The sequence below is a fragment of the Mycoplasma sp. 4013 genome, from assembly GCF_054353875.1.
Window position 1 is genome coordinate 1 of the sequence record NZ_JBTHHK010000006.1, and the last position, 51,960, is coordinate 51,960.

39 protein-coding genes are annotated in these 51,960 nt (G+C 26.9%); 14 read left to right on the plus strand and 25 right to left on the minus strand.

Annotated elements, in window-relative coordinates:
* Nucleotides 1–266: 266 nt before the first annotated feature.
* The 8 genes from ACXYRO_RS02520 to ACXYRO_RS02555 all read right to left on the minus strand — a co-directional run bounded on the left by ACXYRO_RS02520 (nucleotide 267) and on the right by ACXYRO_RS02555 (nucleotide 14,657).
* Nucleotides 267–350 (minus strand): NINE protein, encoded by an 84-nt coding sequence (locus ACXYRO_RS02520; RefSeq protein WP_458614233.1) that lies wholly within the window; start codon nucleotides 348–350, stop codon nucleotides 267–269.
* A gap of 148 nt (nucleotides 351–498) precedes the next feature.
* Entirely contained in the window at nucleotides 499–2,097 is a 1,599-nt protein-coding gene (locus ACXYRO_RS02525; RefSeq protein WP_458614215.1) for an ATP-binding cassette domain-containing protein, read from the minus strand.
* Nucleotides 2,097–3,659 (minus strand): ATP-binding cassette domain-containing protein, encoded by a 1,563-nt coding sequence (locus tag ACXYRO_RS02530; protein ID WP_458614216.1) that lies wholly within the window; start codon nucleotides 3,657–3,659, stop codon nucleotides 2,097–2,099. Before ACXYRO_RS02530 ends, ACXYRO_RS02525 begins: the two co-directional genes overlap by 1 nt.
* On the minus strand, nucleotides 3,643–5,514 hold the full coding sequence (locus ACXYRO_RS02535; RefSeq protein ID WP_458614217.1) for a class III lanthionine synthetase LanKC N-terminal domain-containing protein: 1,872 nt from the start codon (nucleotides 5,512–5,514) through the stop codon (nucleotides 3,643–3,645). The genes ACXYRO_RS02530 and ACXYRO_RS02535 overlap by 17 nt, the downstream gene beginning before the upstream one ends.
* Before the next feature lie 44 nt (nucleotides 5,515–5,558).
* Nucleotides 5,559–5,696 carry a hypothetical protein gene (locus tag ACXYRO_RS02540; RefSeq protein WP_435129896.1) on the minus strand — a complete coding sequence of 46 codons (138 nt, stop codon included), beginning with the start codon at nucleotides 5,694–5,696 and terminating at the stop codon, nucleotides 5,559–5,561.
* A gap of 179 nt (nucleotides 5,697–5,875) precedes the next feature.
* A complete protein-coding gene (locus tag ACXYRO_RS02545; protein WP_435129899.1) occupies nucleotides 5,876–6,100 on the minus strand; it encodes a hypothetical protein in 225 nt (74 codons plus the stop codon).
* 574 nt (nucleotides 6,101–6,674) lie between these two features.
* Nucleotides 6,675–10,562, minus strand: coding sequence for an Ig-like domain-containing protein (locus ACXYRO_RS02550; RefSeq protein WP_458614218.1), 3,888 nt, complete (start codon nucleotides 10,560–10,562; stop codon nucleotides 6,675–6,677).
* A gap of 282 nt (nucleotides 10,563–10,844) precedes the next feature.
* Nucleotides 10,845–14,657 (minus strand): Ig-like domain-containing protein, encoded by a 3,813-nt coding sequence (locus ACXYRO_RS02555; protein WP_458614219.1) that lies wholly within the window; start codon nucleotides 14,655–14,657, stop codon nucleotides 10,845–10,847.
* Between the two features lie 613 nt (nucleotides 14,658–15,270).
* On the opposite strand from ACXYRO_RS02555, the gene ACXYRO_RS02560 reads away from it, so the two are divergent.
* Nucleotides 15,271–17,967: an HsdM family class I SAM-dependent methyltransferase gene (locus ACXYRO_RS02560; RefSeq protein WP_458614220.1), complete on the plus strand. Its 2,697-nt coding sequence runs from the start codon at nucleotides 15,271–15,273 to the stop codon at nucleotides 17,965–17,967.
* A 63-nt stretch (nucleotides 17,968–18,030) separates the two neighbouring features.
* Here ACXYRO_RS02560 and ACXYRO_RS02565 read toward each other — a convergent pair whose 3' ends face one another.
* Nucleotides 18,031–21,906, minus strand: a complete 3,876-nt coding sequence (locus ACXYRO_RS02565; protein ID WP_458614221.1) for a hypothetical protein — start codon at nucleotides 21,904–21,906, stop codon at nucleotides 18,031–18,033.
* Nucleotides 21,907–22,579: 673 nt separating this feature from the next.
* Here ACXYRO_RS02565 and ACXYRO_RS02570 point away from each other — a divergent pair.
* The 4 genes from ACXYRO_RS02570 (at nucleotide 22,580) to rpmA (ending at nucleotide 24,873) form a co-directional block, all read left to right on the plus strand.
* Nucleotides 22,580–23,887 carry a YitT family protein gene (locus ACXYRO_RS02570; protein WP_458607390.1) on the plus strand — a complete coding sequence of 436 codons (1,308 nt, stop codon included), beginning with the start codon at nucleotides 22,580–22,582 and terminating at the stop codon, nucleotides 23,885–23,887.
* 58 nt (nucleotides 23,888–23,945) lie between these two features.
* Nucleotides 23,946–24,191 (plus strand): hypothetical protein, encoded by a 246-nt coding sequence (locus tag ACXYRO_RS02575; RefSeq protein WP_435129919.1) that lies wholly within the window; start codon nucleotides 23,946–23,948, stop codon nucleotides 24,189–24,191.
* Nucleotides 24,192–24,303: 112 nt separating this feature from the next.
* Nucleotides 24,304–24,603 (plus strand): 50S ribosomal protein L21, encoded by a 300-nt coding sequence (rplU, locus tag ACXYRO_RS02580; RefSeq protein ID WP_435129922.1) that lies wholly within the window; start codon nucleotides 24,304–24,306, stop codon nucleotides 24,601–24,603.
* Nucleotides 24,604–24,609: 6 nt separating this feature from the next.
* Entirely contained in the window at nucleotides 24,610–24,873 is a 264-nt protein-coding gene (rpmA, locus tag ACXYRO_RS02585; protein WP_458607391.1) for a 50S ribosomal protein L27, read from the plus strand.
* Nucleotides 24,874–24,898: 25 nt separating this feature from the next.
* Here the strand turns inward: rpmA and ACXYRO_RS02590 are convergent, their stop codons facing one another.
* On the minus strand, nucleotides 24,899–25,636 hold the full coding sequence (locus tag ACXYRO_RS02590; protein WP_458598066.1) for a DNA-processing protein DprA: 738 nt from the start codon (nucleotides 25,634–25,636) through the stop codon (nucleotides 24,899–24,901).
* Nucleotides 25,637–25,878: 242 nt separating this feature from the next.
* On the opposite strand from ACXYRO_RS02590, the gene ACXYRO_RS02595 reads away from it, so the two are divergent.
* The 6 genes from ACXYRO_RS02595 to ACXYRO_RS02620 are packed head-to-tail and all read left to right on the plus strand — an operon-like array spanning nucleotide 25,879 to nucleotide 31,906.
* Nucleotides 25,879–26,955, plus strand: coding sequence for an aquaporin (locus tag ACXYRO_RS02595; RefSeq protein ID WP_458614222.1), 1,077 nt, complete (start codon nucleotides 25,879–25,881; stop codon nucleotides 26,953–26,955).
* 23 nt (nucleotides 26,956–26,978) lie between these two features.
* On the plus strand, nucleotides 26,979–27,677 hold the full coding sequence (locus ACXYRO_RS02600) for an NERD domain-containing protein (protein ID WP_458607393.1): 699 nt from the start codon (nucleotides 26,979–26,981) through the stop codon (nucleotides 27,675–27,677).
* Complete coding sequence (locus ACXYRO_RS02605; RefSeq protein WP_458607394.1) at nucleotides 27,658–29,805, plus strand: helix-hairpin-helix domain-containing protein; 2,148 nt, start codon at nucleotides 27,658–27,660, stop codon at nucleotides 29,803–29,805. The genes ACXYRO_RS02600 and ACXYRO_RS02605 overlap by 20 nt, the downstream gene beginning before the upstream one ends.
* 16 nt (nucleotides 29,806–29,821) lie before the next feature.
* The gene (dcm, locus tag ACXYRO_RS02610; protein WP_458598058.1) at nucleotides 29,822–30,910 is read left to right on the plus strand and encodes a DNA (cytosine-5-)-methyltransferase; all 1,089 of its coding nucleotides are present in this window, start codon (nucleotides 29,822–29,824) and stop codon (nucleotides 30,908–30,910) included.
* Nucleotides 30,911–30,914: 4 nt separating this feature from the next.
* Nucleotides 30,915–31,508 (plus strand): DNA cytosine methyltransferase, encoded by a 594-nt coding sequence (locus ACXYRO_RS02615; protein WP_458607396.1) that lies wholly within the window; start codon nucleotides 30,915–30,917, stop codon nucleotides 31,506–31,508.
* Between the two features lie 32 nt (nucleotides 31,509–31,540).
* Nucleotides 31,541–31,906, plus strand: a complete 366-nt coding sequence (locus ACXYRO_RS02620; protein WP_458607411.1) for a DNA cytosine methyltransferase — start codon at nucleotides 31,541–31,543, stop codon at nucleotides 31,904–31,906.
* A gap of 1 nt (nucleotide 31,907) precedes the next feature.
* Here the strand turns inward: ACXYRO_RS02620 and ACXYRO_RS02625 are convergent, their stop codons facing one another.
* The 11 genes from ACXYRO_RS02625 to ACXYRO_RS02675 are packed head-to-tail and all read right to left on the minus strand — an operon-like array spanning nucleotide 31,908 to nucleotide 41,046.
* Nucleotides 31,908–33,209: a hypothetical protein gene (locus ACXYRO_RS02625; RefSeq protein WP_458614223.1), complete on the minus strand. Its 1,302-nt coding sequence runs from the start codon at nucleotides 33,207–33,209 to the stop codon at nucleotides 31,908–31,910.
* Nucleotides 33,182–33,517: a hypothetical protein gene (locus tag ACXYRO_RS02630; protein ID WP_458598052.1), complete on the minus strand. Its 336-nt coding sequence runs from the start codon at nucleotides 33,515–33,517 to the stop codon at nucleotides 33,182–33,184. The genes ACXYRO_RS02625 and ACXYRO_RS02630 overlap by 28 nt, the downstream gene beginning before the upstream one ends.
* 6 nt (nucleotides 33,518–33,523) lie before the next feature.
* On the minus strand, nucleotides 33,524–34,888 hold the full coding sequence (locus ACXYRO_RS02635) for a M17 family metallopeptidase (protein ID WP_458614224.1): 1,365 nt from the start codon (nucleotides 34,886–34,888) through the stop codon (nucleotides 33,524–33,526).
* Entirely contained in the window at nucleotides 34,876–35,262 is a 387-nt protein-coding gene (locus ACXYRO_RS02640; RefSeq protein ID WP_458614225.1) for a YigZ family protein, read from the minus strand. The genes ACXYRO_RS02635 and ACXYRO_RS02640 overlap by 13 nt, the downstream gene beginning before the upstream one ends.
* Entirely contained in the window at nucleotides 35,255–36,106 is an 852-nt protein-coding gene (gene ylqF, locus ACXYRO_RS02645; RefSeq protein ID WP_435128780.1) for a ribosome biogenesis GTPase YlqF, read from the minus strand. The genes ACXYRO_RS02640 and ylqF overlap by 8 nt, the downstream gene beginning before the upstream one ends.
* The gene (locus tag ACXYRO_RS02650) at nucleotides 36,093–36,380 is read right to left on the minus strand and encodes a hypothetical protein (RefSeq protein WP_435128783.1); all 288 of its coding nucleotides are present in this window, start codon (nucleotides 36,378–36,380) and stop codon (nucleotides 36,093–36,095) included. The genes ylqF and ACXYRO_RS02650 overlap by 14 nt, the downstream gene beginning before the upstream one ends.
* Nucleotides 36,380–37,096 carry a TrmH family RNA methyltransferase gene (locus tag ACXYRO_RS02655; protein WP_458598043.1) on the minus strand — a complete coding sequence of 239 codons (717 nt, stop codon included), beginning with the start codon at nucleotides 37,094–37,096 and terminating at the stop codon, nucleotides 36,380–36,382. Before ACXYRO_RS02655 ends, ACXYRO_RS02650 begins: the two co-directional genes overlap by 1 nt.
* A complete protein-coding gene (locus ACXYRO_RS02660) occupies nucleotides 37,083–37,622 on the minus strand; it encodes a tRNA (cytidine(34)-2'-O)-methyltransferase (protein ID WP_435128789.1) in 540 nt (179 codons plus the stop codon). The genes ACXYRO_RS02655 and ACXYRO_RS02660 overlap by 14 nt, the downstream gene beginning before the upstream one ends.
* A gap of 8 nt (nucleotides 37,623–37,630) precedes the next feature.
* Nucleotides 37,631–39,487 carry a hypothetical protein gene (locus tag ACXYRO_RS02665; protein ID WP_458614226.1) on the minus strand — a complete coding sequence of 619 codons (1,857 nt, stop codon included), beginning with the start codon at nucleotides 39,485–39,487 and terminating at the stop codon, nucleotides 37,631–37,633.
* The gene (locus tag ACXYRO_RS02670; protein WP_458614227.1) at nucleotides 39,477–40,352 is read right to left on the minus strand and encodes a DNA adenine methylase; all 876 of its coding nucleotides are present in this window, start codon (nucleotides 40,350–40,352) and stop codon (nucleotides 39,477–39,479) included. The genes ACXYRO_RS02665 and ACXYRO_RS02670 overlap by 11 nt, the downstream gene beginning before the upstream one ends.
* Nucleotides 40,342–41,046: a DNA-methyltransferase gene (locus ACXYRO_RS02675; protein WP_458607402.1), complete on the minus strand. Its 705-nt coding sequence runs from the start codon at nucleotides 41,044–41,046 to the stop codon at nucleotides 40,342–40,344. Before ACXYRO_RS02675 ends, ACXYRO_RS02670 begins: the two co-directional genes overlap by 11 nt.
* 173 nt (nucleotides 41,047–41,219) lie before the next feature.
* On the opposite strand from ACXYRO_RS02675, the gene ACXYRO_RS02680 reads away from it, so the two are divergent.
* The 3 genes from ACXYRO_RS02680 to ACXYRO_RS02690 are packed head-to-tail and all read left to right on the plus strand — an operon-like array spanning nucleotide 41,220 to nucleotide 43,136.
* Entirely contained in the window at nucleotides 41,220–41,372 is a 153-nt protein-coding gene (locus ACXYRO_RS02680; RefSeq protein WP_458614228.1) for a hypothetical protein, read from the plus strand.
* A gap of 11 nt (nucleotides 41,373–41,383) precedes the next feature.
* Nucleotides 41,384–41,905: a hypothetical protein gene (locus ACXYRO_RS02685; RefSeq protein ID WP_458614229.1), complete on the plus strand. Its 522-nt coding sequence runs from the start codon at nucleotides 41,384–41,386 to the stop codon at nucleotides 41,903–41,905.
* A gap of 1 nt (nucleotide 41,906) precedes the next feature.
* Complete coding sequence (locus tag ACXYRO_RS02690) at nucleotides 41,907–43,136, plus strand: Eco57I restriction-modification methylase domain-containing protein (protein ID WP_458614230.1); 1,230 nt, start codon at nucleotides 41,907–41,909, stop codon at nucleotides 43,134–43,136.
* A gap of 36 nt (nucleotides 43,137–43,172) precedes the next feature.
* On the opposite strand, the gene ACXYRO_RS02695 is transcribed toward ACXYRO_RS02690, so the two are convergent.
* Genes ACXYRO_RS02695 through ACXYRO_RS02710 form a run of 4 tightly spaced genes read right to left on the minus strand, consistent with a single transcriptional unit; the run spans nucleotide 43,173 to nucleotide 51,583 of the window.
* Nucleotides 43,173–44,990, minus strand: coding sequence for an AAA family ATPase (locus tag ACXYRO_RS02695; protein ID WP_458598178.1), 1,818 nt, complete (start codon nucleotides 44,988–44,990; stop codon nucleotides 43,173–43,175).
* Entirely contained in the window at nucleotides 44,990–45,994 is a 1,005-nt protein-coding gene (locus ACXYRO_RS02700) for a hypothetical protein (protein WP_458607405.1), read from the minus strand. The genes ACXYRO_RS02695 and ACXYRO_RS02700 overlap by 1 nt, the downstream gene beginning before the upstream one ends.
* Complete coding sequence (locus tag ACXYRO_RS02705) at nucleotides 45,994–47,916, minus strand: hypothetical protein (RefSeq protein WP_458614231.1); 1,923 nt, start codon at nucleotides 47,914–47,916, stop codon at nucleotides 45,994–45,996. The genes ACXYRO_RS02700 and ACXYRO_RS02705 overlap by 1 nt, the downstream gene beginning before the upstream one ends.
* A complete protein-coding gene (locus tag ACXYRO_RS02710) occupies nucleotides 47,888–51,583 on the minus strand; it encodes an AAA domain-containing protein (protein WP_458614232.1) in 3,696 nt (1,231 codons plus the stop codon). Before ACXYRO_RS02710 ends, ACXYRO_RS02705 begins: the two co-directional genes overlap by 29 nt.
* Between the last annotated feature and the right edge of the window lie 377 nt (nucleotides 51,584–51,960).

The following is a 51,960-nucleotide window of genomic DNA, read 5'->3' on the forward strand; positions in this document are numbered from 1 at the left end:
CAATTTTTTTCAATCTATTTCTTAAACTTGTTGATTTAATAAAGATTAATTTTGGATCGATTTCTTTCATAAAATATAAAGCTTTTTCGGTTCCTTCACTTGAATAAATTTCAAAAATTTTATCAAATTCTTCCTTCTTAAAATGCCTTGACATTGCTTTCCTTTCTTTAATATTTTTGGGCGCGGACACCCCTAGGGGTGTTGGTTAATCCTATTAATAAAACAAAAAGATTAACAGAATTAATTGTTAATCTTTTTGTCCTACTTTAGAAACGATGTACTCCTATGACACCAAGAAAAATGCATAGGATTAATGCAACTAAATTGCTTTTTGGAGACTGTATTGTCATTTTTCCTTTCTTTTTTGTGTTTTTTTTAATTTTAAACAAAAAAAAAAAAAAAACAGATTGGTCAAAATCTGCTATATTTAAGAAGCTAAATATGGAAAATATATGAAAAGTAAATAAAATTCGGTTCACATGAACCGAAATTAATTTATTAACCTAACTTTATAACTTCATCAAATTTTTCCAATTGCTCTGTATTTAAATGATGTGAAACTAGCAAAATTGTTTTTGATGATTCTAATAAAGTATTTAAAATCTTATCTGATAAATCTTTATTTAAATTAGATAATGTTTCATCTAATAGCATCACATCCTTTTCTTGATAAAAACTTCTTGCAAGAGTTAATCTTTGTTTTTGTCCTAATGATAAATTATTATATGAATCAAAATCTTTATCCTTAAACTTCTGTATTACTTCTTCATCCATATATGCTTGTTTAAGTGCTTTTAGAACCTCTTCTTCGTTATTTTCAAGTAACGAAACATTATTAAATGGATTAACATCAAAAACAAAGTTTTCTGCATTCAAATAACTTAAATTATCTTTAATCGATGCATCAGTATAGGTTTTTACATCAGTGTTATTAACTAATATTTGTCCTTGATAATCATTGATATTATTAATAAGTAAATTTAATAAAGTAGATTTTCCACAACCAGATGGCCCAATAATAGCATATTTTTTGCCTTTTTTAAAGGTATAATTGAAATTATTAAATAAAAGCTTATTTTCATATCCAAAAGTTAAATTCTTAACTTGTATGCTTTCAACAGGTTGCATTTTTACATTCCCTCGATCTTTATCAAAGTTAAGGTCTAGCATTTTATATAAAACCTTTGAAGCCAATACATATTTTATTCCATCAACCATTTTTGAAAAGTTGTCTTTACTATCATCCATTCCTTTTTTAAAGGTATATATTAAACCAATCGAAATTGATAATGGATTTTTTATATATAAAAATCCTAACACAATTAAACCTACAATCACACCTATTTCAGTAATAGCATTTGATAAATTGTTATTTCAAACATTAATATTATCAAAATGATAAACTTTTTGATAATATTCTTTTACTTCATTTTCAATAAACTTATATAAGAGTTCTTGATTGTTTGAAAAATATAATAATGAATATCTTTCTAAGTAGTAAGTTAATTTTGATGTTAATTCATTTAATACAAGTTGATTTTGCTCAACATATCAACTAATTTTTTTATAAAAGATAAAGTTAGGTAATGCTGATAAAAGTAAAATTCCTATTACAAAAGCAAATGCGATGATGTTGGATAATCCAAAGAAAATCAATATTACAGCTAAATTTATCGTAGTAGATAAAAAGTTTACAAGTGGAAGCAGTGAATTATATGCGATTGCATTTGCATTATTAAAAACTTGTTCAAAGGCTTGTTGCGATGAATAATTTAATTTTGTTTTTGAGTCTGCTTGAAATAATTGGTTGTAAAAGATTCTAGAAACTGATTTTGCTGTATATATACCAAATTTATTTGAAAGCATATAATAAAAATAAGTGCTTATCGATGACATAATATATGCAGCCACAATTACAATTAATAAAATACCAAAACTTAAAAATGCATCATTTTTAACAAATGCGTATTGCCCGATAACAGCATTAACTGCATAACCTTCTAAGATAGATAAAACAAATTGAAAACTATTAACTATGATAGCAACCAAAACAAAAAACAAAAATGGTGTTTTTATTTTTGATATAACATTTTTCATTATGCTACCTCTAAATTAATTACTGCATCATATAAACTAGCATCATCAAGATGATGTGTACAGTTAATTAATAATAAATCTGGATTTTGCATTAATTTATGAAATAAATCCTCTGTATTTTCTTTATCAAGATTCGATGCTGCTTCATCTAAAATTAAAAGATTTTTGTTTCGGTAAAAATGACGAGCAAAATTTAATCTTTGTTTTTGTCCTGTAGATAAGGCTGTGTCACTTTCTATAACATAATCCAGGTTAAATTCGGTTAAATTAGCTTGTTTTAGAGCTAATTTAACTTGATCTTGCATATTTTCTTTTCATAAAGTGACATTATTATATATGCTATCATAAAATACATTCTCGTTGCTATTTAAATATGTAAATGAATTATTTCATACACTTACATCTATATCTTTGATTTCTTGATCGTTTACTTTAATGCTTCCATTGTATCCATGAAGTTGCTTTAAAATTAAATTCAATAATGTAGACTTACCAGATCCAGATTTACCTACTATTGCATACTTTTTACCTTTATAAAAGGTAAAATTAAAGTCTTTAAAAATTACATTTTCTTCATATGCAAAATTCAAATTAGTTATTCGAATTTTTTCTACATTTATTTCTGCATTATCTTTGTTTGAAGCAACAAATTCACTACTAAAATCCTTTAAATAACTTTTATAAGCAATGTAATTTTGATTTACATAAATTGTATAACGCAGTTGAATTGAAAGGGTGTAAAAGTAGCCAGGAACAGCAAATATTGCACCAAGTGGTTCATGTTGATAGAAAATGAAGTAACCGATAATAAACATCATCAATATATATGAGATATATTGAAAACCACTGTTGATTACTTCTAATTTGATAACGGTACTTTGTGTTTTATCCAAATCTTTTAATCATTTTTTTAATGCCACATCGATAAAATCAAATAATTTTTCAGGTTTATTTAAATATCATAAGAACTTAAATCCATTAAAGATGTTTTGTAATGTTGCAACATGAGATTCCATTGAAAACATAAATTTCTTATGCATTCTCCCAGCAATTGTTGATAAAAAGAAGGGAAAAATAAATGAAATTAACAATATTGCAAGTCCGATTAATGCAAATTTTCAACTTATCACAAACATAACAATTAAGGTTGCAACTTGCACAAAGACACCTATGACTGTATCAAAAAGGCTTGTAAATAAAAATTCTTGTAGCTCGGGCACACGTTTGTTAATTCAAACTAGGTATCTACCTTCTTTGTTTTCAGTGACTTCATGCGATGACAAAGTAGAAATTTTCGATACTGCTCCTTTAGTTAACAATGTGCTAACATATTGTTTTAATTTATTCTTCAGAAGTAGTTGCATCAATGTGGCAACTAAGAATATAACAGTTAAAGATATAACAACTATTAAATTTGTTTGAAATAATGCTTTATCACCACTTTTGATGCTATCAATCAATGAAGCAACAAAATAAACAACTATCGATGATGCAGCAACTGAGATAATACTAAAAATAAATATATAAAGCAACAATGGTTTATTATTAAATAGTTTTTTCAACTTTCTCCTTTCTATATTTAAAGACTTTATAAAGCAGATGTAATCCTTGATACCCATTTCAAAAACTTGCATCTATTTCTCTTTTGTCATAATCAATAATCTTTTGATCCCTTAAACAAATGTTTATAAATGCTATATGCTTATTGATTTTATCATTATTAATGTTATATAATTCAACATAAAGATAATGCACTAATAAAATACCTGCATAACCGTTTGCTAAACTTATTTTTCTTGTAAATGATTTGAATAACTTATTAGAAATTAACATAATTTCTTCATCAAAGTCATGGATATTAAACTTATATTTAGCAAAAAGCAAAATATATAAAATACCTGCACTTCCGTTTATTAAATATGGTGAATGATAATTTCCTGTATCATAAAACAGATTATAATCTAACTTTTCTTTTATAGATTTATATCATTTTTCAAGGACTAATTTTGCTTCATAACTTGTTTTTATATCAATAAGAACTTGTAAAATACTTTGGAAAGCAAAATTGCTATAAATTAATCTTAAATTTAGGTAATTAAATATATCAGTTATACTTGAAATCGCTGGTAATAAATCATTTTTATTGCCAAAGATTTCATTTATTATTTCAAGGTTATACAACGAATCAAAATGTTTAATAGTTAGTTTTCTATTAAATACTTTAAATAAAAAAATTGCAATGTTTAAGAGTTCATACGAGTTGTTCAAATAAAAAATGAGTGATAAATAATCTGATGGATCTAAGGAAGAATCTTTTTTATAATCAAATAGAAAATCTAATAACATATAGAAAATCTTCATTTTATCTGTAGAGTGTGTTAAATTATTAGTATTACAATAAGGATTTTTAACATTCATTGGTGATGAACTTTTATGATATTGTGAGTGTTCTAAATCAACAAAATAGAGCATCTTTTTATCTTCATTATAAAGAAAATTATCCATTTTCACATCGTTTAAAACAACTGGACTGTTTTTTAATGTATTAAAGAAATATCTAAATGAATCAATTAAATCAATAACTTTATTTTGTTTTGCTTCACTAACATCATAAAGTAAATTATAATCATATTTATATAGATCTAGTTGTTTTCCTTCGCAATATTTATATACATAAAAAATACTTTGCGAATTTCAGAATTTCTCAATATATACTGGAAAATTTGGTATTTCAGATATAGATGCAATTATTGACTCATGCTCTCTCGCTTTCAGATTTTCACCGTTTAAAAAGTATTTTTTACTTTCTTTTATCACATATTTTTGGTTATCCTTTGTTGCTAATCATATATTAGAAAAGGAATCAAATGTTATTAAACCCATTAAGTTATAACCATTAATTATTTTAGAAATTGGTTTACTGTAAAATAAATCTTTGATATCAGCAGGTTTATACATTTTTACAATTTTTTTATATTCATTTTCATCTTTTTTACTAATACTGCCATATCGATAATGAATAATACTCTTTTTATATTGCTTATCTGAATATGTTAAAGGTGCTTTAAATTCCTTTAAAATTGGATATAAATTAATAATTATTTCTTTTGCTTCTTTTGCACTTGTAGGATAAATAGTAATAAATTTACCAGTCAAATTGTTTAATTGTTTTTCAAATAAACTCTGATATAAAACCTTGTAATTTTGGATATATTTAAAACTTATGTTATGAATCTTACAAAATGTAACTACTCGTTGCAGAATATCATTATAAGATTTTATATCAGTTGAAATATGTATTTTTCAACCTTTATCAGGCAGTTTTGCTTTACGATATTTATAATATGCAAAAGTTTCATCATTACAAATATCACATCTGTTATCAAATTTATCATAAAATCTTTTTATTTTAATCAAAGTACTAATTTTGACCCCTTATTTTATAAATCAATATGATAAATTTATCATCTAGGAAATATTGGACAGATGATTGTAATAATTCTTTTTGATTCTAATGTAGCAACTTCAGATGAAGATTCAGCAAGTAAAATCTTTTCCATAGTATGTGGCTGTACTAAATCAAAGTTAAAGAGTTCCATTTTTTTAATCCCCTTTCATTTTATAAGTTATATAAAATTACAATATTAAGGTTTTAAATATTGTAATGAAATTTAATACAAAAGTATTACAATAAAACTTATAGTTTTAATTCAAATTTTCATATAACTCAGATGTATTATATCACATACTATCTTTATAGTTAAATACATTTTGAAATTTATTTAGCAATGTTTGCTAGTAGTTTTAAACCTCAGTATAATAATGTAAAAAATAAAATGATTGAAAGCACAATAAGCACAACAAGCAAAATAAATGAAACAATTGCTATTATCGGAATAATCATTATAGAAAACATTGATAAACTTTGTATCGGTTTTCAAGGTCCATAGAACTTATGATTTTCAAACATTGATGCAGCCATTAAAATATGAGATGCAAACATAAAAAAATGCTGATGCAATCATTAATGTATATAATAATCCGATTAAAAATTGGACAAAGCCTGTAATAAACGGAAATCATACAGAAAAGTTTTTTATTACATCAATTACAAACCAATAAAAATCATATAACGATCAAATACTGACAATTAAGAAAAATACCATCAGTATACAGGAAAATAAAATTCATATCCAACCATTTTCTTTGATATTATTTCCTAAATATATAATATAAATAACTATAAATGCCGTTTCAGCTGCAATATAGATAGCAATTAAAGTCAGTAAACTTACCTTATATGAAAATAACCATATTGTAGGATTCGGGATGATTCTTAACGCATTAAGTATGCTAATAACTAAGAAAACAATATTTATTATTGGTAAATAAACAAAAATTTCTATTGATTCAATTTTTTCTGTTGAGCCTTTTCAACTTTGTATATCAAAAAGGTTTTACAGAAACCCTCATAAATATTTAAAAGGTTCTGTAATTACCAATAATAAAATTTCCATAAAACAATTTTATTAAATTTACACAAACCATATAAATTTGATTCAAAAAAGTAGCATTTGCTACTTATTTGAATTCATTAATTTTTGTAAATCATCTCAGGCTTTTTGTAATTCAGTAAGTTTTGCTGTTTTGCTCATTCCATATACTTTATATGCCTTTGCATAAATTTCAGTTCCTTTAGTTAAAGTATATTCACGATCAGCAAATTTTCTTAGCAATCTTCTGACTTTTTTACTAATATCACTGCGTTCTTTGATCAAAGCATCTGCTGTGTTAGTCTTAAACTTATAAGTTTTTGACATACTTCCATCTTCAGATGTTACAACAACTGTTAGGGTTTCATCTTGATAAGATGTAAAAATATTAGCATTATTTGTTGCAGAAAATGTTAATAAGTTAAGACTTTGATCAACTGCTAATGTATAATCAGTAATTTCTGGATGTTCATTAAATCCTGGATAATTATTGTTTGCATATTTTACATTTAATGTAAAGGTGCTTTCTTTTGTTACATTTGTATCAGGTGATAACGCTTGCAGTTCTTTAATAACTACTGCATCTGATCCATTCGGTAAAGTAAATTTTATTCTTACTGCATATGCATCAACTGGTTTAGCAAAGATTAACTCAGTATAATCATTTGGTTTAATAGTAGGGTTTTGGTTTTGTAAGGTGATGTGGGTTCAGGTACCAGTTTTTAAGTTTGTTGCAGTTGATGAATTATCATTCAGATTAGATAATTGAGTTTTTGTAGAATCGGTTAATCCTGTGACTGCTGATGATAAATATTCGACACCAACAGTTGTAGGAATACCTACTTTCTTAGCATCATCAGCTGCTGCAAATCACACTTTAACTCGATCTATTTTAACTGATGCTGATGTGGTTGAACCAAAAGCTATACCAACATAATTTTCATTTACTTTTGCTGGTGTATCTTGTGTTTGTTTTACAGTTTCTCCATCTTGTGGTTCTGCAACAGTTGATACTTCCATTGATTGAGTCTTAGGTTCTGAAACTGATGAACCTTCAGCACTACTATCTGGTGAAGCTTTCTGTGTTTCACTTTTCAAAGACTCTTCAGTTGTTTGTCCTTCATTAGGTTTCACCGGAGAAGCAGAACCACCTTCTCCTGTTGCTCCTGAATTTTCTTGTGTATTTTTACTTTCTTCTTGATTTTTATTTTGTGCAGTTACATTATGATTATTGCTTCAAATAGGAGTTGTTGTTGATGCATCAGCAGTTCCATCATTTAATGAATCTACATTATATGTTACAGTAGTAGAATTGTCACTTGATGTACTTGCACTCATAGTAGATGAAGCAAATGCAGCAGGGAATAAGTCGGAACTTCCTGATGTTTTTTGTGAAACAACAGTTGTTTTTGTGGTAGCAGTTCTCGGAACTTTACGTACAAATAATTTTGCTGTTAAATTTATTCCTGTAACTGTTGCTGTTTTTTCAACAATATGATCAGAATTTAATTCATCATCTGTTAAATTTTCAAATGTAACAGATTTAGTATATGAATTACCTAAATCATCATAAACAGTAACTGATGTAGGTAAGGTAGGAGCATATCCAGATAATGTTGCAATATGTGTATCTGCAACTTTGACCAAATCATGTACGGAAACAGCAGCAGTTACATCACGAGTAAATCCACGATATGATGCAGTTCCTTTATATGTATAAAAACCTACTTTATCTGCTTTTTCTGGAACATTATCTCATGTTACATCAATTCATCTAGGATATTTATCACCTGGATAAATTGCTTCGATGTATTTAGGTAATGTTATATTATCACCTTTTAAAACATCAATAGTCTGTGTCTTAGCAACGGATAAATTATCCATATAAAAAGCATTTGAACCAGGTGTTTCATTAACATTAATATTTACTGGTGCAGATGTATAATCAACTCCTTGGTATTTTACTTTTAATACCACAGGTTGACTAATGGTAAAGTGTCTACCGATAAAGTGTCCATCCTGATAATCAAAGAAAATATTAGTTAAATTTGAATTAACTAATTCAAATTTAAATCCATCCTTATCTAATCACTCAGGTGTTATTTTACTTCCATCTTCTAAAACTAATGAAACATCAACTGCTTGTGCTTGTCCGATGGTAATATCCGAAACCGAGAACGCTACAGTTTTTAATTTATTAATTAATTTATGAGTATATGTATATGTTTTTGTAACTCCAGTTTCCGATCATACAAAAGCATAATATTTTTTAGTAAACTTATCGATTTGAATGCTAAAAGTTTGCATTCTAGCTCTTGATGGATTTGGTAGGTTAAAATCTACTTCTGTTGGGAATCCATCTGTAAAACTACTACTTCCTTGATAATCTAATTTATCAGCAGCAAATGATGTTGATGTATCAGATGTAACTCCATTCCCTTTTACAACTATCGATTCTAATGAATCGCTGGCATCCTTTGCTCGATGTCCGGTAGTTTTTGTGGCTCCATAAACAAATACTTCAAGTAATCCAAATACATATGATTTTGTCGGTACATCTGTTCTTGGATAATTGACATAATCAAAACGAACATATCTAGCATATACTTTTTCAAAAGTAATTTTATAATTATTAGGATTGTTTTCATTAGTAACTCCGACAGTAGAAGAATTTACTAATATAAAATCGGAAGATTTTGATTGATTAAATACCCGATGGAAATTAACTCCGTCTTCTGAAGTTGAAATATATAGACTTTTCGGCCCATTTGTTCCAGTATTATAATCAGCAAACATAAATAACTTAACACCACCTATATCTTGCGCAGTCTTTAAATCTATTGTAATTTGACCTGTCTGAGCATTCGCTTGACGATTACCTACTCAGTTATTAGAATTATTATTTCTGTTATTTCAAGTTCCATCAACTATTTTTTCTATACCAGTTTGTGCTGGGACAGCCGTTGCAGTTGCATGATTAGGATCAGATGAGGTTGTATCTACAATATTTTGTGTTCCTGTAGTGTAATTACTATCAACAACCTTTAAATAAGCAGTAACTTCTTTATCAGCATAAGCATTTAAATGTCCTTTGATTTGAATATCACTTGATGTTCCGTTTGCAGTTGAAACATTAGTTGTAGAATTTCAAGTTACAGCTTCTGGTTTACTATCATATTTAGAAAACACATTTACTGTTGCAGGCAAACTAATTGAATCATTTTCATAGACTGTTATATAAGGACTTTCAACTTGATATGCATTTTCAAAGGTATATACTTCATATTCTTTTACAAATGATTTACCATCAACTGTCGCAGTTATTTGGTAGACTGCGGCTCTGGTTTTATCAACCTTAGCACTATCTCATGTAACATCAACTTCCTTTTTACTTCCATCACTATAAATAGCATTAACTTTAGAAGGTAAAACAAGTTCTTTGTTTATTTCACTATGTAAATTATTTGCATCTATATCTAAAATACTTGCAGGTTGTTTAGAAGTTTGTTCTTCATCTAAATCATCTGTATCACTAGGATTTTGTTCATTAGCATTACCAGGGGGTGTGGTTTGGTTTTCACTACCATTACCAGGTTTTGTTTCAACATTTCCTTCGCCGCTACCTGAATTTTGTCCACCATTTTCTGGTGGTGTAGTTTGTGAACCTGTCCCTGAACCATCACCTGGTTTATCACCGCTTTCGTTAGAACCACCTGGATTTTGTGTTTGTGAACCCTCCCCTTGTCCTGGTTTAGTTTGTTCTCCAGGATTTGTTGTTCCACCATCACTTGGTTTGCTTCCTTCGTCAGGCGGGGTTTGATCTCCTGGTTTGGGTTGTTCACCTGGTGTTTTTCCTTCTTCAGGTGTTTTAGGTTTAGTAGTTGAACTTTGACTTCCACAACTAGCTGCTATCGCTGTGGTAGAAGCAGATATAAATAAAAGCGATGTAAGTAATTTATTCTTTTTTCTCATAATTATTCCTTTTACATTATTTGAATATTTATAAAATTTTATTTTCTAGTAAATTTGTTTTATTACAAAAAAAATGTTTTTGAAAATAAAACACTTTCTATTTTATTTAAATTTTTGAATTGTTTTTTTTTTTTTTGTTTTTAGCTAATTTTAAAATATAAAAATGCAAAATTTTCTTTATTTTTCATTTTCCTACTTTTTAACAGTAAATATAGATATAATATATCAACAAAAATATACAAAAACATCGCATTGTTTACAATGCGATGTAAATATTAATAATTAATCTTGTTTCATTAATGTTTCTAATTGATTTCAAGCTTTTTCTAAATCAGTAACTGATGCTGTTTTAGTCATGCCTCAAACCTTATACGCTTGTGCATATACTGCACTTCCTTTGGTAAGGGTGTAGTTTTTGCTAATAAAGTTGTTTAGTAAGTATCAAACTTTATCAACTACTTTTGATCTTCGTTCTGCTAGTGCATCAGCAGATGTAGTTTTAAATACAAATGTTTTAAAATTACTTGCATCTTCTGATGAAACAGTAACTATTAAAGTTTCATCTTGTAAGGTTGTAAAGATATTAGCATTATTTGTAGCAGAAATATGTAATTTATCCAAACTTTGATCTGGTCCTAAAGTATAAGTTGTAATATCTGCTTTTTCATTAAATCCTGGATAGTTATTTTGATCATATTTTACAGTTGTTTCAAAACTACTTTGTTTTGAAACATTTGTATTTGGAGCAAGAACTTGAAACTCTTTAATTTGCACTGAATTTTTATTGGTTGGGATGCTAAATTTAATTCTTACTGCATATGCATCAACTGGTTTAGCAAAGATTAACTCAGTATAATCATTTGATTTAATAGTAGTGCTTTGGTTTTTCAAGGTTATGTGGGTTCAGGTACCAGTTTTTAAGTTTGTTGCAGTTGATGAACTATCATTTAGATTAGATAATTGAGTTTTTGTAGAATCGGTTAATCCAGTGACTGCTGATGATAAATATTCCACACTAACAGTTGTAGGAATACCTACTTTCTTAGCATCATCAGCTGCTGCAAATCATACTTTAACTCGATCTATTTTAACAGACTTAGATGTAGAATCCCCAAAAGCAACTCCAACATAGTTATCATTAGCAGTATTTATTGTATCTGTATGTGTTTCGCTTTGCTTTACTGTTTTAGATTCTTCTGCTTTCGCAACAGATGCTACTGTTGAACCGCTTGAATTTCCAACTTGTTGTTTTCCTTCTTGATTATCTGTAGTGTCAGATACTGTTTGTGATGCTGTATGTTCTGTATTGGACTTACCAGAACCAGAATCTGAACTCCCTGCAGAACTAGCAGCTTGTGTTTTTGGTGTGCTTTCTGCTTCAGTATATTTATTACTTCAAACAGGAGTTGTCGTATTTGTTGCAGCAGTTCCATCATTTAATGAATCTACAGAATATGTGACAGCACTACTATCTTGTGATGTACTTGCAGTCATAGTAGATGAAGCAAATGCAGCAGGGAATAATGCAGAAGTTTGTTCTTGTGTAGTTGATGGTTTTTGAGAAACAACAGAAGCTGTGGTGTTTGCACTTCGAGCTACTTTGGCAACATATAATTTTGCTTTTAAGTTTGTTCCAGCAACACTTGCTTCTTTCATCACAACATCAGTTGAATTAAGTTCATCATCGGATAATGTAGGGAATATAACAGCCCTTGTATATGCTCTACCTAAATCATCAAATACAGTAACAGTATTAGGTAAATCAGGTGCGTATCCACTTAAAGTTGAAATATGAATATCTGAAACACTTTTAATATCATGCACAGCTACAACTGCTGATACAGTTCTAGTTAAGTTTCGATATGTTGCGGTTCCACTATAAGTAAAGAATCCAACATTATTTGCTGTTGTTGGAACATTATTTCATGTTACATCAACATATCTAGCATATTTATCTCCTGGATAAATTGCTTCGATGTATTTAGGTAATGTTATATTATCACCTTTTAAAACATCTAAGGTTTGAGTTTTAGCAACTGCTAATTCATCCATTCTAAATGAGAAAGGAGAAGTAGGTGATTCTAAGACATTGATACTTACAGGTGCAGATGTATATGAAATTCCTTGATATGTTACTTTCATCACGACTTGTTGAGCATTAGTAAAGTGACGACCGATAAAATTACCACTTTGATAACTAAAGTATATATTTGGATTTTGATTATTTACTAAGTGAAATTCAATTCCATTTTTATCTAGGTCTTTTGGCTCTATCTTAGTGTTATCATTTGCGATTAAATTAAATATAACAGGTTGTGCTTGTCCAATGGTAATGTCTGGAACTGAGAAAGCAACAGTGGTAAGTTTTTTGGTATTGGTAAGTAATCTATGAGTATAAGTATATGTTTTAACTTGTCCTGTTTCTGATCAAACTAATGCATATCATTTTTTGGTATTTGCATCAATTTGGATGCTAAAGGTTTGCACCCTTGCACGACTTGGTTGTGGTAAGTTAAAATCTACTTCGGTTGGGAAATTATCACTAGGACTACTGGTTCCGTTATAATCAAGTTTGTCAGGTGAAAATAATGTGGATGTATCTGTTGTTATACCATGTCCATTAACAACAATAGAATCAAGTGAGTTACTACTATCCTTTTCTCTGTGTCCTTGTGCTTTGGTAGCACCATATACAAACACTTCTCTTAAACCAAAAACATAATTATGGGTATCATCGCGTGGATAGTTTTCATAATCAAAACGAATATATTGTGCATTAACTTTTTCAAAAGTTATTACATAGTTGTTGCTATTATTAGCATCTTGTATATTAGCAGATGTATTTAATGCGAAGTTATCACTTTTACTTTGATTAAATACCCGATGGAATGTTTGTCCATCTTCTGATGTGGAAATATATAAGTATTTTGGTCCGTTATTACCTGTATTAAAATCAGCAAACATAAATAACTTAACACCTGCAATATCTTGTTTGGTTTTTAAATCAATTGTTATTTGTCCTGTCTTAGCATCTGCTTGACGATCTCCTGCATAGTTGGTAAATCTATTTTCACTACTATTTCAAGTTCCATCAACTATATTGGTAATAGCATCGCCAGAACCAGTTTTAGCAGGTTTAACAGTCGCTGTTGCATGATTGACATCAGATGCATTAGTATCTACAATGTTAGTAGATGTATTAGTTGTATAGTTATTATCTACAACTTTTAAGTATGCTGTTACGGGTCTATTAGTATAGTCTTTTAGATGTCCTTGGATTGTGATATCTTGCTGTGTACCTTTTGCTGTTGAAACTGATGAATGCTCATTTCATACAACAGGTTCATTAAATGTACCAAATTTAGAGATGACTTTAACTGTTTCAGGTAAGGTTACTTTATCATTCTCATATACTGTAATATAAGGATTTTCTATCTGAAAAGCACTTTCATTATATACTTCATATTCTTTTACAAATTGCTTACCTGCAACTGTTCCAGTAATTTGATAAACAGCAGGAGTTTCCTTTTTAATTTTTGATATTTCTCATGAAACAGGAACTTCCTTAGTTGTTCCATCACTATAGTATGCTTGCACTGTATATGGTAATGAAAGTTCTTTGTTCACTTGACTGTATAAATTGTTTGCATCGATTGCTACAACACTAGCAGCTTCTTTTTTAGGAACAACTGGTTCCTGTGTTCGATTTGTTCCTGAACCATCTGGGTTTCCTGAGCCAGACTTTGTTCCGTCTTCTGGTGTTGTAGTACCTGTCCCTGAACCATCACTAGGTTTATTACCTCTTTCGCCAGAACCACCTGGATTTTGTGTTTGTGAACCATTTCCTTGTCCTGGTTTAGTTTCTTCTCCAGGATTGGTTGTTTCACCACCTGGTTTTGGTGTTCCATCGCTAGGTTTGCTTCCTTCATCAGGTGGGATTTGATTACCTGGTTTAGTTTGCTCACTTGGTGGTGTTTCTTTTCCTGGTGTTTCCGGTTTAGCAGCAGGTGTTTGACTGCCACAACTTACTGCTATCGCTGTTGTAGAAGCAGATATAAATAAAAGAGATGTAAGTAATTTATTTCTTTTTCTCATTTTTCCCTTTCTTATTATAAAGTTAGATGATTTATCAAATCATCTAAATATACTATTTACTAGAAAATATGTTTTATATTTAAAATAATCAAATAAAACACTTTTAATTTTATTTAAATTTTTGAATTGTTTTTTTTTTTTTTTTGTTTTTAGGTAATTTTAAAAGATAAAACTGCAAAATTTTCTTTATTTTTCATTATTAGGTTGTTTAAATATACATAAAATTTATATTTATTTATATTATACTCAACAACAATAGAGATAATTTCAATATAAAGAAACGAAAATATTTAAATGTTAGTGGTTTAGTAAACTATTTTATTTGTGATTAAGGCTACATTTTTTCGGCCGCACCAACTCACTAAAAGAAACGATCAAATTCTTTTTCCTAATACCTTATATTTGGTATTTAAGAGAAAGATTATATTTTTCTTGGTTTTTTACAAAACTATGATATTATTATTAAGAACCTTGTTTAAGACAAGAATGAAAGACTTATAAGTCTTACTGCTTGAGATAACCCTCCTTTCACATAATAATTCAGAGACATAAGTCTCTTTTTTTACCTTTTTACACTCTCATATCAAAATCATATATAATTAGAAAGATACTTATGGATACTATATACTTAAACACTTTATTAAAGAATTTTCCTTTATTTTCAAAAGAAGAAGGTATTATAACAATCAGAATCAAGAATGCTATTATTAAAATAGATTTAAATAATCAAAAATGATGTATAGAAAACTTTAAAAACTTTGGTCACCAAAGGATTTTTGATTTAAGCAAAAATGAAAATTGATCAGTTTTAATGTTAGTTGCTTCACTGTTAGAAAAAGGTTATAAAAAATCACAAATATATTTAGAAAAAAGTTGAAAACTTGGACACAATACATCCGGTTTTGCAGATGTAGTTGTATTAAAAGATGCAAAACCTTATTATATTTTTGAAGTTAAAGATATAAACTCAATCCATAAATATATCAATCATAAATCTGCTAAGCATACTATGCAAATATTTAGTTATCTTTTTCAAGATAAAAACATCAAGGTTGGCAGTTACTACACCTATAACTTTATAAATCAAAGTCACCAATTTTTTAATATTTTTATAAACGATATTTTAACAAAAGCAGAATCAACTGAATCAATGTATGAAATATGAAACAAACAATGAGATATAAGTAATTTTGTTTTCAATAACAATCTCTTTGAAGCAGAATTTCAAGTAATTAAATATCATCAATTAAAAAAAATAGATTCTGATGCGATGAAACTTATTTTTAACCAGTTTTTAAGCATTCTTAGACAAAATAGTGTTTCTGATAAATCTAATGCATTTGATAAGATGATTAATATTTTTATTACAAAAGTATATGATGAAATTTTAGAAGATAGTAATTTTGAAATAGATGGACAAAAAATTAATGGGATGCAATTTCAATTCATCAATAATATTGATAATGATTTAAGTTTTCTTAAAAGATTAAATGATTTATACAAAAATGGTATGAATTATTGTATGAAAAAACAAATTATTGACTACTCTGATTCGGAAATTGAATCAATCATTGAAAATAATGATAATAAACAAAAACTCCGTCAAGTTATAGATGATTTGCGATTAAAGAAAAATAATGCTTTTTCCTTCATTGAAGTTTTTGATGATAAAACATTTATCGAAAACAACGGTGTTTTAAAAGAAATGGTTTTATTACTGCAATCATATAAATTTAAATACAACAACAAACACCAATTTTTAGGGGACTTTTTCGAAGAACTTCTTAACACATCTTGAAAACAAGAATCTGGACAATTCTTTACTCCAATGCCGATAGTAGAATTTATGGTTAACTCCCTACCTATTGAAACAATTATTAAATCTAAGTTAGAACAAAGAAATATAGATTTTATTCCTAAAATGATTGATTACGCTAGTGGAAGTGGACACTTTTTGGTTTCGTATATGGATTATATCGAAAATGTTATCCAAAAACTTCAACCAAATTATACATCTGCTATAAATAAACTGATTCAAAGTTATCAAGTTAACCCGTTTAGTTGAGCAAATGAGCATGTTATTGGGATAGAAAAAGATTATCGATTGGCAAAGACATCTAAAATATCTACATTTTTAAATGGGGATGGTGAAGCACAAATTATTAATGCGGATGGAATTAATAAATTTAATTCTATTGAATTTATTAATAGTCCTTTATACACCGAGAAAACTTTCAATCCTATTTTTGATTTTGTTATCGCAAATCCTCCTTTTTCTGTTGCCGGTTTTTTAAAAAATGTTTTAAAAAACAATGTATCTAGTGAAGATTTTAGTTTACTGAAAACCTTGGATGCTAAAAGTAGTGAAATAGAAGTATTATTCATTGAAAGAACTTATCAGTTGCTTAAAGATGATGCTTATGCAGCTATAATTCTACCTAGATCTTTTTTAACAGCCGCACAATATGCAACAGCACGCGAATTTGTTTTAACACACTTTAAGATTAGAGCAATTTTTGAATCAGCTGATATAACTTTTAGTGGTACTACAACATCTCCAATTATCTTGTTTATGCAAAAACAAGAAAAGGTAGAGTTAAATTATAATATATTAGTTATTAACTCGCCTAAAACTTTGTTTGGTAGCAATAATGCCGAAAAAGAATTTTTAGGTTATGAATTTAGCACTAATCGAAATAAACTAGGAATAACCCTACTAAATGATAATTTAAAGCAAAATTATGCTCCAATTGTTAAAGAATTTCTTACCAGAAATACTACAAGTAAGTTAAATAAGTTTACTTTTATTAAAAATATTAATCAGATGTTGTTGTTAGATAAAGATCAAAAACGTATTATTTATCCAAGATTTAACAAACCGAAAACTGGTTATATCAGTATCAACGATATCGCTGATGCAATTAATCCTGTTTATGATAAAAATGTAAATTATAAATACTTAGAAATATCAGATATCCAAAATGGTAAAATTAAACATAAAAATAATAAAAATAAAAAATCATCAAAAGTTGCTTTAAAAGGTGATATTGTCTTTTCAAGCCTACCGAATGCTAAAAAAATAGCTATCGCAGATGATAATTATTTTGTGTCCGCTGCTATATATGTAATAAGAATTACAGATAAGAAAATCAGAGATAATTTTTATAACTATATTTATAATAATACTAACAATATTATCTATGATATGAATGTTTTATTAGATGGTTTCAAAATTACATATGCAAAAATCAGTGAGTATAATTTCAAAAATAATGTATTTATGCAAAAGGATTTGATTTTTAAGAAGTAGGATCGGTTTGTCAACACTATAATTAGTATATAGAATAAAATATAGCACCATTGGTGCTATATTTTATGCTTTATTATTTTTCTTTTTCTTTAAATATCAACCAAATGAAAGTAGAGTTATAAGTGCGATTACAGAAGAAACTACTGCTGCTATTATTGCGGCTGTTGTTTTTGATTTGCTATTCCTAGAATTTGTAGGTGTTTTAGTTTCTGTATTAGTTGTTGTGCTTTCATTTGTTTTTGGTTTATCTTGTTTTGATTGATCGTTTGCTTTTGTTTGAGGGTTTTGCTCTGTGTTTGCTTGTTGGTTATTTGGATTTTTTGTTTCTTCTTGTGGTTGTGGAGTTTGTTTTTGCTCAGAAGTTATTTGTGAATCTGTTGGTTTTGATTGAGTCGGTTTATTTTTTTGATCAAGTTTTACTTCTACTTCGTTTTTTAAAGCAGTAAGTGCTTTGGTATTATTATTTTCTGGTTTATCTAATTTTGCTTGATATGTTGGTTTGTCTGCTTCTGAAAGCTTATTAATTAATGTTTGAACTTCTGCTTTTAAATCAGCTAAATCTTTCGCTGTCTTTTCATTAGCAAGTTGATCATTAACTGCTTTTTCCGCGATATTCAACTCTTGCAGATTAGTAGAATCATTAACTTGTTTGGTTAGCTTAGTTTTTGCATCAGTATTTGTTATTGTTGCTGCTAATGAAGCAATTTTAGGTTTTTTAGCATCAAAATCTCTTTTATCAATTTCAGCATCTTGTTTATTTTGTTCATCTAATGCTTTTTGAACTTTAACTTTTACTTCGTTTACTTTTGAAGCATCTGTTGCAACACGTAATTCTTCTTGCAATTGAGATTTATTATTTTGGTCTTTAATTTGATCTATTAATTTCTGTGTATCTACAATTGCATTAATAAATATTGATAGTGCTTTATAAGTTCTTACAGAATCTGGCACATGATCTGAATCTTTTCCTTGAAGAAATTCAATTAAATGTGCTTTTCTCTGATCTACATCAGAAAGTTTTCTTAAATCCATTACAACTGCAAATCTAAATTTTTCTAGCAATTGATTACCGATACCAATTGCTTTTTTAAGTTTTTCCTCTGAACCCTCAGCATCGCGAATAATTTGTCTAAATTTAGTAGTTCCAATTCCATTAACCCCATCTTCTTGACTAATAAACAATGTTTTTGTTCATAAATCATATGCATCAGCTATTAATTTACCAACAAAAGTTTTTGCTGCTTTAACAGTATCTACTGCCCTTGATAAATCAATAACATTATTTGTTAATGCCTTAGAAAATTCGGTTGAAACTGTATCAAATGATTCTTTTTTCTGTGGATTTGAATCAACTAACATTTTATCTAAATCAAATTTATTTTTATACTGAATAACTAATTCGGAATTTAACTCTGAATTTAATTGTGTTAATATACCTTGTTTAGTATTATCAGATTCGTTTGTTGGATTACCATATAGAAAATAATTAACCAATTGAGCACTAGTCATTGTTGCTTTATTTTTTTGATAATATTCTTTAAATGTGTCCCTGGTTTTTTGAACGGTTAATTTTTCAATTAAATCTGGAATCAGACTTTGATCTGCATCCACTGCTTTATTTTTCGCTTCAAATAATTTTGTTTTCAACTCTTGTAATTTTTTAAGTTTATCTGTATTTGATGTGGCTTTTTTGGCTTCTTCAAGTTCATTATCAAATTTAGTTGATTGATCACTTGTTAAAGCTCCAACGGTTGCTTTTAAGGTAGCGATATCTGCTGCATTAGCATCTTCTAAAACTTTAATTATTTTTTCAGTTGTGGTATCTTCAACAATGCTTGATTCAACTGTTTTAAGGTTTGCATAGATAGTATTAATATCAGCTATTTCTTTATCACCATCTTTGGTTACATTATTGAAATTAGTTTGTTTTTGCTTTTGTGCTTCATTAATTATATCTTGAATGCTCTTTACATAACCTAATTCAACCTCGTTAATTGCTTTTCTTTTTGCAACAGCATTATTTGCAGTTTGTGCCTTAGTTAATAATTGTAAAAATTTAGCACGATTATCGATTTGGTCAAATTTAAAATTCTTGAGTTCATCTTCATTTTTGTCTTTTTGTACTTTTTCTATTGTTTCACTATATTCTTTTGCTTTTGTCGCAATTTTCTCAAGTATATCAGTAACAGACTTACTAATATCTGCAGAAGTTGCATCGGTTTTATCTAAAATAGGTGAAATTATTTCATTAAATGCTTTTAAAAGTTCTTGCTTTTTAGCATCATCAGCGATTTTATTTATTTCATCTAATGCGGCCTTTTTAATATTTAAAGTAGATATATATAATTCAAAAAGTCATTTAATTTGATCTAATTTTAATAATGAATCATTTACAGAAGCATTCAATAAATCAATGAATGCACTTTTAACATTTGATGGAACTTCTGTATTTTTATTTAATAAATCAACTTCTTGCTTAACAAAGTCTTGTTTTTTTAGTGTTGCATTAACTTGTTCTTCAAGCAGATTAATATCATAAAGTGTTTTATTTTCATCGCTTATTATTTGACTTAAATTATCAGAATATGTTTTTTGCACCGTATTGCTTGAATCTATTTTAGCAATCAACGCTTTTAATTCAGCAACTTTATTACGGAACATTTTAACAGATTTGATAAATGATTCTTTTTGAAGTTCTGGATTTTCATTCATTATTGAATCATATTGAATCTGAGTAACCCTTTGATCTAAATAGTTTCCGTTAAATAAACGTTTATTTTCTATAGTAATGATTTTTTCACCTGCTTGGTCAAATTTAACTTTAAAATTATCTAATCTTTGTGAAATAGCAAGTGTATGTGTATTAACTCACAATAAATCAAGTGCTTTATCAAGATCATTTTTTACTTTATCTAACTCTGCTTGTGTTTTTGCATTTTTAATTTGATTATCAAACTTATCTAAATCTTCTGACTGTTTAGTTAATTGAATTAATGAATCCTTTTGAGCATCTAAAAGTAACTGACCTCTTTGATTTTCATCTGTATTCTCAGTTTTTAATTTACCTAATACTTTTGTTTTTAGACTTTCAAGTTTATCATTTACATTTGCATCAGGGTTATCTGATAGTGCAGTGTCTAATGAGATTTTAATAGCATTTAACTCTTTTTGTAATTGTGGCTGAGAATCTGCATTTGCTTCTTTTTTATCTTTTACAAGTGATATTAATCTTTGTAAATAATCTATAGTTTCAAAATTCTTTTGATAATCTGATCTAACCTTTAATAATTGAAGTTGCTTAACTAAACTATTCGGTTTATCTGAATCATCAATAGATGCAGCATATGCTTCATTTTGTTTAAAGCGATCATCATTTATTTTCGCTTCATCTGTTTGTTGTTTTTGAACTTTTCATAATAAATTTTGATATTCATCTAAATAAAAAGTTTTTTTAATTTCATCAATGAAGTTAGATTTTGCAACCTTGTTAAATAACGATTCAATCGCATCAGAAACTTTGATTAATGATCATGCTTTTTCAAAAAGAATTGACATCTTGTTAGCATCCATTTCGCTTGGGTTTGCTTTCTTATTAACCGTATTTAAACTACGTAAGTCGTCTAACAATTCATTGCTTTTATAGTCAAAATAAGATGTTTTTGAAAATCTCTTGGTATTTACAGTATTTTTAATAGCATTGATATCTTTTAAATATTGTTCTTTTCTTTCTACCGGCGCAACAGGAACAACATCAATTGGTTTTTCTTGTTTAGGTGGTTTGGGATTTATTTCAGTTTCCTTTGCTTTCTCTTCTGAAGTTAGTTCAGATGATCTAGGTGCATACACAGCAGCAATAACTGCAGCAGTAACTGCAGATGCAAAAACTGCTGAAGAAACTAAAAACATTGCTAATTTATTTTTCTTTTTCTTGTCTTTCATAAGGTCCTCCATATATATATATATATATGATTGTATTAATATTAATTTTTTAAATGTAGAATAATTGTATCAAATTTTGAGAATTTCCTGTGTTATTTTTTTAAATAAAAATGAAATTATTTTCTTACTTCTCGTACACAAAGTGATAAAATATTAAAAAAGGTGGCAGAGTGAATCTTGCTTGGATTTAATGCACACCTACTTACGGTTGGAACACCGTCTGAGTTATCGTATTAACAAAAGTAGGTGGTTGAAACTGTTTTTAATTACTTTAACGGATAACACAAGTTTGCCTGTGTGTTTGTTGACAACTGTGGTGGTTGCAATCAAACGTTACCAAACATAGGTTTTCGGTTGATCGCTATGTGAATAGCAGTATAAAAACTCCGTGTGTTAGTAGCACCCAGAATCCGAAAAGAGTATATTGACCAAAGTCAAGGTGCTTGGTGAAAACCCAGTATTTAAAATGAACCTTAGCTAAGTTCATGCTGTGCCAGAATAAAAGTGATTATCTGCAGCTCGGGAGTGTCGGACAACACTCTCCCTTTTTTATATTTTGATTCATAAATGATAAAGTTTTTGTGGAAATATAACTTTATTTTCCCGTTACATAGTTATTTTTGAAAATACAATAAATTTCTTTTTTATTAAAAAAGAATAAAATTATATCAATATGACTTCTTTAGATAATACTAATTCAAATGATAATAATTGCTGTGAGTTTCACATAAATAAAGCATTAGATGAGCATAAAGTTGCTAATATAGTAGACAAAAAATTAAACAATAATATCGATTTAGAAAACATTGAAAATAACACACATCATCTTAAATACAAGATGGGTGTATATCTTTTAAATTCTAAAGATCATGGATTAAATTTTAAAAGATTGTTCAAAAGATACTGAAATAAGATAATCTTTATATTTATTGCTTCTTTATTGTTTAATGCAGGAATTCAAATCTTCTTAAAACGAGCAGAAACTATCCCTTCAGGTGTAACTGGAATACCTACATTAATTCAATATGCAGTACCTGCTGTAGAACCTTATTTTGCTTTGTTATATTTAGCATTCAATATCCCTTTATTTTTAATTTTTGGATGAAAGATTAAAAAAAGTTTTATCTTTTTAACCCTAACGTTTATGTTATTTCAGATATTAACTAACCTTTTCTTTACTACCCCTGTAATATCTGTCGGCTTACAGGAATTTATTACATTTACTGAAAGAAATGAACCTACAAGCAACTGAAGTAATATCGTTTATTCTTTTATTGGTGCATTATTTATTGCTTTAGGTATCTCGATTTCTTGAAGATCGGGTGGATCGACCGGTGGAACTGATATTATTGCTTATTATTTTTCGGTTAAATCAAAGAAAAATGTAGGCCATGTGTTATCAATTATCGGAGTTGCTACTGCTATTACATTTTTAATCATCTTTGCTTTTTTAAAACCTAACTATTTATATCCCAATCCATTAGATAACGAAGGGAGGGTTATTACAAATATTGCAAATATGCCTGTATACAAGGATAATGCATTTATAAATGGTAGTTGAGATATAAATAAACTCAAAGAAATTTTTAACAATAAAAATAGTGTTAATGGGAGTGGTCCACATCGAATTTATTTTGGTATCCGTGAATTAACAACATTTTTATATATTTTAATTGTTAATGTTTTTATTGATATTCTTTATCCAAAATATAAAAAAGTTGATGTCACTATTATCAGTTGTAATCCTGAAAAAGTATTAGCTTACTTTCGTCTAATAAACTACTGACATTCATATCGAATTGAATCTTATAAATCAGGATATACAGGTAAACAAGCAACAAAAATTTCAACAGTTATGCTTATTTTAGAAACACCTAACATAATTTCTGATTTAAAATTAATTGATCCAAACATTTGAATATCAATTTCAAGGGTAAAACAAGTTGTCGGAAACTTTAATACCGAATTTGTCGAACATTAAAATTAGTGCAATTTTAGTGCTAATTTTATTTTTATTAATAATAAAAGTGGAGGTATAAATGAGACTTAATCAACTACAAGAAATTAAAGGAAGACAACTTAACAAGATTAAACCAGGTTTTGCTTTTTTAAGTTTACTCACTGGTATTCCTTTGTTAGCTTCATCACTTGCTTCAATAGTTGGTTTGTTTAGAACAGCATTTTCAGCAAATGGTGAAATAAAAGATAAAACAACAACTTACAAATGAAGTCATAATGAGAAAAGTTCAACAACAAATTCTAAAACAAACTATATTATCTTTTAATTTGGATATAAACTCTTTTTGGTATAATAAATTAGTTACCATGAGTAACCGTTCTGAAAAGGTTTAAGTAGCATAGCTCACCTCAAAGACGAGCCACTTTTTGGAGGATTGCATGTTAGCAATTATTGAAACAGGTGGAAAACAAATTTTAGTTAAAGAAGGACAAACCATTTTTATCGAAAAAATCGATGGAGAAGAGGGTAGTGAAGTAAAATTTGATAAGGTTTTACTTGTAGATACCAAGATTGGTACTCCTTATTTAAAAGATGCTTTTGTAACCGGAACAATTGAAAAACAAGGTAAAGCAAAGAAAATTATAGTATATCGTCACAATGCAAAATCAACACACAAAAGAAAGCTTGGACACCGTCAACCATATACACGTGTTAAGATAGTGTCTATTCAAGGATAATAAGAAATGGCAAAGACAAAAGCAGGTGGATCTACACGTAATGGTCGTGATTCACACTCAAAACGTTTAGGTGCTAAATTAGGTGACGGACAATTCGCTACTGCTGGATCAATTATTTATAGACAACGTGGAACCAAAATCCATGCAGGTAATAATGTGGGGCGTGGTGGCGATGATACTTTATTTACTTTAATTGATGGTTATATAAAATACGAAAGCAGAAGAAACAGAAAATTTGTTTCAGTATACCCTGAAAGAAAATTAAATTAACAAAAGAAGGGCATTCGCTCTTCTTTTAAATATTCAGTACCTTTGATATTGATCAAATCAGATTAGCACCCGATGCAATAAGTTGGTTATTACCATCATCAATATCAGAACCTGGAAAGCAAAATATTTCTTTGCCTAAGTTTAAAAATGCTGATATTAAATTATTTGACTTAGATTCTTTTTTTAGTGACAAGGATAACAAACATTTTGCTAGTGTTGCTGCAATAAAATTACTTTGTTTAAAGTATTTAATCTGTGGATGTGTATCAGGTGGATATTGACTTATAACAAGTTCATTATCTAAATTCATTCCACGATAATCATAACTATCAAGACCTTCCTTGGCTAAATGTATGATTTTACCTCCTTTAGATCGAAATAAATTTACAAATTCACTTTCGGTCTTTTTGTAATCATTGGTTATCAATACAACTTCTTTTACTAGTACATCAAGGTTTTTGTTTATTATGCTCCAATTATAAGTGTCTCAAAGTTCATTAATAATATAAAATTTTTCTTTTGCAGCAACTAAATCATAATTACCACGATAATAAATAGCAAAAACACATTCATTTATTTCATATAACTCCTTAGGATAGTTGTTTTCGATAATTGTTTTATATTCGATACCTAAATTTCTTAGGTTGTTTTTAATATTTTCTATTTCTTTATTAGGAATCTGACTACCATTTTGAATGTGTTTATAAATTTGATATTGGTCGCCTTTAAATTTTGTACTAAAATATAAAATTACATCTTTCATCATTTCTCCGTTTTTATTATTTATTTTTTTACAAAATAAACTGTAAATGAACCAAAAAAGGAAATGAATTTATATGACTACACATTATTTTATATTATTTTTGTATAAAAAGGTATATAATAATCATTAAATAAATAACATTATTATTTATGTTTAATCACCATTTATATTATTTATATAATTAATAGAAATAAAATAATGTTTGAAATAAAAACTAAATCAAAATTAAGAACGGAAACATAATGGATAAAACTTGTAATTCACCAAAACCAAGTGTTTTTAGTTTTTTTAAACTAAGAAGAAAAAACAGAACATCTGCAGAGCGTCCCAAAGATATAAAATCTTGAATTATTCATGGTTTTTCAGAGTTTTTTGGAACATTATTATTAACATTACTGCTTGCGGGTTTATCTACTAATATAACTGTTGTAAAAGGACAAGGTTCTCCTTTAACAATAGAAAACTTTTTATTACATCCAATTGTAGTCGGTTTTTATGTGGGGTTTATAGCCGTTGGTTTAGTTTTATTTATTTTCAACAGATGAAGTAGTGACCTAAATCCTGCTGTGTCAATGTATCGATATCTGTGTGGTAGTCAAACAGGTTGATATGTATCATATAAAATATTTATGCAAATGCTTGCAGCAATAGTTGCTGGTGCTATTATTTTTGCTGTTGGTAAAGCAACCGCAGCACATCATATTGGTTATTTATCTAATCAACCTTGAAATACAATAACTGCTACCAAAAAAGCATATTACTTTTTCCGTGGAGACTGAACACCTAATTATGCAATGCTAAGTGGTTCGATATGAATATTTTTTATTGAACTAATTATGACTGCAATCTTGCTTTTTCCTATTTTTTCGCCTAATATAAATGATAAATACCGTGATATCTTAATAATGTTTATTTTTTCTCTTACTGTATGAATGGGACTTTTAGCTGGTTCGGTAGCCATTAATCCATTTCGTGGTTTAGCACAACAATTACCTGTTCTTGCTTTTGAAAACAACATCGCTTCAGATGGATACTTACAAATTAAAAACACCTTGCAAGGCTATGATGTTATCAAAGATGCAACAAATTCTGTTTCTGCTGCAGTAGTATCTGTTTATCGAAATTCAGTAATTTCTGCAACAATTTCAATGATGTTAGGTGGTTTATTTGCTCCTGCATTCTATATGTTTATGCAAGGATTGACTGCTCGATGATTTAATCCTTGTGTGCTAAAAATTATTGGTTTTAAAAATAAAAAAGCAGAATGTATGGAAAAATGTGAAGAATCAAACCAAAATGGTAAAATTGAACATAAATAGTTCAATTTTTTAATCGGAGTAATATGGATTGAAAAACACACTTAATTTTAACCATCTTTTTTATTAGTTTTTTTACTTTACTTTTTATAACCCTTGTGATTTGATATTTGATATGAAAATACAAATACGATTACAAAAGCAATAAAAAAGGACATATATATGAACAAAAAATTTCGCAAGCAATCAAAAAAGCATTAGTTAAAAAGAGTTTTGAATATGTAAATGGTGGAATTTTTTATTATCAACAAAAAGCATTCGAAACAGATGGATATTTAATTTCTGATTCTTTTTTAGTCATATGCGAAATTAAGTTATATCAAGGAGAAATAGTAGGTTTATGAACTGATGATAAACTTAAAATATATAACAAAAATCACAAAAAACCAAATTTTGTAAATAACCCTATCTTACAAGCACAAAGAAATCTTAATCATACCTTCAAGATTATTGGTAAAAATGTTCCATATGCATATTTAATTATTGTTCCGTATATTTCGGATATACAGATAAATGATTTAGAATCTCATATTATATTTATAACGGATGATAAAATTAATGAAACAATTTCAATGCTTGATGATTTTGCTAAAAAACAAATACCAATTATAAATAAAGATGATGTTAAAACACAATTAAATGCGATGAAAGCAAAAACAAATAAAGAAAAAAAGGACTTTAAGAAACTTATTCAAAAGGAAGCATATGAATCAAAAAGTAATTAATTTATTATCAGAAAAACTAAGAATCACAACATTTCAAGTAAACAAAGTTTTATCGATGCTGCAAGAAGGAAATACAATCCCTTTTATTTCTAGATACCGTCAAGATGAAACAAAGGGTTTAAATGAAGAACAAATTTTTGAAATAGAAAAAGAATATAAGTATAATGTTGAACTTGAAATACGCAAAGAAAGTATCATTGAAATACTTAAAGAAAAAGATTTGCTAACAAATGAAATCAAAAATGCGATTTTTAAAGCACAAACAAAAAGCGAGTTAGAAGCAATCTATGAACCCTTTAAAGTTGGTAAAATTACAAAAGCCAGTCAAGCTATTTCATTGGGTTTAAAACCACTTGCAGATAGTATTTTAAATAATAAAAATCCTAAATTTAACATCCACAATGAGGCCTCAAAATATTTAAATGATAAGATTACATCAATAGATTTTGCTATTGAACAGGCTAATTTCATTATTGCTCAAAATATATCTCAAGATGTTAAAGTTAGAGATTTTGTTAAAAAATATATCATTAAGAATGCTCATTTAAAAACTAAACGAAACAAAAGTGTAGAAGACCCTGAAAATAAGTTTTTAAGTTATTATAAATTTGATCGACACATTAGAGATGTTAAAAACTATAACATACTTGCAATTAATCGAGCAAGCAAGCTAAAAATCATAACTAAAAACTTTGAATATAAAAAAGAACCTATTATAAATGGTATTTTAAGGATAGTTGATAAACATAAAATTAACGAAAAAAAACTACTTTTACCATTACAGGATGCTTTAAAACGACTTATTTTAACTTCGATTGAAACAGAAATATTTAATGAACTTTTTGAAATAGCACAACATAAAGCAATTCAGATTTTTGCTAACTCAGTTGAAAAACTTCTAACTGCTCCTGCAACATACGGACATACAGTTTTATCAATCGATCCTGGTTATAAAAATGGTTGCAAAATTGCTGTTTTAAATCCAAACGGAGATGTTTTAAAAGTAGATAAAATTTTTCCTTCTTTTACAAGGTTTTATAGTAAAGAAAACAATAATCAACCGAGTGCTACTGGTAAATTAAAAGAATTATTTGCTCAGTTTCCACAAATAGATATAGTCGTTATAGGAAACGGAACAGCTTCACAAGAAACAGAGAGATTTATCGCTGAATTTATCAAAAAAAGAAAAATTAAAGTTAAATGAACTGTGGTTTCAGAGGTTGGAGCTAGTGTTTATTCTGCATCAAAAGTAGCCCAAGAAGAATTTCCTAACTTATCCGTTGAAGAGCGTAGTGCGATCAATATCGGACGTAAATTCTTAGACCCACTAAATGAACTAGTAAAAATCGATCCTAAATCAATTGGTGTGGGGCAATATCAACATGATGTAAACCAAAAAGAACTCGAAGAATCACTAAATCACAAGGTAAATAAGGTAGTAAATGAAACTGGAGTGGACTTAAACTCAGCAACAAAATCAATTTTGTCTTATGTTTCAGGCTTAAACAAAGCAAATGTTGAAAAAATACTTGAACATCGTAGAAATAATGGTGTATTTACAAATCGCAAGCAACTGCTATCTATCAAAGGATTGGGTGAAAAAACTTATCAACAGTGTATAGGTTTTTTGAGAATCTTTAATTCAGATAACTTTTTAGACAAAACCTTCATCCACCCTGAATCATATGATTTAGCAAATAAAATTATTAACAAATACAATCTAATACCAAACGAAAAAGGAATAGATGTTTCACATTTAAATATTGAACAACTTATTGATGAATTTAATTCAAACGAATATGATATTAAACTGATTCTGGATGCTTTATCTAATCCGATAAAGAATTTTGATAAAGATAAAACTGGTTTTTTGGTAAAAGATTTTTATCTAGATGAATGAGAATTGAACCCAGGTAATAAATTAAAAGGTACAGTTGAAAATGTAACTGATTTTGGTTTATTTATTTATATTGGACTTAAAAAACATCTTTTTGTTCCAAAAAAAGATGCTAATTTACTAGGTAGCTCAATCTATGAGCAATTTTATGTAGGAATGATAGTAGACACAGAAATAGTCGAAATAGATGAAAAAAGACATCGTATTAGTGGAAAGATTATAGATAAATAACTATATCAAGGATAATATGAAGCATAAAGATAAGACTTATAAAATTGCTAGTTTGTTCTCTGGCATAGGTGGTTTTGAAGTTGGTATTTTGAACTCTGAAATAAATGCAGAGTTTGTTTTTGCTTCAGAAATAGATAAATTTGCAACAAAGTCTTACCTATCAAATTTTATAGATGCTAATATTGTAGGAGATATTACAAAAATAAATGAAGAAGATGTCCCTAATCACGATATTTTAATTGCTGGTTTTCCTTGTCAATCTTTTAGTATTGCTGGAAAAAGACAAGGATTTAATACTAAAAGGGGAACTCTATTTTTTGAAGTAGTAAGAATAATCAAGAAAAAACTACCTAAAGTTATTTTGTTAGAAAATGTCGAGAATATAGTTTCGCACAATCACGGACAAACTATATTATCAATTCTAAAAATTCTTAACGAAATTGGATATACGATTGATTTTAGCATTTTAAATTCAGCAAATTTTCAAGTCCCACAGAATCGCAATAGAACTTACATTATTGGAATATTAGATTATAAAAGCCAAAAATATATAAATGATAAAAATAAAAAAGTTGATTTTATCAAGCAAGAACTAAACAAGAATAATAAGTTTAGAAGTTTTAATTTCTTTAAAAATATCAAGACATCTGATAAGTTTATAGTTTTATCAGATGTTCTAGAGAAAGATGTAGATGAAAAATATTTTATTAAATCAGAAAAATTAGATAAATTTTTAAATAGCCTAAGAATCGATTATTGTGATGTTTCCAAAGAACAAAAAATCATAAGACTTTTTCAACTGCCAAAGGATATTTATAATGATCATGAAAGACAAAGAAGAATACATCATCCAAATGGTATTTCACCTACATTATTAGCAAGATCAGATACAACAAAAATATTAATAAAGAAAAAAAATAAATATTATATTAGAAAACTTACACCTTCTGAAAACTTCTATGTACAAGGATTTAACAAACCTTTTGTTGATAACATAAAATCTATTAACATTAGTGATACACAACTTTATAAACAATCTGGAAATGCAGTTTCCCCACCTGTTATAACATCAATATTTAACCTTATAAAAGATATGATAAAATAATTTTATGGAGTTTAAATTTATTGATTTATTTGCTGGTATAGGTGGTTTTCGAATAGCACTAGAAAATGTAGGTGCAAAATGTGTGTTTTCATCAGAAATTGATAAATATGCTTCTGATACTTATCAAAATAATTTTGGCGAATTTCCTGCTGGTGATATATTTAAAATAAATTCTAATGATATACCGGAACACCAAATATTATGTGCCGGTTTTCCTTGTCAACCTTTTTCTACAGCAGGTAAGAGATTGGGCTTTGATGATGACAGAGGTATACTGTTTTTTCAAATTGCAAGGATTTTAAGGGATAAACAACCCATTTCTTTTATATTAGAAAATGTTCCTGGTTTAGTAAATCATGACAACGGTAATACACTAAAAGTAATACTAGAAACTCTTAATGAATTGGGGTATAATGTAAGTTGAAAGTTATTGAATGCAAAAGATTATAATATTCCGCAAAACCGAAACAGATGATATTGTGTCGGAATTCATAAAAGTATAAATATAGACACATTTGATTCTATATTTCCGAATAAACAGAAATTAAAAAACACACTCAAAGATATAATTGAAACTAAAAATACAAAAAAAACATAAGTAAAATTGCAATAAACAACATAAATAAACATATAGAAGAATTTAAATTTAAAAACTCCACATTGAATGATGAACCAATAATAGCAAATAACATTCGTCCATCAAAAGTTTCTTTAAGTAGAAATGGTATCTCTCCTTGTTTAACTGCAAAAATGGGGACGGGGGGTAATAATGTTCCTGTTATATATAAATATATGAGAAAATTTTCTATTAGAGAGTGTTTAAAATTAATGGGTTTTCCTGATGGTTATATAATACGAGAAAACTATAATAGAAGTTATATGCAAATTGGGAATTCTATTGTAATTCCTGTAGTTGAATTAATAGCTAGAAATTTAATCTTAACTTTGCAAAGAAATATTCAAAAAAACTTATTTATAGATAAGACAAATAAATAAGTTAATGGGGTTTAAATATTATTGTGTAAATCCCTCTACTTCTTCCTGAACCATTATCTATTCTGTATGGATAAATATCTATAGGTAGCAACTTACTATCTATAAATGTGAAACTACTACAAAAAGGTTCCTCGAATCATCCCTTACCATAAAAAATTCCATCATATATTTTTTTATTATTCAAGATAATGTTATTAATTTCTTTCTTTGCTTCATTTTTTAACTTAACTAACTGATTCACATCGTTTATACTTTTAATATTATATCTTTTCAATATAAACAAATCAAATTCTGTTCTATCAACTATTAGATCGTTTAAAATTTTACTGTTTCTTTGTTTTTCTTTTTCGGTTGTGTAAAGCAGAAGTATAGTTGCATAAAAAGTAACATTTTCAATATAATCGGAAAATGTTTTTATAAAAGTCTTGATACTTAATTTTGAATATGTAAAATTTTTAGATGTTTTCATCTTAATTGATATACCAGAATTTTGGACTATTTTATAATCACTTACATATTTGAGATTCTTTTCGGTCAAGATATATTGATTTAATAACAAAAAGTCTCTATCTAATGTTTTTTGGGTTTCTATAATATAGCAATCACTCTTACATTTTACTTTTTTGTTGGCTAAATTTGAGTACTTATTCTCTACGATATTAATAATATAATATTCCTTATCATCACGAAGATTCAGATGAAATCTAAGAATTTTTCAATAGGAATTTTCTTTGTGATGATTCATATATTTTACAAAATTAAATTCTTCTATATCACCACCAAGTTTTCCAATACTGTTTTTTCGCTGCAACATTATATCCTGTATATCAGAAAGCATCGTTGAATACTTAAACTGTATTTGCCCTCTCTTTTTTGACCCAGCTATTGTTCCTTTCTTATATGCATTATAGGTTTGAAAAGACAAACGAGCTATATTAAATGTACTAGTATATAAGGGATTATTAAGATTGTATTTTAAAATATCATCTCTACTCGCTCAATAACCTGACATAAAATTACCATGATACACATAATCTACCTGTGTGCTTGTTTTTCCTGTAAATAATGCTCTATTTATGAGCATTGATTTATTATTATCAAAAAACTTACATATAAGCAGATGTTTCTCAGGGAATAATTTCTTAAATTCCTTTGTTGTGAATCTTCCCTTAACATTTCCGTGTGAATCATATTCAATCTTTGATGAACCATCCAATGTTCCATCACCTCATATTAACAATTTAATGTCATTAACAGAAAAACCTGGAATAATTTTTAAAGAAGATGTTTGGATTCATTTCACAAAACTACCAACTGATTCTTGATGTATACTATTGCTGAACCTATTTTTGTGCTTATAGAAAATTTTCTGCTATCAATATATATAAATATATCAATTTTTGTATTTACTTTTTTACCAGATTGATTATCTTTTTCTTTTTCAGCGAGCCTAGCAAAAACTTTTGTATTTGAATCGCATTTTAAATTGTTATCCAGACAAATATCCTCTATAAAATGTTTAAATACAATACTAAGATCTTTTATTCTCTTACCATTTATTAATTCAACAATTAACGATTCATTTTTATACCCATGTGAATTATCAACCAAAATTCCCTACTTCTGCAACCTTAATATAGCTTCAACCAATGTTGCTACCAATTCTCCTTGTGGTATACCATTTTTATCTGCTGTTCCAGCAACATCACAATGAATAAAATCCACTCCTTTTGTAAACTCTTTTAGAAATAATGCAGCTTGATTTGAATCAGAACGAACCTTGCTTGATCAATTTGCTAGATCAGCAACTTTTGAACCTTTATTTCCTGTATCAAAGTCTTTGTGAAACGGCATTCTTCATACTTTTTCTTGTGCTTTTTTGGCTGATTCACTAAATACATCTCATTTTTTATCACATGTAGATCATATCCCGGTATAAACATTTGATAATGCTGTCAAAATTGTTCCAGTTAATGTTGCTACATCGATAATCGTAGTAGAATTTAATTTTTCAGCTGCATAAAAAATCCCATCAGCAAGCACTAAACGACCCTCTGCATCAGTATCAACAACTTCAACTCATTTACCAGCCATCGATTGATAAACATTTTCTGGTAGTGATGCATCGCCATCAAGTCTGTTGTCTGTAATACACATAACAGCATATGCATTAACCTTAGCTTTCAATTGAGCAAGTGCTTTCACAGCATATGCAACTATAACTGAACCTGACATATCATATTTCATTCCGTTCATATGATATCCTTTTGTATTAACTCCACCTGTATCAAATGTGATTCCTTTACCTACAACAGATGTGATTTCCCGGCTTTCTGGATTTGCTAAATATTTAACAATAACAACTCTTGGTTCGTGGGTGCTTCCTTGATTTACGGATAAAATAAGTCCCATATTTAGTTCTTGTATTTCTTTTTTAGTTAAAATTTTAACTTCTAAATTTTCTATTCCGCTAAAGTCACTTGCAATATGTGCGGCTAATTGCTCAGAATTTAGGAAGTTTTCTGGTGTAATTTGTAGATTTCGGACATCTGAAACTGCTTTAGCAACTATTTTGAAGTTATTAAATATTTCAAATGTTTTCTCATCTAAATCTACATCTAAAATCACGATGTTTTTTTCAACTTTTTCTTCTTGCTCATAGTGTTTTTGGAATAATTTTGCTTTTGCAAAATATATCCCAAAAACAAATAAACGAAGTAACTGTTCTTTGTTAAAAAGTGATGCAAATGCCTCTAAATCAATTTGATAATCAAAATTTAAATTGCTTGCAAAGTTTTTAATTCACTCTTTTAAAGAAAAAATATTTTGATCTTCTTTCTTAATATATACATATGCTTCTTTTGTAGCGTGATTGTTAGTTACACAAAACTCTTTCTCACCTACATAATCAGGAAAATCCATTCCTTCGAATGCTGGTTTTAACAATAAAGAATCATCTCTTTGTTTGGTTAATTTAATCATTTTTTCTCCTTAAATTTATCTATTGCTAATAAGCTTGCTTGTCTATAGGCTCTAATTAAACCACCCACACCTAATTTTATACCACCAAAATATCTTACAACAACAACTAAAATATTTTCAAGCTTCATAAGCTGTAACAGTTGATAAATAGGTTTTCCAGCAGTATTTTTTGGTTCTCCATCATCGTTATAACCTGCTGATTGAACACCGTTTTGCGAAGTTATATAAGCATATACTGTATGACGAGCTTTTTTGTGTTGGTTTTTAACAAAATCTAAATATTCTGGTATTTGTCTTTTAGATTTTATCGAAAATACATATCCTATAAATTCAGATTTTTTTATAAAATATGATTCTTTGACAAAATTAATCAAATGTAACACCTTTTAATTTTTTTACCCATTGTACAAAATGATTTTGTGCTTTTGGTAAATCAATTTTACCTTTTTCTTTATAGATATTAAATTTTTGAGCATAATCATAAAACAGATTATAAATTTTGCTAACATCTTCTTGTGGTTGCATACCTATTTCGATTAATTTTTGTGGATAATATTTAGATAATAGTGCTCATATTTTGTTAGCAACGCTCGCTATGGGGAAATTTTCTAATTTTATTGAACCTATAGTGAGTAATTTAACAGCTGTTTCTTGATCATTAAACCTTGGTAATAATATCCCTGGTGTATCTAAAAACAAAAATTCATTATTTACTACTCATTTTTGTTCTCTGGTAACTCCAGGGAAATTAGCAACTTTTAATGTCGCTTTTGATGAAACTAAATTAATCAATGTACTCTTTCCACAATTAGGTATTCCTACAACAAAAGACTTAATTTTTGTTTGAATAATTCCTTTGGTTTTATCTTTTGCCATCCGTTCCTTGTTCATCTGTTTTAGTTTATTTAAAATTATATTTTTTGATCTCTTATTCCTCAAATCAAGTCATAAAAGTTGTTCATTAGCAAATCTTTTTTGTATTTGTTGTTTTTTGCTTACATCCATTAAGTCGCTTTTTGTGATAATAAAAAGTCTTGGTTTTTGTGGTGAAATTTGATCAAAATCTTCATTATATGAACTTATTGGACATCTTGCATCTAAAACCACAATAAATATATCTGCCAATTTTGAATTTTCTTTTATTTGTCTAAAACCCTTTGCCATATGTCCAGGATATCATTGGATTAGTTGTTCAAATTCATTTTTATTTTCGATCATTTTCGTCCTTTTTATATAAACTCAGCTTATTTGTTAGTCTGTTCTTTTCATAATCACTTTCGCTTAATTGCTTTTGTAGTTTTTTTATTTCATCATTTAATGTATTTATTTCTTGATCTTTTTGCTCTATTTTACTGCTTGCAATTAATAGTTCGTCAATAATTTCTGAAAAAATTTTATTTACTTGTTCAGGACTATATCCTTCTAAGGTGATATTCACGGTTGAACCATCAATTTTTTCATAAATTTTTTTTAATATATCATTTATTTTCATTATCCGTTCCTTACTTTATTCATTATTATTGCTGCTGCAGTTGCAACATTTAAACTTTCAAAAGAAATCGGTATATAAATATTGTGATTTGATAATTTTAGAATTTCATTTGAAATACCTTGCCCTTCGTTACCAAAAACTATTATGATGTTTTTCTCTCTAAAATTAACATTATTTAGTGACACTGCTTTGTTATTTAATGCTGTAGTATAGATAAAAAAGTTATTTTTTATGCTTATTAAATATTGATACAAATTATTTGTAGTGATAACATTAACATCAAATATTGCACCCTGACTTGAACGAATTACTTTATCCGAATATACATCTAGATTTTCAACAATAACTGTATCAAAATCAAATGACTTAGCGAGTCTTATTATTGTTCCTACATTTCCAGGGTCTTGTAAGTTATTTAATGCCACTATTTTATTTGATCTTTGATTTTTAAGTTTACTTTTATCACATAATGCAAGGCATTTTGATGGGGATTTTGTTTCTGATAAATATTCTATTAAGGATTCGGATATTAATGTAGATTTGGGATAAAGTTGTTGTGATGGTGTTTCAAATATTTCAATTACTATATCTTTTTTTAATGCTTCCTCTATTAAATGTTGTCCATATATAAGAAATTTCTGTTCTTTCTCACGATACTTTTTTAACTGTAATTTCTTTAAGAACTTGATTTTCTCGTTTGCCCTACTTGTTAACATCTTGAAATTGTAATAAAAAATCCTTTCCCTTTTCTACTTCGTATCTTGATAAATTTTGAAAATTAAGTTGTCGCATTACTTCAAAACCTAAAATACAAACACTATTTGCTAAATTTATCGAACGCATTGCTGAAACCATCGGAATACGTATGCAGTCATCTAAATGGGATGCTAAAATATGTTTATCAATGCCTGTCGATTCTCTTCCAAACATTAATCAAACTTCATTTTCTTCATCATAAACTCTTTTATAATCAATGTCTGTATAACTTTTTAAACCATATCTAGTTACATAAAAAATTTTTTTATCTGTGTATTTTTTAGCAAAATCTTTATAGCTAAAATGAACTTCATGAGGTATATCAGAAAGCATTCTACCAGCACCATAACGTCTGAGTCATTTTGGGTGCAAATCAAAGGATATCGGCTTAATAATATGCAATTTAGCCCCGATAGCATAACAAGTTCTGATAATATTTCCTGTATTAGGACATATTTCCGGTTGGTATAAAACAATATTTAACATTTTTCTCCTTATTTTGTAATTGCTTCTATAAACATTAATTCTGTTACATTATCATCATTAAAATTATCATTATTAACAATTTGTTCTTTAATAAGATTATTAGTTTTTTCTATATTTTCTAAAAGTTCTATTATATGGTCAGTGAAATTATTAACGTTTTGAAAATATTCTTGAATTAATATTGGTTTTATAGTAATCATTTTGGATGTATTTACCCATAAATTTGTATTATTTTCTTTTATTAAATCTTTACTTTCATCGAAAGCAAAATATAAATATTGCAAAAAACTCTTGAAAATTGTTTCGCTAAATAATAATACTATTGTTTTAACTTTATTATTTTTCCATATTTCAAATGCATGTCGTTTATTAGGTTCAATTTCATTTTTTATTAATTGACTTTTGTTATTTAAAATTGTAGTTTCTACAATAATATTTAGTTCTTTTGAAACAAAAGATGCATCTGGTTGTCCACCAGGTGCTGTCATTTTAGGATATAGATTATAATCTAGTAATGTGTTAGCAAAGTCTTGAAATTCTGGAAAATTAACATATCAATATTTTTCTTTTGTTATATATCAAACATATAAATTAATAAAATATTCAGTTAAAATTGCTCGAGAAATACCATTTAAATGTTCTCATTTTTCTTTAGATTGGTCTAATTTTATCTTATGTAGATAAGTATTTATATTTATACCATTTTTAATAAAGCTAACTACTTCTTCTAAATCAAAAGGTGGTATAAGTGCTTTTTGATATTTTTGAATATTTGTTTGATTAATATAGTTTTTAAATATTTTTAAAATTTGTTCAACAAAGTTTTCTAGCGATGTTGTAGTCAAATTATTTAAAAGTATTTGTTTATCTTCAAGAATAAGAAATTTAAAAAAATTTCTTATCTCATCATTTCTAAAAGTTAAATATTTTTCGTTATTATTATAATCTATTGTAAAAATTTCAAGGTTTTCTGATCAATATAAAGTTAGGTTTAAATATTCCTCCTTTGCTGTTAATATATCAGAATAATAACTAACTTGTTCATTAAATTCATTAAAAGGTATATTCTTAAAAAAATCAATAATTTGTTTTTGATTTTGAACTTTTCATTCAAGATGCAATCTTTTTTTTACTATTAAAGTTAAAATTTTTATAATTTTTTCTGAGTTTTTTAATGAAAAAATTCTCTCAAAATTAATTTCTCATTCTTTATCATAATTTTTATCTTTAATTTTTTCACTTAAAATATTATAAAATTTTCAATTTTTTATCTTCTTTCTAAAATTAAATTCCTTTCATTTTTCACTTTGATGTTCTTCAATAGCAAAATGTAAATTTATTAAGTCATATTTAGACATAAATTTTTCTTTGCATAATGAAGTAAAGAGTTCTTGAAATGTGTATTTACTTTGAAATTTATCATTTATATCCTTTGTATTAAATTTTAAAAATAAGCAGATTCAAATAAAGGTGTCTGATGAAATACCAAAATATTGTCCAAATAAATCTAATAATCTAAAAATTTCGCTATCTTCATTAGCTCCCCTAAGAATATTGTAAAAAAAACTACCATCCCGATTTTTCAAAAGTGTTATATTTTTTTCTTTTTTTTCATTCTTTTTTATTAAGCTAAAGTTTCTTAAAGTCTTAAACAGTAAATTTATATCTTTTTCTAAATAACTTGTATTTTTTTGTTTAAATCCTTCTTTTACACAAACATTTCAAAAGTTTTGATATTCGCCTAATAAATCAGAAATTATATTTTGTTTATATATATAATCTATGACAAAATTATACAAAGCAATTTGATTATTTTTTCTCCAGGATGTATCACCTATCTTTCATAATTTGACATTATGCTTCATAATTTTTTACTAATATCTCCGTTGTATTTTTTGAGGTTCTTTGATAATTGCTACTTTTATAATTTGTGGGAACTTCTTTTATAACAAAATTTTTATTTTTTTCTAAAAATTCTTTTAATATATTATTTTCAACATCTCCATTTTTTATAAAGTTAGATAAAATAAATTTATATTTTTTATCATTTAATTTTTGCAAGATTTTTATCAACCTTTTTTCATCATCAATGCTTCAATTATTATTATATGTAGCATTTGAAATAAGGTATGGGGGATCAAAATAAAATATAATTTGATCTGTTTTATACTTTGAAATTAAATCAAGCACTAAATCTTCAAAATCTAAATTATATGTTTGAATTAATTTAGTTTTGGATAATTCTATAAATTTTATTAAATTACTTCTTCTATATTTGGTATAACCACTTTTTCCTATTGGAACATTAAAAAAACCTTTTTTATTGAAGCGCAATTCTGAATTAAAACTAAAAAATACTAATATTATTAATAATATTATATCCTTAGTTTCATTATAGTCATTTCTTATAACTAAATACTTCTCTTTATTTTCTTTATAATTTTTTTTATAACTTAGTTGATATTCTTCTAGTTTTTCGTTGATTTTTTTGTCTATTATGTCAAATTCTGTATATAAAAAAGATGTTAATATTTCAAAAAGTGCTTTATCATATTCATTATAAATAACATTTTTAAATGGGCTATTTATACCAACATTAAAACTACCACCAAAAACATCAACAAATTTCGTACTTGCCTGCATACTAGGTAAATTAGTAAAAATAATGTCTAAAATACGATATTTATTACCTAAATGATTAAGCGGAGAACGTATATGTTTATTTTGCATTTTTTAATATTCTTTTCTGTGATTTTTTAAAATAGTCATCGCTTATTTCACTACCAATAAAATTTCTTCCTAATTTTATTGCTGCTATTGCTGTGCTTCCACTACCCATAAAAGGATCAAGAATCAAATCACCTTTATTCGTATGTGTTTTAATTAATTCCATAATTAGTTTTTCTGGTTTTTGAGTCGGATGAATCCTTACGGTTTTAGAATTTTCAACTGCAAAATTATATTCAGGTTTTTTATATGGATAATCTTTGTTATTATCAAAATTAAAAATTCATTTTTTTCCAGGTTTAACAGCTCAAATAATAAATTCAAAGTCTGTTATATACCTTCTATTAATATTTCGAGGCATCGGATTAGGTTTAATTCAACGAATTAAATCCTTAACAATTAAACCGCTTTGATTTAGTGCTTCAGCAATTGCTCCAAGGTTTTTTCAATCATTAAATATCAAAATACTACCACCAGGTTTTAAAAGCACTTTAACTTCTTTAATTCAGTGTGTTTGATCAAAATCTTTATCTCAATTACCAAAGTCAATTCCTTGTCGATTAATAGTATGAAAATTATTTTTACGACTTATATTATAAGGTGGATCTGCAATAATGCAGTCAACACTAATATGATTTTGTTTCATTTGCTTGAACAAATTGATACAGTCTAGGTGGTAAATTTTATTAATTTGCATTTTATTTCCTTTTATTAAAATTTTATCATATTGGATGTAAAACTTCCTGAATTCTTTATGTTTGTCTCGTTTAATATTGTAATTTATTTTTAGTCACAAGGTAATTCACAACCAAAATTTTTATCAGTTATTTTAAAAATTTATAATAGAATATTATATATTAAGGATAATCAATGAGAGATATTGAGCAACTAAAACAACTTTGTAATAAAATAGATGAATCAACATATGAATCAAAAATTGGTGTTGATTATATAAATGCATTGAAAAATTTGTTTTCTTTGAAAACAAAAATGACACCCCGTTTTTATATCAAGATGTCATAACTCAACCTAAATTGTCAGATTTCAAGTTTGAAGGAATTAAAGATTTTCAATTTATTTGTAAATTAAAAGCAAAACCGTTAATAATTAAGGATGACAAACGATATAATAAAAAAATAGTAGCTTTTGATTTTCATAATGAAAAAGCAAAAGAAATTTTCGAAAACGAAGTGGGTGTTGTTTATATGATAACAGCATATATAGATAATAATGAATATATTATTAAGTTTGGTCAAACTAGAACACCATTTATATATAGATTGCAATCTTATAATTGTGGTACTGTTGTTAACTGAAGAACTGCATCTACAGCTAATATAAAGATTTTACAATCCTTTGTAAGCACAAGGTTAGAATTCAAATTATATCTATATCAACCTCAAAAACCACTGCATGTAGAATATTATGGTGAATTCGCTTTTGTTGCTTCTCCTGCAAGCATTTTCGTAGAAGATAGGTTATTAAACATATATTTAAATCAATTTCATCAAAAACCAATAGCAAATATTCAATCCAAAATGACTAGAAAGAAATAGTATGAAAAAAAATAATATTAATAATACAGAGGTAAACAATCAATTTGAATACCAGAAAATAAAAGAGTTCTTAAATAAACTAAATGAAGATCAAAATCATATGAAATCTCGGGATGATATATGTACTCCAATGGAATGTGTTGAAAAAATGATAAATTATATCCCAAATGAGTTATGAAGCAGGAAAGACTTAAAAATTCTTGATCCGTGCTCTGGAAATGGTAATTTTGGTGCATATTGTGCTACAAAAACACAACTTAATAATATTTATTTTAATGAAATAAGCGAGTTAAGAGTTGATAATTGCAAGGAATTATTGAATCCACCACATCTAAGATGTGGTGATGCTTTTGATTTAAATGATGAATTTAATATAAAATATGATTTAATATTAGCAAATCCACCATATTCAGGTGGCGGAAACAAAAATAGAAGTTTATCAAATAAATTTATTGAATATTCTATTGATTTATTAAAGGATAATGGATATTTATGTTTTATAACTCCGAACAATTGAATGTCTTTCAACAACCATAATACTACATTGAAAAAACTTCTTAAAAATGGGAGTTTTATTGTGATTGACAATGATGTAAAAAGATATTTTAATAAAGTCGGTTCTTCTTTTTGTGTTTTTGTATGACAAAAAGGTATTTTTGATCATAAAACCACCATATATAATAGTTTTCTTAAAAAAGACATTCAAGAAAATGTAGTAATTTATCCAAGTTTACCATTTATACCTTTATACATATCACAAGAAACATTAGATTTAGTTCAATTATTAATCAATAATGACCCTACAGGATTTAAATATCGCTGTGATTTATACAACTTTACTAAAAGTATATTGCTTAGTGATAACCAAGATCAAGAATTTAAATATCCGACAATTCATACTATTAAACAAATAAGATATGCAAAAATTAAACAAGATATCTTTGATAAATATCTTATTATAGTTCCGCTTTCTACTTATTTCCTTCCTTTTATAACTACAAATTTTAATGTTACACAATCTGTGGGTTTTTATCAATTTGATGATAAAAAAGAAGCAGAATATTTTTTAAAAATTCTAAAGCAAGATATATATAAAGTTTTGGTACATATTAGCAGATTTGGTAATTTCAATAATATAAAAGTTCTTAAACATCTCAAATATAATATTAATACTTTTGATCATAAAATAACTTCTAAAGTTGCTCAATTAGTCAAATTAATAAAATATTAAAAACTTTTTTAACTGTGACACAGTTAAAAAATAAATTTATTCCAAATTTAAAAAGATTTCACCTTCTTTATACTCTATATTTAATGTTGTTTGTTTGCTTGTTCGAATGTTTGTAAAGTTTTCAAAAATAAAATCGCTAACTTTATCAATTAAAATTTCATCTAAACCTGTAATAATTCCACGTGCACCTAATTTTTTATCAATTTTTGTTTTTGTTTTGGTTAACAAACCATTTATTACATTTTCATAGTCTGCTATTCTCATTTCTAACTCATATAATGACTTCAATTGTTTTTGTAGTTTAACAAGGTTAATTTTAATTATTTGTTTTATGATATTATCATCAGTTATAAAGTTAAATGCTATGATATTTCTATGGCCGATACGATTTAATAATTCTGGTCTTTGTAGTTGATTATTAAAATAATTTACAACTTCTTTTCTAAAATTCTTTTCAACATTTATAACTGAATCATCTGGAGATACTTTATTTGCACCAATGTTGGACGTAAAAATAATAAAAGTTTCCGAGAAGTCTATTAACTCTCCCTTAGAAGATGTCAATCTACCATCTTCTAAGATTTGTAAGAATTTATCTAGTATTTTCGGGTGTGCTTTTTCAATTTCATCGAAAAGTAAAATAGAAAATGGATTTTCCTTCACTTTATTAGTTAACTCTCCACCTGAATCATATCCTACATATCCTGGTGGAGCACCAATTAATCTTTGATCAGAATGTTCATGATTATATTCTGACATATCAAAACGAAGCAATTTATTTTCATCGTGAAAAACAAATTCTGCTAATGCTTTTGATATTTCGGTTTTACCTGTCCCTGTGGGTCCGGCAAAAAATAAAATTCCTTTTGGTTTGGATAACTTTTGCGATTGCAAGATACCATTTAAACCAATAAATGATGAAATTAATGTTTGCTTTATTTTAGCAATTGCTCCATCTTGACCTAATACTCTTTTTCTTATCTCAATTTCAAAGTTTTTGAGGTTTACAGGATTAATTTTCTGTCACTCTGATTCTTTTTTATTATAATGAATAAGGTTATATTTTTCAGTATATGTGAATTTATTACTTCCTGTTCATCAAACTCGACCAATTTGCATTATTTCACGGCATGTTTTTTGTGATGTTAATCCTACTGCCTGCGAGTGCTCTTTGCTTTTTATTTCTTGTAATTTACTTACATCAGAAACAATGAAATTTTCAGATGTGTTTTCTATTATATATGATCGCTCGTATTGATTTGGTTTATTGATGTGAACTACTGCAGCCTCAGGATTATCCTTAACTAATTCACTAAAGATATTTTGCTCATTTTTTGCTATAAAAATCACTTTATTTTGTTTATTAATATCTGCATTATTAATCAGTTTTTCAGATTTAATGTTAGTTAAAATAACTGATAATATTCCACTAATAACTTCAATTAACTCAGGCGAATTCGTTGCTGTATTAGAAATTAATATATCTGAAAAATCAATAATATATACATTTGGATTCGCTTTTTTAGAAACTTTGTTCTTGTTAAATTCAACAATGCTTTCAAGCAATCTTCTCATATATGTCAACAAATCGATACTGTTTTCTTCTTCATCTGTTTCATATTCAGAAGTGATAACTTCTGGATATAATTGGAATTCACCATATCCAGGACTAAATTTAGTTATCCTTAGATAACCTAACGATTCAAACAAATTAATTATATGTTGATCTAAATTATGTTCTTTTTTATTATCATGTTCATCTTTATAATAATATGTATCATATACATTACCTGAGATAACTACAAGATTCTTTTCTTGCAGTTTAATTGCTAATTTCTTTAAAGAATTATACATTATTTTACTCCAGATTTTATGGTTTGCTGCATTGCTTTTAATAATGGTTTTGCATTGATAATATTACGAAGTATTTTAATATCTTTGTATAAATATCCTTTTTTAGAGACTGCTTGCTGAATCTTTTCTGATAATGTAACACACATATGTTTCTCATAATCCCCTATATCATATTGTACACTGTCATCTAGATTGAAAATAATTTTAAATCTATTATCTTTATTATTTTTAAAATTTAGAACATATGCAAATGAAACTCGCAATTCACCTTTGTCATCAGTAATTGTAATAACATCTGGTGTACCTTTTAAATGATACCCGTTTTCTTTTAAAACTTCTTTATAGGTATTTATTTTTCTTTGGGTTAAATTATTACGATAATTTAACTCTTGTATTACTGCTAATAAATCACTTATTTCTTGCGGAGAAGTCTTTGTATCTAGCTCATCAAGTAATTTGAATTTTATCTTTATATCTAATGTAGATTCTTCAATTAAGTTCTCAATATGTCTTTTAGTTTTATCCAATGTTTGCTTAGTAATCTCTTTATTTCTTATCTGAGAAATTTTGGCTTGCAGTGCATTCGTTGTAATAACTGTACCAGTTTCTTTTAGTTCTTCTATAGCGATGTTTGCAATATAACCTTCTTTTAAAATTAGTCGATTTATTTCACTTTCATCTTGTTTAATTTGAGCAAAAATATCATCGATATAGTTTAAATTTAATTTAAGATTTTCTAGTTGTTTAAAAATTCTGTGTTTTTGGTATTGAAATTCTGTTTCTCTAGCAGTAACTTGATTTTCATATATTTGTCTTGTCTCGGAAAACGACTCGAGCGTATTTAAACTTGCAGCTACTGATTCTAAAATTTCTTTACATTGTTCTTGAAATAATTCAGATGAAGCATTGTTATAAAGTTCTGTAACTTCATCATTAATTTTATTTAACTCTTGTTTTTCTGCATCAATGCAGATGCTATGAGTAATTACTGCAGCATGTGACATTATTTTTCTCCTTTTTTACTGTTATCAAATTCTGATTCAAATCTTAACAATTGCTTCTCTTTTGTTAAATTAAAACTAAAATTTTCTTTTTCTTTGTTATGTATTTGCTCAGAAGTTCATTCATATGTTTTGGAAAAATTAGGATATCCTTTTTCTTTTAATAATTTAGAAACATTTTTTGTTGAATTTACTAAGGTTTCTAAACTTTGTCTTAGTTTTGCTGTTCTGCCTAAAAATGTTTCTTCAGACATTGTTGGAGCATCTTTTAGATAAATTTTAATTTTATTTATATTATTTGATATATATGGACTTTTTAAAGGACTGTAATTTATTGCAGTTAATTTATTTAATTGTGATTCTAATTCGCTCTTTGTCATTGATTTGTATTTTAGTAGCAATAAATTAAGAATCTCAAATGCTTTTTTAATATTTATTTCAGGTATTCAGTTGTCAAAATACACTTCGCCATTATCATAAAACCAAGGAAATGTCTCATAGAAAATGTTTAGCAATGTTGAATTTGTTATATCATATTTATATTTTGATGATACTAATTTTATAAATTCACCGTTATCTATATTCTTATAAATGTTATTTTTTTGCTTCTTTAAATATTTAATTAATTCATCATATTCAATTAATTTTTCTGTGTATAAATACATTAATTTATTTATATCTGTTATTTTATGATTTAATATTTGTTCTTTATTTTTAACAAAGAAATTATAAAAATAATTAACTGTGAAATTATAATCAATAATTTCCATAACATATTCCAGAACCTTAGCATCTTTTATCTGATGATTTATATCCTGTGTGTTTTCTTTTGAAAACTCACTTTTAATCCAATGTTTTAAATCTATTTCTTCTTTATATAACTGATAGGTATTAACAAAGTCAGTTTTTGGATTTCCCAAATTGTTATTAAGGTAATATTGCAGTTTTATTGGCGCTTTAAAGACTTGTCAATGCTTATTTTCAGCATATATAATTTTAATTGAAATGGGTCAGATTCAACTCTTTTGTTCATTACATTTATCTATCAAGTTTTGATTTTCTTCTAATGAATATTTTAGATCTTCTTTATCCTTTTGATAAAAATTCCCTTGAAAATCACTCCCATCAAAAACTTCATTAAATTTTTCTTGAAGTTTTTGTCTAAGTATATATGAAAATGAAGGAATATATTGATTATATGAATATATAAAATTTGTCTTGTTTCATTTAATTTTGTTATTATCTACTTCAAATTCACAATTTTCTTCTATAAGAACATTAACTTTCTCTAATTGATGTGAAATAAAGACATAATCCTTATTATCATCATATCCACCTGATTTATATTCTTTCCATTGCGAAACATTATCATCGTTTGTTTTTATATTTTCGCGCAGTTTAATTATGTTATTTAAATCATTTGAATCAGAAAAGTTAGGTTTTCAATTAATATCTGTTTTCTTCACAGCTATTCTGCGTTCTTTATTTATTAAATTAACATAAATTATATTTTTTACTATCTTTTCTTGTTCTTCAAGTGTTTTATACTCATCATTATCAAAATATTCTAATATTTTTTTATTTATCTTAATAGAATGAAATCTCAAATTCTTTCAATCTCCTTTATTATATTTATTAGTGTGTGTATATAAAACATTATTTATAAATAAATTATCTATTTTTTCTTCTATTAAAACAAATGATCTTTGTCAAATATTTAATACTTTTGTAATAACATCTTTAAATAAATCAGTAGATTTAATTTCGTAATTACTTCGAAAGTCTGGGTTTTCTAAATACTTAATAATTCCTACAAAAATCGCACTTAGTTCATCCATATCAATGAGTTTTCTGTATTTTTTAAATATTTTTAATTCTAAATATGGAACATTAATCTTAATCTTCATTGAATTGTTCTTCATCATAATTAACAATTGCTCCTTTGCTTGATGCTTCATCATATCATTTTCTGATAATGCTTTCGAATTTACTTCCTGTAGGTAGATCTATTTCTGAAACAATATCATTAAGAGGTTTTCGGAATGCACCAACTAAAATTAATTTATCCTTTGCTCGCGAAACTGCAACATTTAAACGTTCTATTTTTTTATAAAAATCATAATTTCTGGTATTAAGACTAACGAAACCGTTCTCATCGAAACTATTTTGTGCTCTGATTAAATCTACTATAACAATATCTTTTTCGCGACCTTGAAAGTTATCTACTGTATCTACTTTGATATTTTTTAGTGCCTTTATATGCGAGTATTCTTTGATGAAGCTTCTAACAACATTACTCTGATCACGGTTCATACAGATTACACCAATTTGGTTGGAGTTTATATTGTTATTTTTAAATAAATTATGAAGTATTTTTATAATAATATATGCATTATATTCATTGATTCTTCCGTTGTATTCTTTGTTTTTAAACATAGAAGATTTTTGATCAGCAGTGTAAGAAAGATTGCTAAGAGCATTAATTATTTTGTTTTTTTCTGAATGTTCTGAATTTAAAGAAAGAAATTTCATAAAATCTGTCGAATAATGTGTGGAATCAACTATGTTAAAATGATGATTAAAATTATTATTCTGATTCGTTTTTAAATTATAATTAATAAATTCGTGACTTTGATAAATGCTCGGCATCTCGAGTTTTTCATCATGATCATAAACAAAGTTAACTATATTCATTATCTCGGTAGCAAAACGGTGTTGAGTTTTTAAAAATGAATATGGTGAATGATTATTATATCTTCTTTTTATTTGCAATGCATGTTCTTTAAAGAAAGGAAATTCCAGTTCCTTTTTAAGATTATTTCAAAACTCTTCTGTTGCTGGTCATTTTGAGCTATTTTGAAGTTTCAACCAATTTCATCAATTATCCAAAATTCCTTTATCTGATTCTCCATATTGATTAAGTTTTTTGTCATTTAGGTTTTCAGTTAATTCAACATTAGGTGGCAGTTGCCGATAATCTCCAACTAATGTTACCTTATTAGCCATTAAAATACTATTAATCACTTCTAATGTTGTTGATTTTGATACTTCATCAAGAATTTGAAAATATATAGGATAATCTATAAATAACCTTTTAGAATTATCGCTATCATTAAAAATCGATATTTCTTGTCTGGCTGATGTAGTCATTCCTATAACATTGATTAAATCTGCATCAAATGCTTTCCTAGCAAAATTTTTAATATCATCAATACTGTTGTTTGATTTATCAGCATAATAATTTTTCATTTTATCAAAATATATACTTCATTTATCCTGGATTTGAGCTTGTGTTTTCTTTAGAATATCATCAAGATTTCAAAATTCGACTAATCTAATTTGTGATTTACTTGCTACATTTTTAAATTGTTGAAAATATTTATTTTCTTCAAATCCTTTATATTCATGGTTAGTTTTGATTGTAAAATCTAATATCTGGTGCAATATGTCATAATCTATAGTTTCTTTATAAGGGGATAAAGTTATTTTCATAACTTCATCTTTTGTGTGTTGAGTTATTTTTAAATATAAATCTGGTGCTTTGTCTTTATTTGATTCTAAATATTCAACACTTAATTTTATATCAATATATTTTAGTAAATTTTCTTCTTTATTATCTTTATACCAATTTAAAAAAGGTTGAAAATTCTTTTTTTCAGTAATTAAATTATTGAATAAAGAACTTGTAAAATTCTTTAACATCGCTTTATCGCTGAATTTTTCATTTTCTAGAATTTCAGGATTACTGTAATCTATATCTTCTCGTCTTAATAACTTAAAATATATAAAATTGGGATTCTTTTTATTAATTTCATACAAGCGATCAAGTGCATTATTAATTGCTTCATGTGTTGATGACATTATTAAACAGTTCTTTTTATTTTCATTTACTACATGCTCTATAATTGCACAAATAGTCTGTGTTTTTCCAGTCCCAGGCGGTCCTTGAATGTATGAAATACTTGATGAATTTAGTGCTTTTTTAACTGATTCTTCTTGTTTTTGATTTAAATTCAATGCTATCTGACTGTTTATTTTAAAATTTGCTGGTATGTTCACCTGAAAGAAATTTGGTTCTTCTACTGATTTTGCTAAATAAGGATTTCTGTACATCCCATCACTAAAGTTTTTTAACGAATTATAAAATCTTCTATATTTAATTACTAAACCTTCATCTTTATCCGACAAATAATAATGATTGCTATTAAAAAGATCTTTTATATTTAATAGAGAGTGTTCAGAATCATTAATTGATTTTATATTTATATTCTCTATTGACTCAGATTTTGTGTCTTTTTTTATCTTCAGTTCAGTCTCTATAATTTTATATATCTTAAAAAACTTATCTGCTATTAGTTTTTCAATATATTTTACTTTTTTTTCTTCTTTTTCTATACTTTCTTTATTTGATTTAATTAAAGTTCGTATATCAGATAATTTGGTGTTTGATATCCTTATATTTTCACTTATATTTTTGAGTTCTACATCGATCTTTTTTATCTTCTGCTCTAGTAATAATTTTTCATTATTTAAGTAATTTATTTTATCTTTATAATTATCAACATCATAATCATCTTCTCATGATTGTTCTTTAATTTTTTTAATTTCTTTTATTTGATTTGATACTTCATTAATTTTATTATTAAAATTGCTTATTTGTTGTTGTAAATCTTGTTTATGTTTTTCAGATTGTTTCTTCTCTTTTTCTTTTTCATTAATTTCATTTGTCAGATTTTGATTCTGATGTGTAAGCATATTTATTGATTCATTTGATGATTTTATAAATGAATTTAACTTACTTTTTATATACTCGGTTTTATCAACATCATTTTCGTTTTTGTTTGTAAATTCATATTTATCATCATAATCATTTTCAGCAAATATACTGATATTCTTACCGGAAACAAGTTTTTCTTTTTTATTATCTCTGCTCACCAAGCATCAATACTTATGATATGTATTTATATTATCAACTCTTCTGTCTTTGAATTTTAAAACAGGATATGAGTATGTCTTTTTATCACTTTCTTTATTAAAGATATGGAAAGAAATTAAAAAATCCAATGAATTCCTTAGTTTTAATCCATTTTCAGTTTTTGTATTTTTTGTTCACATTAATTCACTACTTTTTTCAAGAATTATGTTTCTTATTTTATGATTCTCTTTTAGAGTATTGTATATTCTAAAATAATTTTCTTCGTATTTAATATTTATAAGCTGAATGCAAAGATTAGAAATATTTTGATATTCTTTTTCTAATGATAAGTCCAAAAACTCTATTCTACTTAATTCAAAATATAAATCTTTAATACTCTCCAGTTTCTTTAATTTAGTAAAAAGACAAATGCTATTAAATCTGTCAATCTTAAATTCTTTAATATAGGAATCCTTTAGCTTTACAATAAAAACTACAGTTGAAACCAACGGTCCACCTGTTTTTAAATCATTCCAATCATTATTTAACAAAACCTTTTCTAACTTCTTTTTGCTTGATAGCAAATCAAGATTTATTACTTCCAAGTTATAATTATCTATATTCTTAAATACTTCATTAAGATAATTAATATACTGATTTATATCATTAGAATTCAAGTAATTTAAATTCCTTCGAAATGTTTCTTGAAGAAACTTCTCCAGGGTTTTCTCTTTTTGTTTTTCAGAAATATGTCCTGCTTGAATTCTTAAATCGCCATACGAAAGCTTACTATTAAAATTAACAGCTATATTAATAGTAGATGTGTGTGTGTGTGTAGCAAGTTATCCACAACCATATTTAATTTACCTCACAATTTCTCTTATTATGAATTATTTATTCATAAATTTTACTATAAAAATAGGCAATTTATTGCTTTTTACTGATATTTTTTAGGTTGTGTTCTTACACAAGTTAAAAAAATACCCCTTAGGCATAGTCCTTTGAAAACTGAATAGTAATTATAATTCATTAAAATGTCTTGAATACATTTACT